The following is a 57,671-nucleotide window of genomic DNA, read 5'->3' on the forward strand; positions in this document are numbered from 1 at the left end:
AGCAGTCTCACCGCCCACTCCGTGCATCGGGGTCAGCACGATTTTGAGGTCCCTGGCGGGGAAGTTCTCCCGATCCACCAGTCCTGCCATGGCTGTTTGGTATTCGGCAGTGATGGACGTCGGCAGCACCGTCCAACCGTCGTCTGCCAGCGTGATCGAGTCGAGCGTTCCGACGGCGTCGATCTTCGCCGCGATCCCGGCGTCGTACGGCGCCACGATCTGCGAGCCGCGGCCCGACTCCGGGACGGCGTGCCGCCCCAGGTAGACCTTGTACCCGTTGTCCTGCGGCGGGTTGTGGCTGGCGGTGACCATCACTCCGCCGTCACACTCCAGCTTCCTGACCGCGTAGGCCAGCAACGGCGTCGGCAGCGCGGCGGGCATGAGGAACGTCTCGAAGCCTGCAGCCGTAAAAATGGCCGCTGTTTCTTGGGCGAAAATATCCGAGTTGTAGCGGGCGTCGAAACCGACGACGGCGCGCGGCCGGGTCCCGGGGGCCGCAGCAGCTACGGCCTCGGTGAGGAAAGCCGCCAGGCCTGCCGCTGCCCGGCGGACCACCACCCGGTTCATCCGGTTGGGTCCGGGCCCGAGCGCTGCGCGAAGCCCGGCCGTGCCGAATTGCAGGGTGCCGTTGAAGCTGTCGGCCAGTTCCTGCCTCGCAGCCGCGTCACCAGCGGCGGCGAGGTCGGCCAGCTCCACGAGCGCGGCCGAGGTCACCGCATCGGGATCTTGGGCCGCCCACTTGCGGGCGTCGGTGAGTAGTTGGTCGAGGCCGGCATCGCTTGATGTCATAGGGACCAAACTATCCTCATTGGCCACCTCAACAGCAACGAGGGGTGAGATCTCGCCCTTATGAGTGGTCTTAAAGGGTGAGATCCCGCCCCTCGGCGGGAGGTTAGAGCTTGGCGATGATCTCCGCCAGCAGCTTGGAGATGCGCTTGCCGGCAGTGTGGCCCGCCTCGAGGACTTCGGCGTGGCTCAGTGGCACGGGGCTGATTCCTGCGGCGAGGTTGGTGACCAGTGAGATGCCGAACACTTCCATGCCGGCGTGTCGCCCGGCGATGGCCTCCAAGGCTGTGGACATGCCCACCAAGTCCGCGCCGATCCTCTTGGCGTACTGGACTTCTGCCGGGGTTTCGTAGTGTGGGCCCGTGAACTGGGCGTACACGCCTTCCTGCAGCGAGGGGTCGACTTCGCGAGCCAATCCACGCAGGCGGGACGAGTAGAGATCCGTGAGGTCAACGAACGTTGCTCCCTCAAGGGGGGACGTTGCCGTGAGGTTGATATGGTCGCTGATCAGTACCGGGGTGCCCGGGGCCCAGTCCTCGTTGAGCCCGCCGCACCCATTGGTGAGGACCAGGGTTTTGCAGCCCGCGGCAGCCGCGGTGCGCACACCGTGGACCACGGACCTGACCCCGCGGCCTTCGTAATAGTGCGTCCGGGCGCCAAGGACCAGTGCCCGCTTTCCCTCTTTGGTCAGTACGGACCTGATGGTTCCCACATGGCCCACCACGGCTGGTTTGTGGAAGCCGGGAACTTCCGATGCGTTCAAGGTGGCGGTCGTTTCGCCAATGAGGTCGGCAGCCTCCGCCCAACCCGATCCGAGGACAAGTGCCACGTCATGGGACTCGATCCCGGTCTCGGTTGCTATGAAGTCGGCGGCCGTGCGGGCGGCTTCGAAAGGGTCAGTGTTCATCAGCTCAGTGGTACTCACTGGTACAAGCTACCGTGCCCGCGAGGTACTTTGGTAGGCGCGGAATCACGGTCCTGGGTGGGCTGAGTGGCAGCGGACGGTGCAATGAGCAAGAATTGAGGATTGTGACCACCCAAGTTGATTTCAGTGCCCCCCGTATCGCGATCCTTGGAGGTGGTCCCGGCGGATATGAGGCCGCTATGGTGGCCGCTTCGCTCGGCGCACACGTCACCATTGTTGAGCGGGCCGGCCTCGGCGGCTCCGCCGTCCTGACCGACGTCGTGCCTTCCAAGACCCTGATCGCTACCGCGGACCTCATGACCCGGGTCGGTGAGGCCGATGAGCTGGGCGTGAAGTTCGACGGCGACGGCGGCAACTCCCAGCCCCGCGCTGACCTGAAGCACATCAACAACCGTGTGCTGAATTTGGCCCGCGGACAGTCCAACGATATCCGGGCGGGCCTGGAACGCCTCGGCGTGGAGATCGTCATCGGCTCCGGCAAGCTCCTGGACAGCAACACCATCGAGGTGCTCACCATCGACGGCACCCGCACCATCGACGCGGACGCCGTCTTGCTCGCCGTCGGCGCCCATCCCCGCGAACTGCCCACTGCCAAGCCCGACGGCGAACGCATCCTCAACTGGGCGCAGATCTACAACCTGGACGAACTCCCCGAGGAACTGATCGTGGTGGGTTCCGGTGTCACCGGCGCCGAGTTCGCTTCCGCGTACAACGGCCTCGGCTCAAAAGTCACCCTCATTTCCAGCCGAGACCAGGTCCTTCCGGGTGAGGACACCGACGCCGCCAAGCTCCTGGAAGGCGTCTTCGAACGCCGCGGCGTCCGCGTTTTGTCCCGAACCCGCGCCAACGCGGTTGAGCGAACGGACGACGGCGTCAAGGTCACCTTGGGTGACGGATCGGTGGTGACCGGCTCGCACTGCCTGGTGTGCGTAGGCTCCATTCCGAACACCGCGGGCTTGGGCCTGGAAGAAGCAGGGGTTGCGCTGACCGAGTCCGGCCACATCAAGGTCGATGGCGTGTCCCGCACCACCGCACCGAACGTCTATGCTGCCGGAGACTGCACCGGCGTTTTCGCCCTTGCCTCGGTTGCCGCGATGCAGGGCCGGATCGCCATTGCACACTTCATGGGCGACGGCGTGAAGCCGCTCAAGCTCAACCAGGTGGCGTCCAACATCTTTACGTCCCCGGAGATTGCCTCGGTGGGTGTCTCCGAGGCCGACCTTGCCTCCGGAAAGTACCAGGGCGACGTGGTCATGTTGTCCCTCCTGAGCAACGCCCGGGCCAAGATGCGCAACAGCAAAGACGGTTTCGTCAAGGTGATTGCGCGCAAGGGATCAGGCACTGTGATCGGTGGGGTAGTGGTGGGCCCGAATGCCTCCGAGCTCATCTTCCCGATTTCCCTGGCCGTGACGCAGAAGCTCCATGTGGATGACCTTGCCAGCGCTTTCACGGTGTACCCGTCGCTCACAGGCTCCATCTCCGAGGCTGCGCGGCGCTTGCACGTGCACATGTAGCTTCACCGCTGGCGGCCCGTTTCGGGGCTCCGCTGCACAGGATGCCGTTCGCACGGCTCATTATGCAGCGAGCCATCGAAACGGGCTCTGCAGGACACCTACGATTGCAAGGCCGCGATGGCCTGGGCCAAGGACATGTGCAATGCAGGACCATGTCCGGGCAGGATCACGTTGGCTTGGATTCCCTGCAAGTGCCGGGCCGATGCCAAGGCCGCGGCCGGGTCCCAGTGGTACATCGTGTGCAGCATCTGTGGCCCGTTCTTGGGGCTGATCGGGTGGCCGCTGACGAACGAATCACCCACAGCGATGGCGTTGGCACCGGGCAGCAACAGAGCAGCGTTGCCGGGTGTATGGCCGGGAAGCAGTATGGCTTCGGGGTTGCCGGGCAGGCTCCGGAGCTGATCTTCGCTCCAGCCTTGGGCTTGCGCGGCGGGCTCCGCCTGCAGGGCCTTGGCCTTGATGACGTGCAGCAACCACCGGAAGACCCGGGGCCGCCACGCCCGAGCCAGGACCTTCTCTACGGTCACTTGGTGCTTTTCTTCGCCGCGGACGTGGGCCAGTTCCTCGGGGGAGCACAGGATGGGGGTGCCATAGGTTCGGGACAGGTAGGCCGCGCAACCGGTATGGTCCACGTGGCCGTGGGTGATGAGCATGGCTTTAGCGTCCGCGGGGTCCAGGCCCAGCCCGCGGATGGATTCCAAGACCAGGTCACGGTCCGCAGGGTATCCGCCGTCGATCAGTATGAAGCCTGAGGCGTCACGGACAATGATCCAGTTGGAGGCAGGCCCCTCCACGAAGTGGACGCCGGGAGCCGGTTCGGAGATGTTCACTCGGGAATTCTAGTGGGCCGCAGTCGCTTGGAAGTGCTTCTCAATGAACCCCTTGATGTCATCATGGCAACTTCCACAGCCTGTGCCCGCGCGGGTGGCCTTGGAGACCTCGGCAACGGACGAGCACCCCTCCAGCACGGAATCCTCAATGCCGGCCGCGCTCACCCCGGCACAACGGCACACCGTCCGCTGGGGATCCTTACTGGTGGCGCCGGCGTCGAGCTGGTCGGGGCCATCCAGACGCAGCAGCAGCGACCGGTCGGCGGGCAACTCCGAGGACCGCTCAAAGAGAAGCACGAGCTCAGCGGCAGTCCGTGGCATGCCCACGGCCACGAACCCTTCGAGCACCCCGCCGCGGGTAGTCATCTTCACGTAGCGGCCGTGCTCGGGATCCGCCCATTGGGAGACCTGCCGGCGCGGGCGGCCGGACGCAGCGCCTGCTTCCAACAATTCCTCGTCCCACGGGTCGGCAAGGTTGTCGCCGGTTACGGCAAGGTCAATGCCCCGGGCCTTCAACATGACGACGCCGGGCTTCTCCTTGGGCAGTGCCTCAAGGGCATCCGCGGCGGACTGTCCATCCCGCGCCAGCACCACGAGGTATTCGGCCAACCATTCCGCCTGGCGCCATCCAGGACCCACTAAACCGGAGGGACCATTTGCCGTTCGGCACTCGACGCAGGAAGCGTCTTGGCAGCGGACTTCAGCGCAGTCGCCGATCGCGAACATGTGGGGCTCGTGGTAGGTCCGGAGGTGGTGGTCCACCAGGATTCCGGTGCCCACAGGAAGGCCACAGCCCTCTGCCAGTTCCATCCGGGGACGGACACCACAGGAGAGCACCAGCAGGTCCCCGTCAATGGCCGAGCCGTCGTCAAGAAGTAAGGCAGAGAACGAACCGCCCGGTCCGGCAGTTTCGACGCCGGTAGAGCGGGCGTTGCCTGCCACGCGCACCCCTCCGGCGCGCAGACTCGCGGTGAGCACGGAGCCGCTGCCGCGGTCGATGCTGCGACCCAAGGGGAAGGGCCCGTTGTGCACCACCGTCGCCTGCGCGCCTTCCTCAGCGGCCGCGAGGGCAGTTTCCAGGCCGAGCACGCCACCGCCCAACACCACTACGCGTTGTCCGGCAGCTACCGCGGAGCGGAGTACCTCGGCGTCGCGAAGGTCCCGGAGGGCAGTGACCCCCACCGGCAGCACAGGTCCGGTGGGGTCGGGATTCAGGCCAGTGAGGTTGGGAACCACGGGACGGGAGCCGGTGGCGAACACTAACCGGTCATAGTGTTCGGAGGTCCCGTCGGCGAGCACCACGTGCTGCCGGGCCCGGTCGATCCGCTTCACCGCCACGCCTAACCGGACGTCGACGCCGTCGGACTCCAAGGCCGAAACCTCGGCCATTGCCAGGGCGTCGGCGGTGGTACGCCCGACGCCGAGCTCGGCCACCATCACGCGGTTGTACGCGGCCTCGGTCTCCTGGCCGACCACAAGCAACCGGACGAGCCCAGTGCGGACGGCGGGGAGCAGATCGTCCACGAGCCGGGCAGCCACCGGCCCGAAGCCCACAACAACAATGCGCTCGCTCATGAAGCCTCCTTGGCGTGCAGCGGCAGTCCTGTTACGGCAAGAACGGCCTCCTTGATGACTGATGCCTTCCGGACCCACGCTCGGCTGGTCTTGAATTCCGGCATCCCTGAGATGGGATCCGTGACCGCTTCGGTGAGGCGGTTGGCGCTCTCCTGGCCGGGGAAATGGAACGGCAGGAAGACGGTGTCCGGCCGAACGGTGGTGCTGAGCTCGGCACGGCAGAGCACTTCGCCCCGCTCGTTGGTCACTGTGACGTAATCGCCGTCGGAAATGTCCCTGCTTGCTGCCGTGCCGGGGTGGATGAGGAGCCTGGCTTGGGGCTGTGCCGCCAACAACTCATCAACCCGGCGGGTCTGGGCGCCGGACTGGTAGTGCTCCAGGAGCCGTCCCGTTGCCAACGCCAGCGACCCATCCGCGAACGACCGCACGCGCTTTGACGGTGTCACCGGAACCATCACGGCCCGGCCGTCCGCGTGGGCGAAGCCGTCCCCAAAGAGCCTTGGCGTGCCGGTGCTCCCCGACGGGTAGGGCCAGTAGGCAGCCTCGCCGCGGTCCAGCATGGCGTAATCGATGCCGGAGTAGTCGGCCAAGCCCCCGGCAGAAGCCAAGCGCAGCTCTTCGAAGACCGTCTCGGGATCATCGCTGAACGTCGAAGGAGCTTCAAGGAGCTTGGCCAGCTGCGCCATGAGCCACAGCTCGTTCCGGACGCCGGGGGGAGGCATCAACGCCCGGCGGCGCCGGATGACGCGGCCCTCAAGGTTGGTGAGCGTCCCTTCTTCCTCGGCCCACTGGGTCACCGGCAGGACCAGGTCGGCCTCGGCGGCGGTCTCGGACAGGAAGAAATCGCAAACCACCAGGAAGTCCAGGCTGCGGAGGCCCTTGGTCACGGCATGGGCGTCAGGAGCGGACACCACCACATTGGCACCGTGCACGAAGAGGCAGCGGACGCCGTCGGGCTGTCCCAGCGACTTCAGAAGTTCGACGGCGGGCAGCCCGGGTCCCGGGATCAGGGACTCGTCGACTCCCCACACCCGGGCGACGTGGGCGCGCGCGGCAGGATCGGTGATTTTGCGGTAACCGGGAAGCTGGTCCGCCTTCTGGCCGTGTTCGCGGCCGCCCTGGCCGTTGCCTTGCCCCGTGAGTGTGCCGTAGCCGCTGCGGGAGGAGCCCGGCAGGCCCAGGAGAAGGCTGAGGTTGATCGCTGCCGTGGCAGTGTCCGTGCCGTCCACGTGCTGCTCCACGCCGCGCCCGCTCAGGATGTAGCTGCCGCCGGTCTTGGCTCCTTGGGCCAGGAGGCGGGCGGTGTCACGGATCAGGTGGGCCGGGACGCCGGTGAGGGACTGGACACGTTCCGGCCAAAAGGTTGCCAAGCTGCGGACGACGGCGGCATACCCTGACGTGCGCGTGGAGATGAAGTCGGGGTCCGTGAGTCCTTCGTGGACCACGACGTGCGAGATGCCCAAAAGGAGCGCCAAATCGGTACCGGGCGTCGGCTGGACGTGGAGGCCGCCGCCGTCGGACGTCAAGGCTGCAGTGGGCGAGCGGCGTGGGTCCACCACAATCAAGCCGCCGGCGTCGCGCGCACCCTGCAAGTGCTGGACGAACGGGGGCATGGTCTCGGCAACATTGGAGCCGAGCATGAGGATCACCGAGGCGGTGTCCAAATCTGCCACCGGGAACGGCAGGCCGCGGTCCACGCCGAACGCGCGGTTGCCCGCAGCTGCTGCCGAGGACATGCAGAAACGGCCGTTGTAGTCGATGCGGGACGTTCGCAACGCCAGCCGGGCGAACTTGCCCAGCATGTACGCTTTCTCGTTGGTGAGGCCGCCTCCGCCGAAGACTCCGACGGCGTCGTTCCCGTACTCGCGCTGGGTGTCTTTGACCGCCGCGGTGATGAGCTGGAGCGCCTGGTCCCAGGAGATCGGCTGGTGGACGCCGTCGGATCCTTTAAGCAGCGGCTCGGTGACCCGGCCGGTGTGATGCAACAACGACGCCGATGTCCAGCCCTTGCGGCACAGCCCGCCCCGGTTGGTGGGAAAGTCGCGCCCGGCAACGTCCAAGATCACAGCCGGCTCCACAGCCGGGCTCGCAGCCTGAGGCTGGGCGGGGGTCAACGTCATGCCGCACTGGAGCGCGCAGTAAGGGCAGTGGGTATCGGCGCCGTTGGGCATCTAGATGTGTCCGATCGTGTTGCGCTTCCGGGCCGGGCGGATGTAGCAGGCCCAACAGACGGCGAGCATCAGGATGTACGCTCCCACGAACCCGTAAAACGCCGGAGTGTACGAGCCGCTGACGGTAGTGGAGGCGTTGAGGACCTGGGGGATCACGAATCCGCCGTAGGCACCGATCGCGGAGATCAACCCGAGTGAGGAAGCTGCCAATCGGGCTGTGGCGGCAGTGCTGGCTCCGGTGCGGGCTGCCCGGCTGGACGTCGCGAAGATGACCGGGATCATGCGATACGTGGCTCCGTTCCCGAAACCGCTGGCTACGAACAGGACCAGGAACAAGGTGAGGAACAACCAGAAGTTCTTCAGCGGTAACGTCCAGATCATGGTGAGGGTGACGATGGCCATGGCGGCGAAGGAGGTGATGGTCATCCTGGCGCCGCCCATGCGGTCCGCCATGCGTCCGCCGTACGGCCGGGCGAGTGAGCCCACCAGTGGGCCCAGGAAGGCCAGTGACAGCGCCACCGCGCCGACGTGGATCGATGAGAAGGCGGGAAAGTAGTCCTTGATCAGCTTGGGGAACACACCGGCGAAGCCAATGAAGGAGCCAAAAGTGCCGATGTACAGGAATGCCATGACCCACAAGTGCGGTTCCTTGAGGGCGGCGAGGGAACCTGCAACATCTCCCTTGGCACTGGTGAGGTTATTCATGTACCGGTAGGCCCCAAACGCAGCCACCACGATCAACGGAATCCAGATCAATCCGGCGATGGGAAGGTTCACAGTTCCCGCCGCGAGCAACGTGACGGCGATAGGCACGATCAACTGCGCGACGGCGGCACCCAGGTTTCCGCCGGCGGCGTTCAGTCCCAATGCCCAGCCCTTTTCGCGAGCGGGGTAGAAGAAGGTGATGTTCGCCATCGAGCTGGCGAAGTTCCCGCCGCCGAAACCGGCGAGGGCTGCAACCAAGAGCATGACACCGAACGGGGTTGCGGGGTTGGATACACAGATAGCCAGGCCTGTTGTGGGGATCAGCAGGAGGAGGGCCGAGACGATGGTCCAGTTGCGGCCACCGAACCGGGGAACCATGAAGGTGTAGGGGATGCGCAGTGTCGCACCCACCAGGCTGGGGATGGAGATGAGCCAGAAGATCTGGTTGGTATCGAACCTGAACCCGGCTGCCGGGAGTTGGACCACCACGATGGACCAGAGCTGCCAGACTACGAAGCCGAGGAATTCGGCGAAGATGGACCACGAGAGATTGCGTTTGGCGATGGACCTGCCTTCGGTCTCCCACTGGTGCGTGTTCTCGGCATCCCAGTTGGCGATCCAGCGGCCGGGGCGGTGTTCAAGGCCTGCCGTGGGAGCTATGGGGCGGTCTTCTACGGTGGGAGCTGAGGTGCGGTCTTCTACGGTGGGGTCAACGGTCACGGAGTGCCTCCTTGGTGGGGGACGTTGTCCTTCCACGCTAGGTTTGGCGCATTTCGCGGACGGTCGATGTTTGTAAACGTGCTGTGACATTCCCCTATCCGGGCTTTCACGGCAGCGTGAGGCGGTGGTGAGGTTGACGGTCAACGACCAAGCGATGAGACTTTCGGGCGCGTCCGCATAGTGGACCTGTTTGTCCAACGAGTGGACGGCGGGAACTATTATTGAACTCTCGAATAATCCTTCGCCGTGCAAGCTCTTCGGAGCATCGGCGCGTGAACGAAAGCTGCCACTACATGTCTTCCACCGCTATCTCGAAGGAGGGCGAGTCCACCCAACCCGTGAACTCACGGGGCCGGGTCATCTTCGCCAGCCTCATCGGCACATCCATCGAGTTCTACGACTTCTACGTCTACGCCACTGCCGCGGTTCTGGTGTTCCCCAAGCTGTTCTTCCCCACCGCGGACGAAACCACGCAGCTCCTGAGCTCGTTTGCCGTCTTCGGCGTAGCGTTCATCGCCCGTCCCCTCGGATCCATTATTTTCGGCCACTTCGGTGACAAGTTCGGCCGTAAGGGCACCTTGGTGGCTTCTTTGCTCACCATGGGTATTGCCACGTTCCTCATCGGCTGCCTGCCCACGGCGCAGGTTGCCGGGTGGACGTTCCTGGCCCCGATCCTGCTGGTGGTCCTGCGTTTCGCGCAGGGGCTGGCTTTGGGTGGCGAATGGAGCGGCGCGGCCCTCCTGGCCACGGAGAACGCGCCCGCCAACAAGCGGGCCATCTACGGGACGTTCCCGCAGCTCGGCGCTCCCATCGGGTTCATCCTGGCGAACGTCATCTTCCTGGTGTTCAGCTACACGCTGACGCCGGCGGCGTTTGCCGCCTGGGGCTGGCGTGTACCTTTCCTTCTTAGCTCCGTCATGGTGGTCCTGGGCTTGTATGTCCGCCTCAAGCTCATCGAGACCCCTGCCTTCACCAAGGTGGTCGAGTCCAACGAGGTAGCCAAGCTGCCCATCGGCCAGGTCTTCAAAAAGAGCTGGCGCCAGCTCATCCTGGGCACCTTCATCATGCTCGCAACCTACGTGCTGTTCTACCTCATGACCACCTTCACGCTGACGTACGGCACCAAGCCCACCTTGGCGGGCGCGCAGGCTGCGGCGGTCAAGGCGGGTAAGCCAATGACGGAGGCCGCTTCGGCTGCCTTTGTTCCGGGCTTGGGCTTTACCCGCAATGAATTCCTCTGGATGCTGATCGCCGGAGTGGTCTTCTTCGGTATCTTCACCTTGGTCGCCGGGCCGCTCGCGGAGAAATTCGGGCGCCGAAAGACGCTGATCGCGGTCACGGCCGGGATCTTCGTATTCGGCCTGCTCTTCGTCCCGTTCTTCGCTGGCGGCTTCGCGGGAACCATGGCCTTGCTCATCGTTGGCTTCACACTGATGGGTTTGACCTTCGGCCCCATGGGCGCGCTCCTGCCCGAGCTGTTCCCCACCAACGTCCGCTACACAGGCTCGGCCGTGAGCTACAACGTCTCCAGCATTCTTGGTGCGGCCGTGGCCCCGTTCATCGCTGTGTGGCTGTGGGAACTCGGTAAGGGCAGCACCGTGCTGGTAGGTGTGTACTTGAGCGCCATGGCAGTTCTGACGCTCATTGCGCTGTTCCTGTCCAAAGAAACCAAGCACACGGACTACGAGAACAACGTGGCCTAACGCTTCTGGATCACCAGCTGCCAAGAACCAGCTGCTAGAGAACCAGCTGCTAAGGAACAAAGTCGGCCCCGCACTAAACGGTGCGGGGCCGACGTCGTAATGCGTGCTTGGTCTTAGTCTTCGATAGTTGCGATCACTGCACCGGCGGCGACCGTCTGCCCGGCGGCGGCTGCGAGTCCCCGCACTGTTCCTGCCCGGTGGGCTGTGAGGGGTTGCTCCATCTTCATGGCCTCAAGCACCACGATCAGATCACCCTCGGCCACAACGTCGCCCTCCGCAGCAGCCACTTTGACGATGGTGCCCTGCATGGGCGACGTGAGCGCGTTGCCGCCGGCGGCAGCCGCTGCGGGCCCGGCGGAACGGGAGCGCTTCTTTGACTTGCCGGCTTTGGCGCTTGTTCCACTTCCCGACACTGCGATGCTGCCGCCGAGACCCGACGGCAGGACGACCTCAAGGCGCTTGCCGCCGACCTCGACGACGACGCGCTGGCGCTCGCCGACGTCGGCCGCTTCCGTGGGGGTGCCCGCGGACCAGGCCGGAATGTGGTTGACGAACTCGGTCTCGATCCACCGGGTGTGGACGGTGAACGGTCCCTCCGCAGGAGCGAACGCAGGGTCCGTGACCACGGCAAGGTCGAAGGGGATCACCGTGGGGATACCCTCAACCACCATTTCCTCAAGCGCCCGGCGCGAACGCTGGAGGGCCTGCTCGCGGGTGGCGCCGGTGACAATGAGCTTGGAGAGCATGGAATCGAAGTTGCCGCTGATGACATCGCCCTGCTCCACGCCGGAGTCGATGCGTACGCCGGGTCCCGTGGGGTTCTTCAAGGCGCTGATGGTTCCCGGTGCTGGCATGAAGTTCCGGCCCGGGTCCTCCCCGGTGATCCGGAATTCGATGGAGTGGCCGCGAACCTCGGGGTCGTCGTAGCCGAGTGCTTCACCACGGGCGATGCGGAACTGCTCCCGGACCAGGTCTATGCCAGTCACTTCCTCGGAAACACAGTGCTCCACCTGGAGCCGTGTGTTGACCTCAAGGAAGGAGATGGTGCCGTCTTGGCCCACCAGGAACTCGCAGGTTCCGGCACCAAGATAGTTGGCTTCTTTGAGGATCGCTTTGGAGGACTCGTAGAGGCGTTTGACCTGTTCTTCGCTCAGGTAGGGTGCCGGGGCTTCCTCGACGAGTTTCTGGTTTCGGCGCTGCAGCGAGCAGTCACGCGTGGAAACCACAACAACGTTGCCGAAGGAGTCTGCCAGGCATTGGGTTTCAACATGGCGCGGAGCATCCAGGAAGCGTTCTATGAAGCATTCCCCGCGGCCGAAAGCCGCCGTGGCTTCACGGACAGCGGACTCGTAGAGCTCGGGAATTTCATCCATGGTCCGGGCTACCTTGATGCCGCGTCCGCCGCCGCCAAAGGCAGCTTTGATTGCCACGGGCAGCCCGAATTCTTCGGCAAACTTCAGGATCTCGTCCGCGGATTCCACAGGGTCCGCAGTGCCGGGGACCAGCGGGGCGCCCACCTTTTCGGCGATGTGCCGGGCTTGGACTTTGTCTCCCAACGCGGAGATCGCCTCGGGGGAGGGGCCGATCCAGGTGATGCCGGCGTCGATGACCTTCGCTGCAAACTCAGCGTTTTCGGCGAGGAATCCGTAGCCGGGGTGGATGGAGTCTGCGCCGGATTGCTTGGCGGCGTCGATGATCTTGTCCATCACCAAGTACGATTCGGCTGCCGTGTTGCCGCCCAATGCGTACGCTTCGTCGGCGAGGCGGACGTGCAGGGCGTCGCGGTCCGGGTCTGCGTAGACGGCGACGGAGGCGAGGCCCTCGTCCCGGGCAGCTCGGATGATGCGCACCGCGATCTCGCCGCGGTTGGCTATCAAGACCTTGGTAACAGGGCTGGAAATGGGCTGCGCCGGGTTAGCTGACAAGTTGTTGACTCCTTCTGTCCTTGAGGAGCCTAGCGCGATTGTGAGGGTTCCGCCCATATTGATGGGGGATTCCGTGTGTGAGGCGTTGTTCCTTTGTAGGGTTGCTACAAAGTGGTTCTACGCGTTGCCCGCTTGCCACAGGTCCGTGATGGGCACGTTGGCGTGGCCCAGCAGGTCCCGGAGCGTGGAGATGGAAAGCCCGACGACGGCGTGCGGGTCGCCGTCTACCTTGCGGATGAAGGCGCCTCCCAGGCCGTCAATGGTGAACGACCCCGCACAGTGAAGGGGTTCCCCGGTGGCGATGTAGGCATCGATTTCGTTTTCGTTCATTTGGGTGAAGTGGACCTCGGCGCTGGAAACAGCCCCAACGGTGGCGCCCGTTCCCTCGGGTGCGCCGTGTTCGGCGTCGTCCTCATCTGCCTCTGCCGCCGTGTCCCGACAATCGACCAACCAATGCCCGGTGTGCAAGACGCCTTGGGACCCGCTCATTCGCAGCATCCGCTCGCGGGCTACGTCTGCCGTGTAGGGCTTGCCGTGTGATTCGCCGTCGAACTCGAAGACCGAGTCGCAACCGATCACCAAGGCGCCGTCCGATTCGGGCAACGCGGCTACGGCTTCTGCCTTGGCGCGGGCCAGAAGCAGTGCGGTATCGTGCGCGTCGGTCACGCCGTACTTGGCCTGCACCGCGTCCTCGTCCACGTCAGATACAAGGACCTCATGCTCGATGCCCGCTTCGGTGAGCAGCTTGGTGCGGGCGGGGGACTGGGAGGCGAGAATCAATCGGGTCACGCCTCCACCCTAACGTCCCGGGCCCGCATCCGGGCTAGTGGACTAGTTCCTCCGAGCCCGCCTTCGCGCGGTCCGAACGGTCCAGCTTGGCACCTTCGACGTCCACGTCCGGCAGGATGCCCGAGAGCCACTTCGGCAGCCACCAGGCTTTTTCGCCCAGCAGGTACATCACTGCCGGGACCAGCGTCATCCGGACCACGAAGGCGTCAACAAGCACACCGAATGCCATGGCAAAACCGAGCGGACGCACCATGGTGAGGTGGCTGAAGATGAAGCCGGAGAACACGCTGACCATGATGATCGCGGCGGCAGTGACAACAGCTGCGGCGTGGCTGAATCCGGACCGGACAGCATGCTTGGCCGATTCCCCGTGCATGAATGCTTCACGCATGCCCGAGGTGATGAACACCTGGTAGTCCATAGCGAGGCCGAACAGCACACCGATCAGGATGATCGGCAGGAAGCTCAGCACGGCGCCCGGGTTCGGGACATCGAAGATCCCGCCGAGCCAGCCCCACTGGTAAACGGCAACAACGGCACCAAACGCGGCAGCCAGGGACAGCAGGAATCCGCCGGTAGCAAGCAAAGGCACCACGATGGAGCGGAAGACCAGCAAAAGCAGGATCAGCGAGAGCCCGACGACGATTGCGAGGTAGGGCGGCAGGGCTGCCCCAAGCTTGGCTGAGACGTCGATGTTTCCGGCCGTCTGCCCGGTGAGGCCAATGGTGACCCCGAGGTTCTTGCGGATGTCGGCGCCCTTTGCCCGCACCTCGGAGACCACCTGGACCGTGCTGGCACTTGCCGGACCATCCTTCGGAATCACCTGGAACGCGGCAGTCCTGTGGTCATCGCTCAGGGCAAACGGGACCGCTGCGGTGACGTTTGGGACAGCGCGCAGCTGGTCGGCGACGTCGTATTGTTTGATCTTGGCGTCGTTCTCGTTCAAGCCTTCGGGGAACTCGGCCACCACCACGATGGGGCCGGTGACGCCTTCACCAAAGCTCGTACGGGTCAGGTCGTAGGCCTTGAACGCCTGCGACTCCACCGGCTCGGACCCGCCGTCGGGCAGTGCCAGCCGCAGCTGGGACGCAGGTAGCGCCACCGCCCCGAGCAGGACGATGCTGGCTACCAGCGAAACCCACGGGTGTCGCGTCACCATGCCGCCCCAGCCGCCGCTGCTGCGCTTCTCTTCGCGCGCGCGGTCAGCGGCCTGGTAACCGGGTTCAGCATGGTGCTTCGTGGCTTTCGCCCATGCCCGTTTCGAGATGATCCTGCGTCCGATCATCGCCAGAACGGCGGGGGTCAGGGTCAGGGCGACGACGACGGCGACCGCGACTGTCGCTGCGGCAGCAACACCCATGACGGCGAGGAACGGCAATCCCGGCACCACAAGGGCGGCCAGCGCGATGATCACGGTGAGGCCGGCGAACAACACGGCGTTACCCGACGTGCCTGTGGCAAGGGCCGCCGATTCCTCGGGATCCATGCCGGCAAGGAGTTGCGTGCGGTGGCGGTTGACGATGAAGAGCGAGTAGTCAATGCCCACGGCAAGGCCCAACATCAGGGCAAGCATGGGGGAGATCGAACTCATGTCGATCACGCCAGTCAATGCGAAGGTACCGCCCACGCCCACGGCAACGCCGATCAGGGCCATCACCAGCGGCAATCCGGCAGCAACTAGCGTCCCGAGCATGAGGATGAGGACGAGGGCCGCCACTGCGACGCCCACAATCTCGGCAATTCCGAAGATCTCCGAGACGTCCTCGGTGATTTCCTTGCTCGCATACGCAGTAACGCCGGCTGACGAGACCCCGTGGACGATGTCCTGGACTTGCTGGCGGACCGCTGGGTCAACGGCGTTGATGGATGTTTTGAACTGCACTTGGGCAATCGCGGCCCTGTTGTCCTCGGAGACGAACCGCAGGTCCTTCGAAGCATCGAGTTGCCGCTTGGCCAGTGCGAGGGTGGTGGCGCCGTCGGCAGCTTGCTTGGTCCCGGCGTCGAGCTTTGCCTTAACGGCGTCCAGTTGGGCGCGTTGCGCGGCAAGCTGGGCATCAATTTGCGCCTGGGGGAGGCCGGCGGCGGCCATCTGCTGTTGGGCAGCGGTGAGTTGGGCCTCGCCCGCGGTCAGTTGGGCTCGGGCGGTGTCCAACTGTGCCTGCCCTTGTGCGGCTTTGGCCTGGCCCGCGGCGAGGTCACTCCCGGCCTTGGCCAACTGCTCCTGGCTGGTGAAGGGGTTGATGGTCCCTTGGACGGCAGGCAACGTTTGGAGTTTGGTCAGCGCTGCGGCAACGGCGTCTTTCTTCGCCGGATCGAATCCGGCTGTTCCGGCGTCGAAAACTACTGTGGCCGAGCCGCCCGAAGACTTGGGCAGGGCGTCCTTGAGCTTGTCCGCCATCTTCTGGGTTTCTGTCCCCGGAATGGTGAAGTTGTTTGACATGGCGCCGTGGAACGCAGCGGCTGAACCGCCCACGGCAACCAGGACCACCAGCCATAGGGAGATGACAAGCCAGTGGCGGCGATACGAAAATTTGCCGAGGCGGTAGAGGAACGAGGCCATGTCAGAACCGATCTTTGGTGGTTGGAACAGAGGATGGGGCTTGTGCGGCCGCCGCTGGGCGGAAAACGTCCGACGGCGGTGCGAAGCCCGCCCCCAGGAGGCCCATGGCGTCGATGAGGTGCTGCCGGAGCGCCGCGAGGGACTTGGCGGACAGATCAGGGCCATGTTCCGTGAACCACACGGTCATGGCTGCTTTTCCGCACGCAATCACCGAGCCGGCCAGCGCATGGAGGTAGAGCTCGCTGATTCCCGGCCCCAGCCTGCTGCGTGCTGCATCGATTATTTGTCCGGTGCAGTGATCCCAGGCTTCGAGCTCTGACCTGGCCAGCGAGCGGTTGTCTTGGGTGAGGGTGAACAATTCGGCCATGGGAGCCACGGACATGGGATCCGCCAACGCCATCAGGGCATGTTGGGCGGATTCGAGAATGGACTCCTCGGCGGGCCGAAGCCGGAATTGTTCCAGCGCGTGGTCCATGAATCCGTCAGCCACGGACGCCAAGGAGGCCTCGAGGGTGGGGAAGTAATTGAAGAAGGTCCGCCGGGACACGCCCGCGGCAGCCGCTATGTCTTCAACGGTGAAATTGCCCGCGCCATTGGTACGCAGCAGCTCCAGGGCGGCCGAAGCGATGGAACTGCGCGTGGCGGCCTTGTTGAGTTCACGGCGCGACGGAGCCGCGAAGTCGGCTGGCTCGTCAGGGTTGTCGGAGGAAGAGCGGACGCTGGGGGAAGTCACATACTTACACTAAGTGCAACTTTGCACTGTGCGCAACTGAATCGGGCAGAAGGCTTGCTCAGGCAGGCGGCTTGCTGAGGAATATTGACTGCCCGGTGGCACCAGGCTCGCCTTCAGCCAAGGGCAACACGTACACGGCCGTGCCGTAGGCGCACACTTCGGTCCAATTGTTGCCCATCTCGGAAGTGTCGAACCGCATGGCGACAATGGCATTGGCTCCGCGCTGCTGTGCCTCAGTGACCATGCGTGCCATCACTTCCTGGCGGCTCTCGTAGAGGGCTTTGGTCATTTCGGGAAGCTCGCCGCCACCGAGGGAGCGGAAGCCGGCCAGCATCTGGGAGCCGATATCCCGGGAACGGACGGTGAGGCCCATGACTTCGCCGAAGACGGCGTCAATGCGATGGCCAGGGATTTCATTCGAGGTGACAATCAACATGCCCCGAGCCTACCCACCATCACGCCAGAATCTGCACGTTAACGCGGAAATCCCCGGGGAAACTCCCCGGGGATTTCCTGCCCTACACCCTTAGCCGAGCAACGCCCGCCGCAACACGTCCAAACCTACTGAACCGATGTTGAGGGCCTTGCTGTGGAAGGTCTTCAGGTCGAAGCCTTCACGGCTCGAAAGCTCTGCTCGGATCTGTTCCCACAGCCGCTGCCCCACCTTGTAGGACGGCGCTTGCCCGGGCCATCCGAGGTACCGGTTGAATTCGAACTGAAGCTGGCCTTCGCTGATGTCCAGGTTCGCTTTGAGGAAATCGAAGCCCTTTTCCGGGGTCCAGGTTCCGGTGCCCCAACGCCCCGGGATGGGCAGCTCCAAATGGACGCCGATATCGAAGACCACCCGGGCCGCGCGCATTCGCTGGCCATCGAGCATGCCCATGTGGTCGCCGGGATCTTTGAGGTAACCCAGTTCCAGCATGAGCTGCTCAGCGTACAGGGCCCACCCTTCGCCATGGCCCGAAACCCAGCACACGTTCCGGCGCCAGTTGTTGAGCAGTTCACGGCGGTAGGTTGCGGTGGCAACTTGGAGATGGTGGCCCGGGACTCCTTCATGGAACACCGTGGTGGTTTCGGCCCAGGTGGTAAAGGTGTCTTCGCCTGCCGGAACCGACCACCACATGCGCCCGGGCCGGGAGAAATCATCCGACGGGCCGGTGTAGTAGATGCCGCCCTCATCCGTCGGGGCGATCCTGCATTCAAGTGTCTTCATGACGTCGGGAATATCGAAGTGGACGTCGGAAAGTTCGGCCACGGCGCGGTCTGAGAGTCCCTGCATCCAGGCTTTCAGGGCGTCGGTGCCCTTGAGTTGCCGGGCGGGATCGTTGTTGAGGATCCTCTTGGCTTCCTCGATGCTTGCACCGGGCAGGATCTGTGCTGCTACCTTTTCCTGCTCGCCAATGAGCCGTTCAAGCTCCTGCACGCCCCAGGCGTAGGTTTCTTCCAAGTCCACCTCGGCCCCAAGAAATGACCGGGAAGACAACGCATACCGTTCGCGTCCCACAGCGTCCTTGGCCGGGGCGGCAGGAAGGAGCACGTCCCGCAGGAACGTAGCCAGCGCAGCGTATGCCTCACGGGCTTGGCGCGTTCCGGCGTCGAGCTTGTCCTGCAGTTCACTGGGAAGCGGTGCGCCCTCCAGGGTGGCGCCGGCGGCCAATTTGGCGAAGAAGCCATCGTCTGCGGCGTAGCGCTCGGCCTGCTCAATCACTATGCCGACCTGGCGGCGGGCGGCCACCTTGCCGCCCTGCTTCGCGGAGCGGAGTGATTCGATGTAACCGTCGATCGCGCCCGGAACGTTGGCCGCACGGCCTGCCTGATGTTCCCAGTGCTCGTAGCTGTCGGTGGGCATGAGGTCAAAGACGGCGCGAATGTCCTGGGCGGGTGACGCTATGTTGTTCAGGTCCGCGGCGTCCCAGCCGGAGTCGTGAATCTCAAGCTCCAGCCCCAGCCGTTCCCGCATGGCGTCCAAGGTGACGACGTCGGTTTCGTCGGTAGGCTGCAGAGCCGCCAAGGCGTCCAGCGCGGAGCGCGTTGCCCGGGCGTGTTCCTCGGCGCCGGCGGGGGAGTAATCGGGGTATTCGGTTTCGTGCCCCGGAAGTCCCAGCGTGGTGGCGAAGCTTGGATTGAGCTCGATCAGCTTATCCGTATAGGAGTTGGCTACGTCGTCGATGGCCGTGGCGGGGCGAGCGGGGATGTTTGGAGTAGTCACCCCCAGAGCCTAACCGCGCGGGCTTCTATGTGAAAGGGTTGCTGAACTCTTGGACGGCAGCCCTAACCGCGGCTACGCTTCCACGCACCCGGGCCGGGTGTCGGGTCCAACCGCAGCTGCTGCCGGCGGACCCAGTGCCTTTGCGTTGGGGGCGCAGCCGCTGCCTCTTGCTCCCCACCCAAGGACAGTACGACGGCGGCCAGCGCCGCGAGCTCTTCGGCGGACGGTTCACCCTTGACCACCGTGAACAGAGGTTCGACGGCGACCGTGTCCGCGGCCTGCTCCGAACCCTGGCGGGGGGCCTGATCCGCACTCACAGCGGGATGTTCCCGTGCTTTTTGGTGGGCAGGCTCGCGCGCTTGTCGCGAAGTGCGCGAAGGCCACGGATGATCTGCAGGCGAGTGTCCGATGGTGCGATGACAGCGTCGACATAGCCCAGCTGGGCTGCCTGGTAGGGGTTGAGCAACTCTTCCTCGTAACCCTGGATGATTTCGGCGCGCTTGGCTTCGACATCCCCACCGGCCTCGGCAACTGCTGCCAAATCGCGGCGGTAGAGGATATTCACTGCCCCCTGGGCGCCCATGACGCCGATTTGGGCGGTGGGCCAGGCGAGGTTGAGGTCGGCTCCGAGCTTCTTGGAGCCCATCACGATGTAGGCGCCACCGTACGCCTTGCGGGTGATCACGGTGAGCTTGGGGACCGTAGCCTCCGCGTAGGCATACAGGAGCTTGGCGCCGCGGCGGATAATGCCTTGGAATTCCTGGTCTTTGCCGGGAAGGAAGCCCGGAACATCAACAAGGGTAAGGATGGGGACGTTGAAAGCGTCGCAGTGCCGGACGAACCGGGCGGCTTTTTCCGAGGCGGAGATGTCCAATGTGCCAGCGAACTGCATGGGCTGGTTGGCCACGATGCCAACAGTGTGGCCTTCCACGCGACCGTAACCGATGATCACGTTGGGAGCGTACAGGGATTGCATCTCCAGGAAGTGGGCATCGTCCACGATCTGCTCGATGACCTTGCGCATGTCATAGGGCTGGTTGGCCGAATCGGGGATCAACGCGTCCAGGGCGAGGTCGCCGTCGTTGAGTTCCAGTTCCTGGTCGTGCTCTGTGAGGGGAGCCTCGGACAGGTTGTTCGACGGCAGGAAATCCAGCAACTCACGCACGAACTCGATCGCATCCGCTTCGTCGGACGCCAGATAGGTGGAGGTGCCCGTGGTGGCATTGTGCTGCCGTGCGCCTCCCAGGGTCTCCATGTCCACGTCCTCGCCGGTGACGGTCTTGATCACGTCCGGTCCGGTGATGAACATGTGCGAGGTCTTATCCACCATCACCACGTAATCAGTGAGGGCGGGGGAGTACGCAGCGCCGCCCGCGCACGGCCCCATGATGAGGGAAATCTGCGGGACCACGCCGGAGGCATGGACGTTGTTGCGGAAGATGTCCGCGAACATGGCCAAGGAAGCGACGCCTTCCTGGATGCGCGCGCCACCGCCGTCGTTAATTCCTACAACCGGGCAACCGTTGCGGAGGGCGAACTCCTGGACTTTGACGATCTTTTCGCCGTTGACCTGGCTCAGTGAGCCGCCATAAACGCTGAAGTCCTGGCTGTAGATGGCGATGAGGCGCCCATCAACGGTGCCATACCCCGAGACAACTCCATCGCCGAGCGGCTTCTTCTTTTCCATGCCGAAAGCCGTGGAACGGTGGACTGCCAGGGCGTCGAACTCGACGAACGAATCGGGATCCACCAGCAGGTCGATGCGCTCGCGGGCGGTGTTCTTGCCCCGTGCGTGCTGCTTCTCGATCGCTTCCGGGCCGGAAGGCTGCTGGGCACGGCCCTGGCGGTCGCGGAAGTCGGCAATCTTTCCCGCTGTCGTTGTCAGATCGTGGCTCATCAAGTGTCTCCGGCTCTGTAGCTGATGGTCGCTGGCGCAATTCGTTGCAGGACAGCAGCCACTTTAAGTAGCTTCCGTACAAAGAACAGGCCTCGATGGCCAGTCTAGTAACGCATTTGCCGCGAACCGCTGTAGAAACCCTACAATTTTCCGGGCCTCAGCCAAAGAAACAACTATGTTACCCGCGAGTAACATAGTTGAGTTAGAGTGTCACCATGACTTCCAGCAATGACTCTTCCGCCACGGCCGGAATGAACCCGGCGAGCACCAAGAGCCCTTACGTGGCAACGGGTTCGCTCAAGGGCAGGACCATCCTCATGTCCGGCGGGAGCCGGGGGATCGGCCTGGCCATCGCCATGCGTGCCGCCCGCGACGGCGCGAACATCGTGCTCATGGCAAAGACCGGTCAACCGCATCCCAAGCTGGAGGGAACCGTCTTCAGCGCAGCCGAACAACTCGCAGCTGCAGGCGGCCAAGCGTTGCCGTTGGTCGGGGATGTGCGCAACGACGAGGACGTCGCGGCCGCCGTTGCCGCTGCCGTCGAGCGTTTCGGAGGCATCGACGTCGTAATTAATAACGCCTCTGCGATCGACCTGTCCCGAACCGATGCTGTGGACATGAAGCGCTATGACCTCATGCAGGACATCAACGTGCGCGGCACATTCCTGCTGTCCAAGCTCGCCTTGCCGGCCTTGCGTGAAGCGGGCGCGCGCTCGGGCCGCGCCCACATCCTTACGTTGTCCCCGCCTTTGAACCTTGACCCCAAGTGGGCGGGTATGCACCTTGCGTACACGATGGCCAAGTACGGGATGAGCCTGACCACGCTGGGGCTCGCCGAGGAACTGAAGGACGACGCCGTATCGGTCAACTCCCTGTGGCCATGCACCCTCATCGATACGGCCGCGATCCGCAACATGCCGGGAGGAGCGCAGATCGTCCAGGCCGCGCGCGGGCCGGAGATCATGGCAGACGCCGCCCACGCCATCCTGACCGGCGGCGCAGCAACGGGGAACTTCTATACAGATGAACAGGTGCTGCGGGCCGCGGGTGTCACGGACTTCGCTCCGTACAGCCTTGGAGTCCCGGAAGACCGACTGGTGCCGGACATCTTCCTTTAGTAAAACCGAACACCGGCGGTCCCCAACCGGCTAATTAGTGGAGTTCTATGGGCGGCGCAAGGCTGCGACTGGCTAAGATTCAGTTATGGATGCCGAACAGCCGGGGCTCAGCGGACCCGTCCCCCCATTGGCCGGGCAGGAACGCCCCAAACTGGACAGCGAATCACTGCTCGACCCGGACTTTCTTTCGGCAACAGGCATCGCACAATTGAGCGTCGTGGAGTCCACGGGCTCCACCAACCAGGACCTGGTGGGGGCCGTGGCCTCAGACCCTGCGCGGTGGCCGGACCTTTCCGTCCTGACGGCCGAACACCAAACGGCCGCGCGCGGACGCCTTGATCGACACTGGGAATCGCCGGAGCGTTCGGCGGTTTCGGTGTCCATGGTGTTGCGCCCGGTAACCTCCGACGGCGCGCCGGTGCGGACGCAAAGCTACTCGTGGCTTTCCCTCTTGGCCGCAGTTGCCCTCCGCGAGGCCCTGCAGGACACGGCCGGAGTGGCGGCAGATATTAAGTGGCCCAACGATGTCCTTGTCAACGGCCGCAAGATCGCGGGCATCCTCGCACAGATGACACCCTTGGGCGACGGCACCGTTCCTGCCGTGATCCTGGGCATGGGCCTCAACGTGACCCTGACCGAGGAAGAGTTGCCCGTACCCACTGCAACCTCGCTCGTCCTGGAAGGGGCCACGACCACGGACCGAACAGCGTTGCTGAAAAGCTACCTCTCCCGTTTCGCCAGGCTCTACCGGAGCTTCTGCAATTCCGAAGGAGACCCGGCAGCCGGCTTGGCAGGTGGCTCGTCATTACACAAGCGAGTGGAGACGGCCATGGTCACTTTGGGCAGGGAAGTCCGTGCACACCTGCCTGGCGATAACGAGCTGGTGGGGCACGCGTCCCGGCTGGACGAGGACGGCTCCTTGCTCGTTGTTGACCACGGCGGCAGGGAGCACACAGTGACGGCCGGGGACGTGGTGCACTTGCGCGCCACAGAAAGCGGTTATGCGTAAAGAATTGCTTCCGGGGGAGCAGGTCATCACCATCACCCGGCCGCAAGCGCGTTCGTTGTTGTTCCCGCTGCTTGCGTTCATCGTGGTTCCTGCGTTGGCGGCCTACGCTTCAGCGTGGGTTGCACGTGGAAACCCGCAGCGCCTGGCATCATTCGTCACCAGCGCATGGACGCCGTGGCTGATGGGTGCTTGCGTAGCGCTGGCGGTGTGGTTCTTACTGGGGTACAGCCTCAAACGGGTGCTGCGCTGGCGCTCCATCAGGTACATCCTGACCAGCCGACGAATACTTGCCAAATACGGAATGTTTCGGCGGGACGATTGGCAGGTTTCGCTGATGGCCGTCCGCGACGTGGGGCTGCACCAGAGCCTCCTTCAACGGTCATTGCGGTCCGGGAATATATCCTTGGATACCGGGCACTCCGGAACGGCCGTGCTGGCCGACGTTCCTGAGGCCCTGAAGTTCCGTGGTTTCATCCTGGATGCAATGGATGAGCTCCCGCGGAGCGAGGGTTTTGAGCGTGGAATAGTGCCGGAATTTGATGTGGTGCCGTGGGAGTCGAGAGAAGGTGGAAGAGATGAGCGTTGAGGATCAGCAGTCCAGCGAGGACCTGGAGCAAGAGTTCGACGCCGAAACCGAACCTTCCGTGGATGAGGACACCGACGCTGAGTCCGCACCGGTTACGGTCCCAGGGCCACCCACCAGTGTGATGTCCGGGGAGCGCGTGGCTATCAAAGCGCTCGAGGCGAAGCTCCTTGGTGGGGAACGCAAGCTCCGCCGTCGTGAAGTTGCCGCAGGTGCGGGCGTGTCCATCCTGTCCGCGCGGAAGGTGTGGCGCGCCCTCGGTTTCCCGAACTTCGGGGACGAAGACGTTGCCTTTACTGAGCGTGACCAGGCTGCGTTGACGAGGATCCTCGATTTGGTCCGTGCCGGGCTCCTCACTGAGGAAGCCGCGATTTCGGTAACCCGTTCCATCGGCCAGATGACGGACCGCATGGTGGTTTGGCAGGTTGAAGCCCTCGTGGAGGACATGGTGTCCGAACAAGGCATCCCGGACGCCGTGGCCCGGAAGCAACTGGTGGCCCAACTGCCTGCGCTGGTGGATTCCTTGGAAGAAATCCTCGTCTACTCATACCGCCGCCAGCTCAATGCCGGAATCCAGCGGCTGGCCGTTCGCGCCGAAGCCGGGCTGCAGGCAAGCGAAGAGGGACGCGAGGGAGACGAAGACGATTCCCCGCTGCCCTTGGCCCGGGCAGTGGGCTTCGCTGACCTGGTCTCCTACACCAGCCTTTCGCGCCGCATGAACGAGAAAACGTTGGCCCAGTTGGTGCAGCGCTTCGAAAACAAGTGCGCTGAAATCATCTCGGTCGGTGGTGGCCGCTTGGTAAAAACCGTGGGCGATGAAGTGCTCTACATCGCAGAGACGCCAGCTGCTGGGGCCGAAATTTCGTTGGCGTTGGCGCAGGCCTTCACCGAAGACGAAATCCTTCCGCAGTGCCGGGTGTCCATGGTGTGGGGACGCATCCTGTCCCGGCTGGGCGATATCTACGGTCCAACAGTCAATTTGGCCGCCCGCCTCACCACGCTTGCGCAGCCGGGCACGGTCCTCGTCGACGCGATGACCGCGGCGGCGCTGGGGCAGGATGATAGGTTCGTGCTGGTTCCGCAAAAGTCGGAAAATGTCCGTGGCTTCGGGGAGATCCATCCGGTGATGCTGGCCCGCGGACGCGGCAAGGGCCTGGTACTCGATTAAGAAACCGACCCCTACAGCGAGGACGCGCATGAATTCACAGCCGACCACCCCGGCAAGTTCGGCATCAGATCCGGCCGGAAGGCCGACGTCGTTCCTGCTGACTTACGGCTATGGAACCGATCGCGGCCTTCGGCGTGAACTGAACGAGGATTCCTATATCGTGGCCGACCCTGTTTTCGCCGTCGCCGATGGTATGGGGGGCCACGAAGCAGGGGAAATCGCCAGCGCGGTCTGCGTCAAAACCCTAGGCAGTGCGCCCGAAGTGGCGCCCGGTGTGCGGACGGCCTCTCCCGCTGAACTGCAGTCATGCCTGCTGAAAGCCCACCAGGCCATCCGGGAAGCAACCGGAGCCAAAGCCGGAACGACGCTCTCCGGTGTGGTTGTCGTGGAGCATCTGGGCCTGCCCTATTGGCTCGTGATGAACATCGGGGACTCCCGGACCTACCGCATCAGCCAAGGTCGCTTCGCCCAAGTGAGCGTGGACCACTCAGAAGTTCAGGAACTGGTGGATTCCGGCCATATCACCGCGGAGCAGGCTGCCGTCCACCCCCGCCGCCACGTGGTGACGCGGGCGCTGGGCACCGGAGATGAAACAGAGGCCGATTTCTGGTTGCTGCCCATCGAACCGGGGGACCGCGTCTTAGTGTGCTCGGACGGCCTCAACGGCGAGCTCGAGGATGAGGACATTTTCGGCATCCTGAGCACCGTCGCCGATCCTCAGGAAACAGTGGACACGCTGATTCAGGCAGCGCTCAAAAGCGGCGGACGGGATAACGTCACGGCGCTTGTGATAGACGCCAAAGCGGTCTGAGCCTGGCGGCAGCGGATTTGCGTGGGCATGGAAGGATGTAGGAGGATTTCCGGAAACGCCCTAACTCCCTGATTACTCGAGGCACCCCAACCCCTCGTAGAGGTTTACACCATGAGACACTCTGTTGTCCCTGCTCTCCTGTTGACCGCTGGGCTGCTTGTTGGCCCTGCCGTCGCTGCCCAGGCGGCTCCGTGCACCGACAAGTCCAAAGTTGCGTGCGGCCAGGTGGAAGTCCCCACCCCACCGGCTGCCACCGCCCAGCCGGCGCCAGCCCCTGCACCCAGCAAAAAACCTGCTCCAGATCCTGTCCCGACCCAGATCCACGAGCCTGTAGCAGTTCCCGCGGTTCCGGCACCGCCTGTTCGGGTTCCGCAGCCGGCCGCCGTGGTGCAGGCTCCCGCCCCCGCAGCACCTGCCGTCAACGATCCGGTTCCGGCGTCGTCCGAACCAGTGCCCGGGCAGGACGCATCCAGCGCGGCAGCAACGCCCTTGGCCACTCCCTCGCCGAGCCCCAGCTCAGCGAGCCCGAGTTCAAGCCCGTCCACCTCATCCAACTGGGATACGCCGGTGCAGCAGGGCCAAAAGACAGCGGCCGCAATTCTCGTGGGAAACCCCGGGCCAGGCCCCAATGTCCTCGGCCTCGTAGGCATCTTGGGTGGCGTGCTCTTGGTGGGCCTGGGCGGATTGGCTTTCGCGCTGTGGAGCAAGAACCGGCTGTCCTCGCACTAGCACCACATTTTTGTCGGTGCCTTGCGGCAAGATAGAGCTGTGAGCACACCAGAGAATCCTGATCCGGTAGACACCACGGTCCACGGCGCGGCTGCCGCCGTCGCGGCACAAGACGGGCCTTCGCCGTCGGCGTCCCTGCGCGACGAGTACGAGCAGCTGTCGGACCTGGTCCGCAAATACCGGTATGCGTATTACCAGGAAGACGCACCCACGGTCTCAGATGCCGAGTATGACGCCCTCTACCGTCGACTGGAAGAACTCGAGGCGCTCCACCCGGAGCTTGTCTCCAACGATTCCCCCACCCAGGAAGTCGGCGGCGAAGTTTCCTCCGCCTTCGCCGCAGTGGAGCACCTGCAGCGGATGTACAGCCTGGACGACGTCTTCTCGTTGGAAGAACTGGAAGCCTGGGTCCGCAAAGCCGAGGCCTCTGTTGCGAAACTGGGTGACTCCGTGCCGCCCATTGCGTGGTTGACCGAGTTGAAGATCGACGGCCTCGCCGTGAACCTGCTGTACAGGGATGGCAAGCTGGTGCGCGCGGCCACCCGTGGCGATGGCACCACGGGTGAGGACATTACCCACAATGTCCTGACCATCAAGGAGATTCCCCGCGAACTGAAGGGCTCCGGGTACCCGTCGGAAGTAGAAATACGGGGCGAGGTATTCATCCCCTCCAAGGCGTTCCTCGAGTTCAATGAGAAGCTGGCGGCTGCAGGAAAGGCTCCTCTGGCAAACCCCCGGAATGCCGCAGCCGGTTCCCTGCGTCAAAAAGATCCTGCGGAAACCGCCAAGCGTCCCCTCAGCATGTATGTCCACGGAATCGGGGCCCGCGAAGGGCTGGACGCCGCGAGCCAGTCCGAAACCTACAAGCTCCTGGAGGCGTGGGGGCTTCCCATCAGCCCTTATTTGAAGGTCCTGGACTCGTTCGACGACGTGCTGAAGTTCATTGCCCACTATGGCGAACACCGGCATGATCTCGCTCACGAGATCGATGGCATCGTGGTGAAAATCGACGACTTCGCCACTCAGCGTGCCCTCGGCAATACCTCCCGCGTCCCCCGATGGGCCGCTGCGTACAAGTACCCGCCGGAGGAGGTTCACACCAAGCTCCTGGACATCGCCGTCAATGTGGGCCGCACTGGGCGCGTCACGCCCTTCGGCCTGATGGAGCCCGTCAAAGTAGCCGGTTCCACCGTTGGCATGGCCACCCTCCACAACCAGGATGTAGTCAAAGCCAAAGGCGTGATGATCGGCGATATCGTGATCCTCCGGAAGGCCGGCGATGTTATCCCGGAGATCGTAGGCCCAGTGCTGGCGTTGCGGGATCAACAAGATCCGCCCGTCCGGGAATTCGTGATGCCCACCGAATGCCCCAGCTGTGGCACCCCGCTGGCGCCGGCAAAGGAAAGCGATGTGGACATCCGCTGCCCCAACGCCAAGTCCTGCCCGTCACAGCTGCGTGAGCGTGTGTTCCATGTTGCGAGCAGGGGCGCGTTCGATATTGAGGCCCTCGGCTGGGAAGCCGCTGTCGCCCTGACCCAGCCCGCAGAGCCCGAGACCCCACCGCTGACCAGTGAAGCAGGGCTCTTCAGCCTCGAGCGCGAGGATCTTGCAGACGTCTTGATCCGCCGGGAAAAGCGTTCCAAGGGAGTGGGAACCGGCGAGTACGAGCTCGTTCCGTACTTTTACACCAAGGGAACAGCCAAGTCGCCCTCGAAGCCGACCGCTACCACGGAGAAACTCTTCGCGGAACTGGAGAAGGCCAAGAAGCAGCCGTTGTGGCGCGTGCTGGTGGCGCTGTCCATAAGGCACGTCGGTCCAACCGCGTCCCGCGCCCTCGCCACGGCGTTCGGCAGCATGGACGCAATCCGCAACGCCACCGAAGAGCAAATGGCACACGTGGACGGTGTGGGACCCACCATTGCTGTGGCGCTCAAGGAATGGTTTGCCGTGGACTGGCATAACGAGATCGTGGACAGCTGGGCTGCTGCCGGGGTCCGGATGGAAGACGAACGGGACACCTCCGTGCCGCGGACACTTGAGGGCCTGACCGTGGTGGTCACCGGAACTCTGCCCAATTTCAGTCGGGACGAGGCGAAGGAAGCCATCATCATCCGTGGTGGGAAGGCCTCGGGGTCCGTGTCCAAGAACACCAGCTATTTGGTGGCCGGCGAGAGCGCCGGAACAAAGTTGGACAAAGCAGAGGCGCTGGGCGTGCCCGTATTGGACGAGGACGGCTTCCGCGAGCTTCTCGCGAACGGGCCCGTTACGGCCGAGGCTGCAGTTGCACCCGCAGACGAACCCCCACCCGCAGAAGCGGTTGCCGAGGACCTCATGGAAGCAGACGCGGAATGACCGATTCGATGGAACTGCTCGCTGTCGCCAAACGGGCTGCAGCGGCCGGGGCTGCCGTGCTTGCCCAGCGCTCCGCCAGCGGCACCGGTGGCGAAGGCCTCGATACGTCCAACAAAGGCGAGGCCGGCGACTGGGTCACGGCTTTCGATGTCGCCGCGGAGAACGCGGTCCGCGAAGCAATTGCCGCTGAACGCCCCCAAGACACCATCACCGGGGAGGAATACGGCACAACCCGCCCTGAAACTCCGTCGGGATATCGCTGGTCCATCGATCCCTTGGACGGGACCACTAACTTCATCCGCAACATCGTGTACTACGCCACGTCCGTGGCGGTAGCGGACGCCGACGGCGCGTGGTTGGCGGGCGTGGTCCACGCACCTGCGTTGGGACGCGTCTACTCGGCTGCACGCGGTCAGGGAGCGTGGCTTGAGATTGCAGGAGAGAAAACGCAGTTGTCCGGTCCGGTGAACGGGCGGACGGGCCTCATCTTGGCCACCGGCTTCAGCTACGATCCTGCCACCCGCGCGGACCAAGCGGCCGGACTTGCCGGGCTGATGGACGGGTTTGCCGATGTGCGCCGGCTGGGTTCGGCAGCGTTGGATCTTTGCCTGGTGGCGGACGGCACTTTCGACGCCTACGGGGAACGTGGCCTCAATGAACATGACTTCGCCGCAGGCGCGTTGATCGCTGAAGAGGCCGGTTGCTGGGTGCGCCGCCCTCGGCTGCAAAGTCCGCTCGACGGCGGCCCCACCACCGATGACCGCTTGGCGGCGTGGATGTGTGCAGGACCATTGGAGCTATCGGGCAAATTCCCCTTGTGACGTCCCCTGACGCCGTGAACCATCTCCGCCGTGCACCATCGTCGCCGTCAACCATCTCCGGCGTGGAGCTGGCCCGGGCGATGACCCGGGCCAGCTGCCTGCCTCGCTAGAACGCAGACCCGATGGAGGTAAGTTCCTTGGCTTCCGCTCCCGCGTAGCGGTTTCCGGGGCGATCGAGTCCGTAGTGTCCCCGCAGCGTTGTGGCCGTGTACTCGGTCCGGAACAGGCCGCGCTGCTGCAGGATGGGCACAACGTGGTCCACAAAGACCTCCAAACCGGAGGGCAGCACGGGAGGCATGATGTTGAAGCCATCCGCGGCTCCGGCAAAGAACCATTCCTGGATGGCGTCGGCCACCTGATCGGGGGTTCCCGAGAACGTTCGGTGTCCACGCCCGCCGCCGAGCCTGCCGATCAGCTGCCGAACGGTGAGTTGTTCGCGCCGGGCCAGTTCCACAATGAGCGTGTACCGGCTCTTGGCTCCTTCAATCTCGTCCTCCGACGGGAGGTCCGCCGGTAGCTGGCGGTCCAACGGGAGATCGTCAGGGGACAGCCGAAGGGTTTTGGCCAGCTGCTCCCGTGCGTACTCCGGCTTGATGAGCTCGTCCAGTTCGCGCTCAAGCTTGATCGCTTCGACCTCGGTGGAGCCGATGACGGGCACAATGCCCGGCAGGATTTTGATGCTTTCGGGGTCACGTCCGGCCGCTGCCGTCCGTGCCTTCACATCCGAGTAGAAGGCCTGCGCGCCATCCAAGGTTTGGTGGGCCGTGAAGACTGCCTCGGCGTACTGCGCCGCCAGGTTCTTCCCGTTCTCGGAGGACCCGGCCTGCACGATCAGTGGGTGGCCTTGGGGTGAGCGTGGAACATTCAAGGGACCACGGACCCGGAAGTGCTCTCCCTCGTGATCTATCACGCGGATCTTCGTGTCGTCAGCCCACACTCCTTCGGCTTTATCGGCCAGGACGGCGTCATCGTCCCAGCTGTCCCAAAGCTTCTGGGCGACTTCGATGAATTCGGCTGCGCGTTCGTAGCGGACGGCGTGGGCCGGTTGGTCATCCACGCCGAAGTTGCGGGCAGCATCCGGTCCTGCCGTTGTCACAACGTTCCATCCCGCACGTCCACCGCTGACCCAGTCCACCGAGGCGAAACGACGGGCCAGGTTGAAGGGATCGTTATAGGTAGTGGAAGCCGTGGCAATCAACCCGATCCGCTGTGTGGCGGCCGCAAGAGCCGTTAGCAACACAGTGGGCTCCAATTTACCTGCAGGGCGGCGGCCCACTTCACCAAACAGGACGGGGGAGTCCGCAAAGAAGATGGAGTCCAGCTTGCCGCGCTCGGCCGTCCGGGCCAGGTGCTGGTAGTGCTCCACTTTGGTAATCGCAAGGGGATCGCTCTCGGGCAGGCGCCATGAGGCTTCATGGTGGCCCGTGCTCATGAGGAATGCATTGAGGTGCAGCTGGCGGTCTGGCGGGGTCATGGGTTCTCCTCAGTTGGGGGTCTGTCAGTCAGGATGTCGCAACTCAAGCACGCTCCTTGCCGCCCCCGCCAGCGGCCCGACATGTGCCCGCAACAGCGCGAAACGGGGGTTCATGACGCGCAACGGAACTCAATTCAACGCCACGCAACGCAACGCTGAAGCACCCGCACGGTTGCCTCCCCGAACAGCGGTACAGGGCCGTCCGACGTCGTGGGTTCGATCCGTGACTGATAGTTCCATCACGGAAAGGCCGGTTTGCGGCCTTGCGCGCTTGCCGGGCGACTACCATTGGTAGGTGCTTTCCCCGATTACCGTCCGTCCCGCCCTGCCGGAAGACTACGACGCCGTTGCCCGGATTACGCAGGACTCCTACGTCACGGCGGGCTACTACGGCGACGCTGACCACCCGTACCTGCAGAAGCTCCAGGACGTGGCGGGGCGCGCGGAACACGCTGAGATCCTGGTCGCTGAGCGTGACGGCAGGGTCATCGGTTCCGTGACGGCAGCCCCGGCCGGGGGAGGGTTCTCGGATATCGGGCTCGATGACGAGCTGGAACTACGCACCCTTGTGGTGGACCCGGCGGTCCAACGGTCCGGTGCGGGCCGCGCCTTGGTGCAGGCCGTCGTGGACCAAGCCAAAGCGATGGACGGCATCAGGGCGGTCTCGCTTACGACTGGCGCAACGTGGGAAAGCGCGAATGCCCTATATGCGCGCACGGGTTTCGACCGTGCTCCGCACCGCGACTGGTTTGTCCCGGGGACGGACATAAAGCTGTTCGTTTACCGACTGGAGCTCACGCAGCCGTAATGGCTAAGCCTCCAGGTCAGCCAGGCACATTAGCCTGGCACCCCATAGCGGTGTTCCGGACGGCCGGTGGTTCCGTAGCGAAGTTGGATCTCGACGGCGCCATCGTCAGCGAGCGAGGACAAGTACCTTTGCGCTGTGGCCCTTGAAACGCCGACGCGTTCGGCGACTTCCACAGCGGAGTACTGCTCTCCGGGCTGTAACGCCTCCAGGACCGCCGCCTCGGTTGCGGACCGCGGCTTCGCCGACGGCGTCACATCGCCGGGGATGAGTGCCCGCTTGGCCCGCTCGATGCTGCCTTGGTCCACGGTGGCTTGCTGGCCAAGAATCCTGCGGTACCGGGCGTAGGACCGTAATTGCTGGGACAAGGATTCCGCGGTGAACGGTTTCAGCAGGTAGCCCAGAGCGCCCCGGCGAAAGGCTGTCCGGATGGATGGAGCGTCGGAGGCCGCCGTCAGGATGATGGCATCGATGTCCAACTGCCCCAGTAGATCAAGCCCTGAGCCGTCCGGTAAATAGACATCCAGCAAGACCAGGTCGGGTCGGAGGCCGTGGATGGACTGCAGCGCCTGCGACACTGAACCTGCCGGGGCCAAGGCCATGAAACCGGCCACGGAATCCACATAGGCAGCATGGAGCCTTGCAACGTGGAAATCGTCGTCCACAATCAGAACCCTCAAGTCCTCAACCACTGCTGTCCTTTCCCGACGTTTCCCCCGTCTTGGCCCCACTCATCACACCGGGGACGGTCGCCATGAACACGGCGCCCGGTCCGCCTTGCCTACCCGGCTCCAGCACGCGAACTTCACCACCACGGCGCCGTGCGAGTTGGCGCACCAGAGCCAAGCCCAGTCCTTGTCCGGCTCCCGGCCGGGCGGGGTGGGCGGCGGTGGTGAATCCCTCGGCAAAGACCTCCTCGGGTTGCAGGTTTCCCAGGCCATCGCCGGAGTCGCCCACCACGATGTGGAGCGCGCCGCCGTCGTCGTCAGCATCCAGCAGTTCCACCTCCACCCAGCGATCCGCGGCGGAACCGTCGACGGCGGCGCTGACCGCGTTGTCGATCAGGTTGCCGAGCACCGTGGTCACGTCCTGGGGATCGGCCACGTGCCCGCGAACCAGGGTTTCAGGGCCTATCCGTAAGGCGACGCCGCGCTCGGACGCTTCCACGCTCTTCGCCCCGACAAAAGCCTGCAGGTAGGCGTCTTGGAGGAGCTCGGCCTGTTCCACGGGAAATTTGAGCGGACCTGTTGCCGAGATACGGGCCAGGTACTCTTCGGCTTGCCGGGCCTGCCCCATGCTCATGAGCCCGGCGATGGTGTGGAGTTGGTTGGCGAATTCGTGGCGCTGGGCGCGGAGTGCTGCGCTCATGGTTCCAACGGCGTCGAGTTGGCGGGTCAGCTGCTGCAGTTCTGTGCGGTCGCGCAGCATGACCACCCAGCCGAGGTCCTCCCGGCGGTGCCACGCTTTCCGGGCGCTGGCAACCAACACACGGCCACCGGCCACGATCTCGACGGCGTCCGCGTCCTGCGCGGCAGGTTTGGTCATCGTCTTCAGTTGCCCAGGTACTGCTGCGCCGGACCACGCTTGGCCGGTCAGATCGGGAATGCCGAGGAGCCTCGATGCTGCCGCGTTGAACACGGAGATTCTTCCGTCCGCGCTGATGCCGATCACGCCGTCGTCCACTCCTTGGAGGACCGCGACCTGGTCGTGGACAAGTGTGCTGATTTCCTCCGGCTCCAGGCCGAGGGTCAGGCGCTGCAGTCGTCGTCGAAGGAGGAACGATGCCAGGACACCGGCAAGCAGGGCGCCGCCGGCAGTCAGCGCGATCGGGGTGATGTCGCTGGCCAGGCTCTTGGTCAGCGATTCCACGGAGTAGCCAACGCTCACCTCGCCGACGATCGTCGTGGACGAGGCCGGGGCATACACCGGGACCTTGGCTCCGGCAGAGGGTCCCAGCGTGCCCGTGTTGCGGGTGGTGATTTCTGCCCCGCCAAGGGCCACGGACGGGTCCGTGCTGACGCGTTCGCCCAGCCTGGCGGTGTCAGGATGCGCCAACCGGAGCCCCGTTTCATCCGTGATGACTACGAACAGGGCCCCTGTCCGGGCCCGCACCGATTCGGCGGCGGCCTGCAAGGGACCCGCGGACAGCACAGCCGGGGGAGGCGTGCCCACCTCCCTGCTGATTTCCTGGACGTCCGTCCTGACCGTGGGGTCGGCAGCCACCGTCCGGGCGAGCGTCAACGCCTGGTTTTCGGCCTCGCTGCCGATGCGTTGGTAGACCAGCCACGCGTGTACAACGCCACTGAGCATGACCACCAACAGGACCACGCCCAGCTGGAGGAGGAGGGTTTGGGTAGAGAAGCGCATGCTGATCCTGGGCACCTGCCCTCCTTTCCTCCTGCTCCATTGAAGCACTGAGCACAATGCGCACAACGTCCGGAATGAGCAGTATTCCGAACAAATCCCGGAAACACCGGCCCGTGATCCTCGCCACTATATGTTCCGTAGTGCGCATCACACCGCTGTGGTGCCATTCACAGTTGTAAAGGAGCCGGCCATGCTGGTTTTGCTTGGATTCGCAATGATTGCGGTATTCATGGTCCTGATCATGACCAAAAAGATGACGCCGGTCTTGGCGCTGATCATCATTCCCACCGTCTTTGGACTGTTCGCCGGCGCGGGCCTGGGCATTGGCCCCATGGTCATGGATTCGATGAAGTCGATGACGTCCACGGCAGCGTTGCTGATGTTCGCCATTATCTTCTTCGGCATGATGATCGACGTCGGCCTGTTCGACCCCCTGGTGAAATTCATCCTGCGCAAGCTGGGCAACGATCCGGCCAAGGTGGTTCTCGGAACGGCCATACTTGCTGCTGCGGTCTCCCTCGACGGCGACGGCTCCACTACGTTCATCCTCACCACTGCGGCCATGCTCCCGGTGTACCTGCGCCTCAAGATGAGCCCGGTCGTGTTGACCTGTGTTGCTGGCCTGGCCAACGGAACCATGAACATCCTTCCCTGGGGTGGCCCGACGGCCCGCGCCGCCACCGCGTTGAAGATCGACGTGAACGACCTCTTTGTCCCCATGGTCCCGTCATTGATCGTGGGGCTGGTCATTGTGATGGTCTTCGCCTGGCTGCTCGGCCTTCAGGAACGTAACCGCCTGCGCGCTGTAGCACCGGAGATGTGGGGCGAAACAGCTGAGGCTGGTGGCACCTTTGGTTTTGGCCGCAGCGCTCGCAAACCCGTCGACGGCGGAGGTTCCGGCGTCGCGCTCTTGGGAAACGAAACTGTAGTAGCGACCCTCGTGGATACCCACGACGCCGCCATGGCAGATACCGCCCTGGATCCCAACCGCACAACACTGCGGCCCAAGCTGTTCTGGTTCAACCTGGCGCTGACGGTAGCTGTCATGGTGGTCCTGGTGGCGAATGTCATTCCGCTCCCGTTCGTGTTCATGGTGGGCTCCGCCATCGCGCTGCTGGTGAACTTCCCCAAGGTCAAGGAACAAGGCGCCCAGCTCGTTGCCCATGCGCCCTCGATCGTCGCCGTCGTCAGCATGGTCATGGCCGCTGCAGTCCTCACCGGTGTCCTTAACGGCACCGGCATGGTCAAAGCGATGTCCACGTGGCTGGTTCAGATCATCCCTGCGGACATGGGCCCGTTCATGGCAGTCATCACGGGGCTGCTCAGCATTCCGATGACGTTCTTCATGAGCAACGATGCGTTCTACTTTGGTGCGCTTCCGGTGTTGAGTGAAACGGCAGCACACTATGGCGTCGGAGCGGCGGACATGGCCCGCGCATCGATTACGGGCCAGCCCTTCCACCTGCAGAGTCCCTTGGTTCCGGCCATCCTCCTGTTGGTTTCCCTAGCGAAGGTGGAGCTGGGCGATCACCACAAAAAGGTCCTCTGGCGCACGGCGGTTATCTCGCTGGTCATGCTGCTGGTTGGCGTCCTGACCGGCGCGATCGGAATCGGCTAAGCGAGTCTTCCTCCAGCCGATCAGCCACCGCCGTTAGCCGACGGGGTTGGTTGCCTGGCAGGTTTGGTCGTTGCCCGTCTTGGCTGCGATGCCGCCTGGTGCGGCCGCAGGCAGGACGGGCTTGTCGCCGGTTGCGAAATCCTGGCCAGCGTAGAGCTGCACGCCCTGAATGTTGTTGACCTGCTGGATGTTCGCTGCAGGGAGGCCGAACTGTGCTGCTATGTCGGCGGCGACGTCCTCGAAACCGGCCTGGTAATAGACCATGGTGGTGGGCCTGGCGTCTCCTTGGAGCCGGGTGACTTTGGTGTAACCAGCTGCCGTGACCATTGCCGCGATGGCATTGCTCCTACCGGAGACGTTGGTTCCGTTGGCAACACTGATGGGCTGCTGGGACTTGTCGAAGGAAGGCTTAGGCGCCGCGGTAGTCGGGGCGGCCGATGGGCTTCCGGCCTGGGAAAGGTCTGCGCTGTTCTGCAATGCGGCAAAGAGGTTCGAAGCAGCGGGCTCGTCCAATTGCAGCCTGTTCGGATCAGAAGCGGCAGGGACCGTAGGGACTGTCACGAAATCCACCTTGGCGGGGTCAATGTTCTTGAGGCGGTCCGCGAGGGTCAGCAGGGCCGGAATGGAGGCCAGGCCATTGTCCACCGTCAGGTTCTTGGTCATCGTATCGGCGATGGCCAAGACCTTTTGCGGATCGCTCAAGGTGCCTTCGGATTTCACCTTGCGGGTCAGGGAGGCGAGGAAAGACTGCTGAGCGGCAATGCGGCCAAGATCGCCGCCGTTGGCGAAAGCATGGCGGGTGCGGAGGAATGCGAGGGCCTGGTCGCCCTGGACCTGCGAGGTTCCTGCCGGAAGGTGCAGTCCGGACTCCGGGTCATCCACAGCGGAGGCAACGCAAACTGAAACGCCGCCCACAGTGGACGAGAGCTCCTTGACGGCGTTGAAATCCGCCATCATGAAGTGGTCAACCTCCAAGCCCGTGAGTTTGTTGATGGTGTCCACGGCGCAGCCGATTCCGGCTTCGGCCATGGCGCTGTTAATCATCGCGGCCTGCCGCCCGGCATGTTCCTGGCCGTTGCTCTGGTCCTTGCACGCTGGCACGTCAACCAGCAAGTCCCGGGGGAAACTGATCACGTTAACGTGGTTGTTGTCCGCGGAAATATCCACCAGCATCATCACATCGGATTGACCGTAGCCGGAGGATTGGTCGGCGGAGCCGTACTGACCGTTCTTTCCACTCCTGGTATCACTTCCCAAGACGAGGATCTGGAGGCGGTCTTTGCTGTCATTGACCGCACCTTCGGTCCGCGCCCCGCCGGCCCCCAGTGCAGTAGCCGAAATGTTCGATTGCAACCGCCATACCCAATAGCCGCCGAACGCTACCACTCCCAGAAGGAGGGCAGCTACCACAATGACGGTGACCCTTAACCAGCGGCGGCGCCCCCGTGGGCGGCCGTGACGGCCCAGGCTGCCTTCAACGAGGGTGCCTTGGCCGGGGTAGCGGGCCTGATCCGCAACTGGGGAGTTGGGGTCGGGACTTTCGTGACGACCGAACACAACAATGACCTTTCCTCAGGGTACGGACTGGCCCATGTTACTTACTGAATCTGAGAACTTCCCTGATTTGCCCATTATGCGAAGGTCCGGGCCGTGAGACCATTCTCCCCGCGGCCTCCCATCTGCACGCGCTATCATTGCGGTGTGCCGCCCTTTGACGTTCTTGGTAGCGCCTGGCGGATTGACTGGGCAGCTGTAGTGATGATCTGTGTTTCCGGTGTGCTCTATGGGCTCGGCCTGAGGGCAGCTGCTGCCAACGGTCACCGCTGGCCGCTTTGGCGAACCCTGGCCTTCTACTTCCTGGGTCTCGGGTCCCTTGCCGTCCTCACGTGTGGCTTCCTGGGCGTCTACAGCGCTGAGCTGCGCTGGGCCTTTACCCTCAAAGTTTCCCTGCTCCTTTTTGTTGTCCCCCTGTTAGTGGGCTTGGGCCGGCCCATCTCGTTGGCTCGCGCCGCCCTGTCCCAGGGTGGAATCACCAGGCTCAATGCCGTGCTCGCCCATCGCGCCGTCAGGTTCGTCAGCAACTCCTTGGCAGCGCCCCTGTTGGGCTTGGCCTTGTTCTCCACGTTCCTGACTCCGGCCTTTCATACCCTGCGCGCAGATCCGTTGGCCGAAACGCTGGTGACCCTCCTGGTTCCGTTGCTGGGCCTCCTGATGGCGCTTCCGATCATCGAAGAATCAGACTTCCAACGTTCCAGCACCTACATCACCTTGGAATTCGTTTTCGTTTTCATTGAGCTGTTGGTGGATGCTGTCCCCGGCATCCTGCTTCGACTCAACGGACAGGTCCTTGACCACGTGGTTGCGAGGCAGTCCTCGTTGGCCTGGTTCCCGGATCCGCTCCGCGACCAGCAGTTGGCGGGCGATGCCCTGTGGTTCGTCTGCGAGATTGTGGATCTGCCGCTCATCATCTTGATGTTCATGCGTTTCTCCAGAAGTGACAAGCGCGAAGCCAAGAGTTTTGACGACCTCACGGACCAGGAATTGGAAGAGCTGAACGCCCAACATCTGCGCAGAAGCCAGTAAGCTTACTTTTCTACTGCCCTGGGGACGTTCAGCGGCGCTGGTAAGAGGGAATGATCGTTCGCTCTGGCTATTGGAAGGGAGAATTCCATGCCTGGCAACCGCCCTGGTTTGGCATCGCTGTGGACTGACGGACTGGGCCGTGCGAGCATTCGAGCCCTGCAAGTCCTGATTGTCACCGCGCTGGCGTGGCTGGTCATCTGGGCGTTGACGCGAGTCCCGCTGGTCTTGATTCCCGTGCTGATCGCACTGATCCTTGCCTCGGCCATCTCGCCGCTGGTGCGATGGCTTGCCCGGCACAGGTGGCCCCGCGCCCTTGCGGTCCTGGCCTCATTTGTCGCGATACTCGCTGTTTTCGGAGGCGTGGTCACCGGCATCGTCTTTCTCGTCCGTGCCCAGTCGAAGGACCTGGCGGCGAAGGCGGTTGCCGGTATCGACCGGCTGCATGACTTCCTGAACTCCGGACCGGTCCCTGTCAGCGATGCCCAGCTCACGGCAACCAAGGACTCCGTGCAACATTTCCTGACCTCGAGTGCGTTCGGAACTGAAGCGCTGACCGGGGTGCGCACCCTGGGGGAGATCCTCGCCGGCGTAGTGCTCATGGCTGTCATCTTGTTCTTCTTCCTCAAGGACGGCCACAAGATCCGGAATTTCCTGATTGGATTCCTTCCCGCTGACGGCCAGTCCAATGCGCACCTGGCCATGGAACGGAGCGCCATCGTCCTTGGCGGGTACGTCCGTGGCACGGCCGTCGTCGCGGCGACGGACGGTTTGATTGTTGGCGTTGCCTTGGCGTTGACCGGTGTTCCCCTGGCGCTTCCACTCGGTGCGTTCGTCTTTATCGGCGGATTCATCCCGATCGTGGGCGCGACGGCGGCCGGTACTTTGGCTGTAGCTGTCGCCCTGATCTCGAACGGCCCGGTGGCCGCCTTGGTGATACTCGCCGTCGTCATCGGCGCCAACCAGTTGGAGCACCACCTCCTGCAGCCGCTCTTGATGGGCAGGGTCTTGAGCATTCACGGGCTGGTGATCCTGCTGGCATTAGCGGCAGGGACCATGCTCGCCGGGATTGTTGGCGCACTCCTCGCGGTTCCGGTGACCGCAGTGGGGTGGACCGTTATCAAGACTTTGTCCGGGACTACCCCTGTCCATGAAGGCCGCACAGAAACTGCCGTCGTGGAGGAACGGCCATGATCAGGAGCAGGTTCCGGGCGCTTGCCCACAAATCGTTGGTGCGCTTGGTGGTGATGGTTGTCATCGGGCTGGCAGTAGCCCTCGCCGTCGGAAGTTTCGGGGCATGGGCCTACGCTCCGGCGCTTGGCTGGGCAGCGGCGTCTTTGACGTATCTCATTTGGGTGTGGTCTGCCATTCACGGCCTCGACGCTGAGCGGACGGCCACGCATGCCCGGGCCCGCGAGGAGGACCCCGGCCGTGTTTGGTCGGACATTCTCGTCTTGGTTGCCGCCATGGGCAGCTTCGGTGGTGTTGCCTTGATCCTATTGGAGGCAGCCTCGGCTCAAGGCGGCCTGAAAGCAGCAATCATCGCTTTGGCCTTGGGCAGTGTGATCCTGTCGTGGCTGTTGGTCCATACGCTCTTCACCCTCCGGTACGCCACGTTGTACTACCGCGACTCCAGCGGCGTGGACTTCAACAAGCACAGGCCGCCGTGCTATAAGGACTTTGCCTACCTCTCGTTCACCATCGGAATGACCTTCCAAGTCTCCGATACAGACCTCACTACGGACGCCGTCCGTTACACGGCGCTCCGCCACGCACTGCTGGCCTACCTGCTCGGCGCAATTGTCCTGGCTACCGTCATCAACCTGGTTTCAGGCTTGATCCACTGACGTGGGCGGCCAAACAGGCCGTCCGAGCGTGCCCGGTTGGCCAGTAGACTGGACCGGAAAACCATTTGAACTTTGCAGGGGAGATCCATGGCTGCGATCAACCGTGACGACGTCGCGCATCTTGCGCGCCTGGCTCACATTGAAATGAGTGCCGAAGAACTGGACAGGATGGCCGGCGAGCTCGCCGTCATCGTGGATTCAGTGAAGTCCGTGAGCGAGGCCGCGGGGGAGGACGTACCCGCTACGTCGCACCCGATTCCACTGACCAACGTGTTCCGTGAGGACGTGGTGGGCCACACCTTCACCGCCGAGCAGGCGCTCTCCGGGGCTCCGGATGCTTTCGAGAACCGTTTCAAGGTCCCGGCAATCCTGGATGAGGACTAACACGATGACTGACCTGAAGAATGAACTCATCCGCCACTCTGCTGCCGATCTCGCGGCGAAGCTGGCGGCGGGCGACGTCTCCGCCGTCGAGGTGACGCAGGCGCACCTTGATCGGATTGCCGACGTCGACCCGCAGGTAAATGCCTTCCTGCACGTCAACAGTGAAGAGGCTTTGGCAGTAGCTGCCGAGGTCGACGCCACGCGCGCCGCCGGCGGTTCGGCCGGCGAGGAACTGCACGCCCTGGCCGGCGTTCCGATCGCGGTGAAGGACCTGATCGTCACCATCGGCCAGCCCACCACTGCAGGTTCGAAGATCCTCGAGGGCTGGCACAGCCCGTACGACGCCACGGTGGTCAAGAAGCTGCGCGCGGCCAAGATGCCCATCTTGGGCAAGACCAACCTCGATGAATTCGCCATGGGGTCCTCCACCGAGCACTCAGCGTACGGGCCTACCCGGAACCCCTGGGACCTGAACCGCATTCCCGGCGGTTCCGGCGGTGGTTCCGCTGCCGCCGTCGCCGCCTTCGAAGCGCCGCTGGCGCTGGGGACTGACACCGGTGGTTCCATCCGCCAGCCGGGTGCCGTCACCGGAACCGTGGGCATGAAGCCCACGTACGGTGCCGTTTCCCGCTATGGTGCGATCGCCATGGCGTCCTCATTGGACCAGATCGGCCCTGTGGCGCGAACGGTACTGGACTCCGCCCTGCTGCAGGAAGTCATTGGCGGACATGATCCCTTTGACTCCACGTCGTTGACGGACCCTTTCAATAACCTCGTTGCCGCTGCCCGCGTTGGAAACGTTGCGGGCATGAAGATCGGCATCATCAAGGAACTGCACGGCGAAGGCTACCAAGCCGGCGTCGAGAACCGCTTCAACGAGTCCCTGCAGAACCTTAAGGATGCAGGCGCCGAAATCGTCGGGGTTTCCTGCCCCAACCTGAAGTACGCCTTGGGCGCCTACTACCTGATCATGCCGTCCGAGGTTTCAAGCAACCTGGCAAAGTTCGACGGCGTCCGGTACGGGATGCGCGTACTGCCCACCGAAGGACCCATGACCATCGAACGGGTCATGGGCGCCACCCGCGCCGCCGGATTCGGCGACGAAGTCAAGCGGCGTATCATCCTGGGCACGTACGCCCTGAGCGCCGGCTACTACGACGCCTACTACGGTTCTGCGCAGAAGGTCCGTACGCTGATCCAGCGCGACTTTGACGCTGCGTTCGCGCAGGCCGACGTCTTGATTTCTCCCACTGCTCCCACCACCGCGTTCAAGTTGGGGGAGAAGCTGGATGATCCGCTGGCCATGTACCTGAACGATGTCGCCACGATCCCGGCCAACCTTGCCGGGATCCCGGGCCTGTCCTTGCCTGGTGGCCTGGCTGATGAAGACGGTCTGCCGGTTGGTATCCAGTTGTTGGCTCCTGCCCGCGAAGATGCACGCCTGTACCGCGTGGGTGCCGTCCTCGAATCCATCCTTGAAGAGAAGTGGGGCGGCCCGATGCTCTCCAAGGCGCCGGATCTGAAAAATGCTGCCCTTGGTGCCGTTTCCAACTCTGCCGGAGGTTCCAACTAATGTCCGTTGACGCAACCCTGAGCTTCGAAGAGGCCATGGAGAAGTACGATCCCGTCCTGGGGTTTGAGGTCCACGTGGAGCTCAACACCAAAACGAAGATGTTCTCCTCCGCGCCGAACGTGTTCGGTGATGAGCCGAACACCAACGTCAACGAGGTCGACCTCGGCATGCCCGGCGTCCTGCCGGTGGTGAACAAGGCCGCGGTGGAGTCCTCCATCAAGATCGGCCTTGCCTTGAACTGCAAGATCGCCGAGTCCTGCCGGTTCGCACGGAAGAACTACTTCTACCCGGACACCCCCAAGAACTTCCAGACCTCACAGTACGACGAGCCCATTGCCTACGACGGGTACCTCGACATTGAGCTTGAGGACGGCACCGTCTTCCGCGTGGAGATTGAACGCGCCCACATGGAGGAAGACGCCGGAAAGCTCACCCACATGGGTGGCGCTACGGGCCGTATCCAGGGTGCCGACTACTCCTTGGTGGACTACAACCGTTCGGGTGTTCCGCTGGTCGAGATCGTCACCAAGCCGATCGAGGGCGCCGGGAGCCGCGCGCCGGAATTGGCCAAGGCGTACGTCGCCGCTGTCCGCGAGATTGTGAAGAACCTCGGTGTGTCCGATGCCAAGATGGAGCGCGGCAACGTCCGTTGTGACGCTAACGTCTCCCTCCGCCCGCACGGCCAGGAACGGTTCGGCATCCGGTCCGAGACCAAGAACGTGAACTCGCTGCGCGCCGTCGAGCACGCCGTCCGTTACGAGATCCAGCGCCACGCTGCCGTTCTGGATTCGGGGCAGCCGATCATCCAGGAGACGCGCCACTGGCACGAGGACACGCGTTCGACGACGTCGGGCCGGCCCAAGTCCGACGCCGACGATTACCGCTACTTCCCCGAGCCGGACCTGGTCCCCGTGGTCGCCTCACGCGAATGGGTGGAGGAACTGCGTGCAACCCTTCCGGAGCCGCCGGCCGAGCGCCGCAAACGCCTCAAGGAAGCATGGGGTTATTCGGACCTGGAGTTCCGCGACGTCGTCAACGCCGGGGTCATGGACTCCATCGAGGAGACCATCGCGGCCGGTGCCTCGGCCGATGTGGCCCGCAAGTGGTGGATGGGTGAGATCGTGGGCCGCGCCAAGGTGGCCGACGTCGAACCCGGCGAGCTCGGCGTCACCCCGCAGGTGATCGTTGAGCTGAACAAGCTCGTCGAAGACGGCAAGATCAACAACAAGATGGCCACCCAGGTCCTGGACGGCGTACTCGCCGGCGAGGGTGCCCCGGCCGAGATCGTGGAGAAGCGCGGCCTCGCGGTTGTGTCCGACGACGGTCCGCTGTTGGAGGCGATCGATGCAGCCCTGGCGGCGCAGCCGGACGTAGCCGAGAAAATCCGCGGCGGCAAGGTGCAGGCCATTGGCGCCATTGTGGGTGGGGTTATGAAAGCCACCCGAGGCCAAGCCGATGCGGGTCGCGTGCGCGAGCTCATCCTCGAGAAGCTCGGAGTGCAGGGCTAAGACCCAGCCAGCCCACCCAAGTAGGTCAGGCTGGCCCGGAAAGCCCGGTCATGACGGTTTGAAGTGATTCGCAAACCGTCATGACCGATTTCCTTTTCAGGGTTTCCGGCCGGGCCAGGATGTCGATCTTGCGCACCGAGTTCACTCCGGACAGCGGCCGCAGCACCACACCGGCGTCGAGCACCCGGCGGGCGGTGAAGCGCGGCAGTAAGCCGATCGCCCCGCCGGCCGAGACCAGCGCGGCGACGGTCGAATAGTCGTTGATCCGGTGCAGGACCTCTGCTGGCCTGCCGCTGACGGCAACGACCGCGGCAAGGACATCGGCGGGGGAGTAGCCGTCGCGGCTGGTCACCCACGGTTCGCGGACGACGTCGGCCGGGTTCAGGTGGGGCCGGGAGGCCAACGGGTGGCTGGCCGGCAAAGCGACGTCCAGCGGCTCGTCAGCCAACGGGATCACAGCCACCTTGTCCTCGGGCCACGGTGGGCTGTTGTCCATCCGGTGTGCCAGGACAAGGTCATACCGGGCCACCAAACCGGGGAATTCCTCCTGTGCCACGTCCTCGTCCGAGAGCCGAAGCGTCGGCGACTTCCCGCCGTCGGGCCCCGTTCGTGACGCCAGGTGCGCCGCCAAGGGCGCGAAAAGCGCCTGCCCCGCACTGTGGAAGGCGCTAACGCTCACCGGCGCGTCGGGGGCATCGTGGTAGGCGCCAATAGCCGCGCGGGCATCTGCCATGGCGTTCACGACGGCGGCCCCCGCCTCGGCAAGGACACGGCCGGCGTCCGTGAGCACCAGTGCGCGGCCTTCCTTGCGCGTCAACGGTACATCCACCGATTTCTGTAGCAGGGCAAGCTGCTGGGAGACGGCGGACGGAGTCACCATGAGGGTCTCTGCCACGGCCTTGACGCTCCCAAGGTCCCCGAGCTCGCGGAGCATCTGAAGCTGATGGATTTCCATTAGTAAATCCTAAATCGTTGATTGAGAAGAATCTAGTTGTGCTAAATCGTCAGCGGCGCTTCAATGGTCTCAGCAGCAGTGCCGCAGCCCATCAGTGAGGAATTCCATGAAGGCTCTCTATAAATCCGGACCCCACGCAGGGTTTGAGCTCGTTGACCGCCCCGAGCCCGAAGCCGGTCCCAGCGACGTCAAAATCAGGGTCATGACCACTGGTATTTGTGGCACGGATCTGCACATCCAGAGCTGGGACGCATGGGCGCAGTCCATGATCGAGGCACCCCTGATCGCCGGCCACGAGTTCTACGGCGAGGTGGTGGAAATCGGCGAGGACGTCCGGGACGTCAAGGTCGGGGACAGGGTTTCGGGGGAGGGGCACGTCGTTTGCGGGATCTGCCGCAACTGCCGGGCCGGTCGGCGACAAATGTGCATCCACACGGTCTCGGTTGGCGTGCAGCGCGATGGTGCCTTTGCCGAGTTTGTTGTCATCCCCGAGACGAACGTATGGGTACACCAGGACGAGTCCGTCACACCGGAACTGGGAGCAATCTTTGACCCATTCGGTAATGCCGTCCACACGGCCCTCAGTTTCCCGCTGGTGGGCGAGGACGTCTTGATCACCGGTGCCGGGCCTATCGGGCTCATGGCGATCGCCGTCGCAAGGCATGCAGGAGCCCGGAAAATCGCTATCACTGATGTATCCGCTCCCCGCTTGGAGCTGGCCCGCCACATGGGTGTGGACTTGGCCGTGGACGTCTCCAAGATGCGTGTGCGCGACGCGCAGCGCGAACTGGGTATGCGTGAAGGATTCGACATCGGACTGGAAATGTCGGGACACCCCACGGCGCTGCCTGAGATGATCGACAACATGAACCACGGTGGCCGCATTGCCATGCTCGGCCTTCCCAGCCAATCCATCGACATCAACTGGGGCAAGGTAGTCACCCACATGCTCACCCTCAAGGGCATCTACGGCCGCGAGATGTTTGAAACCTGGTATGCGATGAGCGCCATGCTCTCATCCAACCCCGTATTGCACCGGAGCATCTCCGCGGTGGTGACGGACGCCTTGCCTGCAACCGAGTGGGAAAAGGGCTTCGGCATCGCCCGCAACGGCGTCGGCGGCAAAGTGGTCCTTGACTGGACTGCACTGTAACCGCCAAACCCGAGAATCCCGAGACCTGAACTCCCGAGACTTTGTAAACCTCTCCACGAACTGAGGAGCACGTATGTATTCAGCCATCAAAGATCAGTTGGTAGGCGAGCTGGACGAGATCCGCAGTGCCGGACTCTTCAAGACCGAACGCCACATCGATTCACCGCAGGCCAGCCACATCGCGGCAGGCCAGTTGGGGCAGCCGGCCAACAAGGTCCTGAACTTCTGCGCCAACAACTACCTGGGCCTTGCCGACCACCCGGACATCATCGCTGCCGCCAAGTCCGCCATGGACGAGCGCGGCTTCGGCATGGCGTCCGTGCGCTTCATCTGCGGGACACAGGACCTCCACCTGGAACTGGAGGCCCGTGTTTCACGGTTTTTGGGCACGGAAGACACCATCCTCTTCTCCAGCTGCTTCGACGCCAACGGTGGCGTGTTCGAGTCCCTGTTCGGCCCCGAGGATGCCATCATCTCGGACTCACTGAACCACGCGTCCATCATTGATGGGATCCGGCTGAGCAAGGCCAAGCGCTTCCGCTATGCCAACCAGGACATGGCAGATCTTGAGGCCAAGTTGGTGGAGGCGTCCGGTTCGCGGCGCAAGATCATCGTCACCGATGGCGTGTTCTCCATGGACGGCTACCTTGCCCCGCTGGAAGCAATCTGCGATCTCGCCGAAAAGCACGATGCCCTGGTCATGGTTGACGACTCACACGCCGTCGGCTTCATGGGCTCCACCGGCGCAGGCACTCCCGAACATGCCGGTGTCTCGGATCGCGTGGACATCTACACAGGGACTTTCGGCAAGGCACTTGGCGGAGCTTCGGGCGGCTACGTCTCCGGCCGCGGTGAAATCGTTGCCATGCTGCGCCAAAAGGCGCGTCCCTACCTCTTCTCCAACTCCCTCGCTCCAGCCATCGTCGCCGCCACCATCAAGGCGATCGAGCTGGTCCAGGAATCCGGTGAGCTCCGCACCCGCCTCTTCGAAAACGCGGCCCTTTTCCGGCGTCGGATGAGCGAGGAAGGCTTCGAACTCCTCGACGGCGAGCACGCCATCATCCCCGTGATGTTCGGCGACGCCGTCATGGCTGCCCGCGTGGCAGACCAGATGCTCCAGCACGGCGTGTTCGTGACGGCCTTCAGTTTCCCGGTTGTGCCCAGGGGCTCAGCCCGGATCCGCGTCCAGCTGTCAGCAGCGCACAGCACGGACGACGTCGAAGCTTGCGTTCAGGCGTTTGTGAAGAGTCGGGCGGCGGTCGCCTAAGGACCCGGCCGGACGTAAAGCAGCACCAACATTTCCATCGTCTGACAGGATGGGCCCATGGCTTCGAATTATGACGTGGTAATCGTTGGCGGCGGCATCGGCGGATTGTCCCTGGCATCGGCGCTGGCGGGCAAGTGCACTGTTGCCTTGGTGGAGGCTGAGCAGTCCTTGGCGTTCCACACGTCCTCGCGCTCAGCCCGGCAGCTGATCCCCAGTTACGGCCCGGCGGTGGTGCAGGAGTTGACCGTCCGGACCCTGGAGCTGCTGCACGAAAGGGACAGCACAGCAGCTGAGGCGGTGCTCACCCCACGCGCTTTCATGATGGTGGGCGACGACGTGACCGTGCGTGCCGAGGCCAGCGGGAACATGCTACCCATCTCCCATGAGGAGGCACTGCGGCTCTGCCCGGCCCTCAACCCGGATTCGTTCACCGCCGCTGGGTTGGATACCGGTTCTTTCGGCTGCAATGCGCCCCTGCTGCTTGAGGAGCATCGGCGCATTGCCGAAACCGCCGGGGTGGATATCATCACCGGGGCTCGCGTGCACTCAGCGCAGCGGCTCGGGAGCGGTTGGCAGGTGGGTGCAGGAACGGAGGGGTTCCAATCCGGCGTCGTGGTTAACGCGGCTGGTGCGTGGGCCGATGAGCTCGCCGTCATCAGCGGCGTGGAGAAGCTTGGACTTCAGCCCTACCGGCGCACGGCGGCGATCGTCAATGTTGAGAGCCCGTTGCCGCCCGAGACCCCCATGGTGTGCGCCGCCGATGAATCGTTCTATTTCCGGCCAGAGGGCAACCAAGTGTTGATTTCGCCGTCGGAAGCTGTGCCCAGCGGGCCAGAGGACGCCCGGCCCTATCCGGGTGATGTGGAGAAGCTGATCGCTACGCTCAACGATGTGACATCCATGGGCATCCGCTCCGTGGATCGTGCCTGGACGGGACTACGGACCGAAGCCGCGGACGCGATTCCGGTGGTCGGTTTCGACGCCGAAGCCCCGGGCTTCTTTTGGTTGGCAGGGCAAGGTGGGTATGGCTTCCAGACGTCCTCCGGCATCGCGGAGCTGGCCGCCGCACTGATCCTTGGGACCGTACAGCCCGACAGTCCGGAATCCCGGACAGCGGAGCGGCTCGCTTCCACCCGCTGGTCCATCCGGCGCTGAACAATAGGGTCATGAGCGGAAACTGGGACGGGCACGGCGGAGCATCAGGCGGCAGCACACTCATCACCAACGTGGGTGAGCTGATGACCCAGGACTTGGAACACCGGGTCCTCAAGGACGCGGCGATCGTGATCGAGGGTGAGCGCATCGCATGGCTCGGGTCGGCCAAGGATGCTCCCGCCGTAGACGCAAAACTCGACGCCGAAGGCCGCGCCGTCCTGCCTGGTTGGGTTGATTCGCATTCCCACTTGGTCTTCGCGGGCGACCGGACCGCCGAGTTCGAAGCCCGCATGGCCGGGGAGAGCTACAGCGCCGGAGGCATCGCCGTCACAACAGGTGCAACCCGGGCCGTCAGCGATGAGGAGCTCACCCGACTCGTCAGGGACCGGGTCGCTGAGGCAGTATCCCAAGGCACCACGTACGTGGAAAGCAAGACCGGCTACGGCCTGGATGTCCACAACGAGGCCCGCAGTGCGCGCATCGCGGCGAGGGAAGTGGACGAGGTCACCTATCTGGGGGCGCACTTGGTCCCCGAGGGTGCCGACCCTGAGGAGTACACCGACCTGGTGTGCGGTCCCATGCTCGACGCCGTCCTTCCGCACGTCCGTTGGGCAGACGTGTTCTGCGAGCGCGGCGCCTTCACTGAGGATCAGTCCCGCCGTGTGCTGACCGCTGCGCGGGACGCCGGATTGGGACTTCGGGTCCACGGCAACCAATTGGGCGAGGGTCCCGGCGTCGGGCTGGCCGTTGAGTTCGGTGCGGCGAGTGTGGACCATGTGAACCACCTTTCCCCGGAGGACATCGCCGCGCTTGCGGGGAGTTGGCGTGGATGGGACCCGGCGACCGGCACCGGAGCGCGGGGTACGGTGGCGACCTGCCTGCCCGCCTGTGACCTGTCTACGCGCCAACCCCTGGCCCCGGGCCGGGCGTTGCTTGACGCCGGTGTCCAGATCGCGCTGGCTGCGAACTGCAACCCTGGCACGTCTTACACGAGTTCCATGGCGTTCTGTGTGACCACCGCTGTCCTACAGATGCATTTGAGTGTCCACGAGGCCGTCCGCGCGGCAACCTACGGCGGCGCCCTGGCGTTGGGCAGGGAGTCGGGGAACGACGTCGACGGCGAGCGGGCGGTGGGTTCGCTCGCGGTGGGGCACCGGGCGGACTTGCACATGCTGAAGGCGCCGTCGGCTACGCACTTGGCTTACCGGCCGGGGATCCCGTTGACGCATTCGGTATGGCGCGCCGGCGTGCGGGTGGTGTAGCGCGCCTGCGTGCGTGTCGATGGCCGAGACGGCCGGAGTTCGCCGGCCGGGTTAGCATCGTGGCATGTCTCCGTACAAGCCGATGCGGCCCAATGTCTATTCGAGTGCAAACGCCGCCTCCCGTCCCGCCCGGCGAACGACACCGCCGTCGTCCCTTGAGCGCGCGCTGCGGCCATTCGGCTACCTCCTGATGGGCCTGGTGTGGAGCGGGATCGGGGCGGTGACCCTTGTGTTGCCGGCTGCGTTGACCATCGGCTTGGCAACGAGCGGGGGTGACGGGTTTGGTTCCGCAGACTTCGTGACGGACAGTGACCCGGTGATGCTGATCCTTTTCGGTGTCTTCGTGCTGTTTGTCCTGGTGCCGTTGCTTGGCTACGCGTTTGTGTGCCTCCCCCTTGCCGCTGTCCCTTTCGCGGTTTTGTCGTTCACTTATATGGTCCAGTCTTTGCGCCCGGCCCACGCCACCACCAGGCTGTCCGCCACGGGTTGGACCAACGAGGCGATCGGTCCAGTGGCCATCATTCCCACAGCGTTGTCGCTGTTGCCGGTGCGTTTGACGCCGTGGACGCGTTTCTGGGCCAAGACGGCTCTTCTTGGGTGGATTCCGGGCAAGGAGCTCTTCGTTCCGGGCTTACCGATAGGCCTGGCTTCCTTCCTGGTTCCGGTGTGGATGTTTGTGCCCGCCGTCCCTGGGGTAAGGGTTATCGGCGTCGTTGTTGTGGCTGCACTTATGGTCGCGACGATCGCCCTGACGGTTCGGGCGTGGAGGGCAAGGTACCGTTCGGAGCGGTTCCGGCATGTGAGCAACTGACTCCTTGTGAGATCGAAAATGATCGTTTAGTGTTTCCATAGATCAGAAAACGTCATTTGCTGTGTGGGAACGGGATCACGATGAGCGAGAACATACTCGGGGCTTTCATGGAGGAAGAGCTGGTCTCCCAGCCCGCCGTCTGGCAGCGCGCCGTCGAACAAGCCCGGGCCGAGCAGCTGCTTCCTGCCGATGGCCAGCGCGTCGCCGTGGTGGGCTGCGGAACGTCGTGGTTCATGGCCCAAAGCTATGCGGTGGCCCGCGAATCTGCGGGCAAGGGCATGACGGATGCGTTCGCCGCCTCCGAGGCCTTCCTGAACAGCAACAGTCCGGATCGCCAGTACGACGCCGTTGTGGCCATTACGCGCTCGGGAACCACCACTGAGGTACTGGAGTTGTTGGGTGCATTGCAGGGCTTGGTTCCCACAGTGGCGATCATTGGCGATACGTCTTCACCGATCGTTGGGCTTGCCGATGCCGTGATCGGGCTGCCTTACGCCGACGAGCGTTCGGTGGTCCAAACACGCTTCGCCACGTCCGCCCTTGTGTACCTGCTGACAAGCCTGGGCATGGACGTCCAGCAGGCTATCGACGATGCCCGGGACGCTGTGTCCGCCCCGGTGTCCCGGGAGCTGTTGGACGCAGAACAGTTCACCTTCTTGGGAACCGGCTGGACTGTTGGCTTGGCTCACGAGGCGGCCCTGAAAATGCGTGAAGCTGTGCAGGGCTGGACAGAGTCCTACTCGGCCATGGAATACCGCCATGGTCCGATTTCCATTGCCGCCCCTGGACGGGTTACGTGGTTGTTCGGTGACCAGCCCGACGGGCTGGATAAGGACATGGAAGCCACCGGAGCGCTGTACGTGCGCACCGGAAAGCACCCGTTGGCGGAACTCGCCCGCGTCCATAAAGTGACGCTGGAGCGCGCGCGGTCCCGCGGCCTTAACCCGGATCTGCCGCGCAACCTGACGCGCTCGGTTATTCTCAACGCTTCCGCCTAGGACCTCCGCCATGGTTCTTGGAGCCGCAGAATCCCCGGTCCTTTCTTTCGACGTCGGCGGGACCGACATCAAGGCCGGGCTGGTGGATCCCCACGGAACGGTCCTCGGCATGCGCCGTGTTCCTACCCCGCTGGACTCCCAGCGTCCGGGGGAGGCGGTCCTCGACCGTATTGCTGAGCTTGCGGCCGAGCTTACCGCCGAATTTCCGGAGGCCAAGGCGCAGGCGGCAGGAATCATCGTTCCCGGCATCGTGGACTCAACATCGGGGGTGGGAATCTACTCAGCCAACCTTGGCTGGCGCAATTTCCCCTTCACCCGAGAAGCAGAGCGACGCCTTGGCATCCCGGTAGCGTTCGATCACGATGTCCGCTCCGCCGCTGCCGTGGAGCACACCTTCGGCGGCTCCCGGGAATTCAAAGACGTCGTGGTGATGGTGGTGGGCACGGGAATCGCTGCTGCAGTCTTCTCCGGCGGCAAGGCAGTCACCGCCGGTGGGTTCGCGGGCGAACTGGGCCATGCGCAGGTCCCTGATCCCGACGCCGGCCACGGCAACGGTCATGGCGGAGACCCCGGAAGAACCAGAAGAACCGGGAGAACCAGAAGAACCGGGACAACCGGGACAACCAGGACAACGGGGACAACCGGCTACACCATCCTGGAAGCGGTGGGCTCAGCCGGTGCCGTGGCGCGGCGCTACCAGGCCGCGACCGGCGTCGAGGTCCAGGGCGCCCGCGAGGTGCTGATACGGGCGCGCTCCCAGGACGCCGTCGCTGCCCGCATTTGGGACGACGCCGTCAGGGCCTTGGCATTCACCATCTGCCAATGCGTCAACATCATCGGAACCGAAGCCGTGGTGATCGGCGGCGGCCTTGCCGAAGCCGGTGATGAACTCCTCCGGCCGCTGCGTTCCACGGTGGACGCCATGCTTGATTTTCAGCGCCGTCCGCAACTCATCCGGGCCCAACTGGGCCAGGATGCCGGGTTGCTCGGTGCCGCCATGAACGCCCGGGCGCTCTTGGGCACCATGGAGTCAACGGCCCACCGACGGAGGCAGCCGTGAACCGCGTGGTCCCAATGAACCGCATCATCACTGTCACCCCGAACCCGGCCATCGACATGACCTACGCCGTTCGCGGGATCACCGAGGGGGCCAGCCACAGGGTGCCTACCCCCTTGAGCCGGGCAGGCGGGAAGGGAATCAACGTAGCCCGAGTGATCCATCAACTCGGCTACCCCGTGCTGGCCATCGCGCCTACAGGGGGTGCGGCAGGTCAGACCCTGGCAGCGGAGTTGTGGACAAGCGGGGTGCCACACACCCTGGTGGGAGTCGCTGCGGAAACGCGCCGCAGCATCGCCTTGGTGGACACGCTGGCCGGTGAAACGTCCATTTTCAACGAAGAAGGCCAAGCCCTGCTGCCGGACGAATGGCGTTCCCTAACGGCCGCCGTCGTGGAAGCTGTCAGCGGTAACCGAAACTTGCCGGCGTCCGTCCTCGTCGGCTCCGGAAGCCTGCCGCCTGGGGCGCCCGGTCACTTCTATCCGTCACTGGTGCAACTGGCCCACGACGCCGGCATCCCGGCCATCATTGATACTTCCGGTCCCGGGATCATCGCCGCTGCACGGGCTGGAGCGGATGTCCTCAAGCCAAACCACCACGAACTGGCCGAAGCCACAGGCGAAGCCAGCGTGGAAGCAGCGGCACTATCGCTGATCGGCATGGGTGCAAGAACGGTTTTGGTGAGCGCTGGTTCAGAGGGCATGCTGGCCTTCGACCACGCGGCTCCCGGAGGTTACTGGGCCGCACGGCTACCGGAGCCATTGAGCGGCAACCCTACGGGGGCAGGTGATGCCGCGGTGGCTGCTGCCGCCGTCGCGCTCGCCGAAGGCATCAACGAGCCCCGCGAAATCCTCCGCAGGGCAACAGCGTGGTCCGCCGCCGCCGTGCTCATGCCGGCCGCGGGGGAGATCTCACCCCGCTTCAAGGAACTGGAAGAGCAACTGATGGTTACGTGGAAGGAATCCCGATGACCCTGGTCGCCACGCGGGAACTCGTGGAACGCGCAGCGGCCCGCGGCGAGGGCCAAGGCGCCTTCAACGTCGTCCATGTGGAAACAGCCGAGGGACTCGTGGCAGGCGCGGAAGCAGCAGGAGTTCCCCTAATCCTGCAAATATCGGAAAACTGCGTCAAGTACCACGGCGGGCTGGAGCCTATCGGCGTGGCCACGTTGGCCATTGCCCGTGCCGCGTCCGTGCCGGTGGCCGTGCACCTGGATCACGCAGAGTTGGAGGAGTTGGCGCTTGCCGCCGTCGACTTGGGGTTCGGGTCGGTGATGTACGACGGCGCGCACCTTCCCTATGAGCAGAACGTCGCGGCCACTGCGCGCGTGGCGCAGTACGCCCATGAGCGAGGCGCCTTTGTCGAGGCCGAACTCGGCGAGGTCGGTGGCAAAGACGGTGCCCACGCCCCCGGCGTCCGCACCGACCCCGGCGAGGCCCGCGCCTTTGTTGAGGCGACTGGGGTGGACGCGTTGGCCGTGGCGGTTGGCTCGTCCCACGCCATGACCGAGCGCAGCGCGGCACTGGACCTTGAGCTGATCACCCGGCTGAAGTCCGCCGTCGGAAAACCGCTGGTCCTCCATGGCTCTTCCGGAGTCAGCGATGACCTGCTCGTGGCGGCTATCAAAGCTGGTATGACTAAGATCAACGTATCCACGCATGTGAACGGGTTCTTCACCCGTGGCGTCCGTCAGTACCTGGACGCCAATCCTGAAGTGGTGGATTCCAGGAAGTACATCCAGGCGGGGAGGGACGCGCTGGTAATGGAATCTGCACGAATGCTCACGCTATTCGCCAAGGTGCACTTTGCCAAGGTGACATAGCCCGACGCCGCGAAAGGCATACTGTCATGACCCGCACCGATCGGCTGACCGCCATCCTTGACCTGCTGGCCGAAACCGGCCGTGTGGAAGTCGAGGACATCGTGACGCGTTTGGGTGTGTCACCGGCCACCGCCCGCAGGGATCTTGACAGCCTCGCAAAGCAGAGGCTTCTGAGCCGCACCCGCGGGGGCGCCACCACCGGATCGCTGTCCTACGACCTGCCAGGGCGGTACAACCGGGACGACAATGCCGAGGCGAAGCAGGACATTGCGCAGGCGGCATCGTTGCTGATCCATCCGGGCGCCGTCATCGGCCTCAGTGGGGGAACCAGCAACACCGCACTTGCCCAGGTGCTCTCCACGCGGGAGGACCTCAACGCTCCTTCCAGCAAGCCCACGCTTACCGTGGTGACCAATGCCATCAACATTGCCTCCCAGCTCGCGGTCCGCCCCAACATCAAGATCATGGTCACCGGCGGCATCCTGAACCCCAGGTCCTACGAACTCGTGGGACCGTACATCGACGTCATCATGCAAAAAGTGGCCTTGGACATTGCGTTCATCGGTGTCAACGGCGTGGACCCGGATCTCGGCCCTACCATCACCGATGAGGGGGAAGCCATGGTCAACACGGTCATGGCCCACCGGGCCACTGAGTCCTATGTCCTGGCCGACTCCTCAAAGGTGGGCCGCCGGTCCTTCGCCGCCATGTCGGGCTACGAGTTCCGGCACCTCATTACGGACTCGGGTATCAGCGCGCAGGACCGGGCAGCGTTCGAAGCCAAGGGCATCGAAGTCATCGTCGCCGCCGCCAGCTGAGCAGCGGACTCGCAGGAAGTACAGGCAAGATAGGTACATGCTTGTTGCTTCCCGCCGTCGGTTGCGTGCCGAGGTACTCATTGTGTTGGGCTTGTCCTTGGGCCAGTCCGCCGTGTACTCCGTAGTTCAACTCCTGGACAAGTTGACGCGTGCGCCCTTGTCCCAAGGCACTTCCACCCTGAATCAATCGCAAAGTACGCGGGAGTATTTCGACCTCACTTACCAACTGCTGGACATTGCCTTCGCGTTGGTGCCAGTGGCGTTGGTGATTTATTTCCTGTCCACGCATGCAGCGACACCGGGTGCGGCGAGTTCAGGGACGGCATTCACCAGGCTTGGCTTCAACTTTGCCCGTCCCGGAAAGGACGCACTCCAGGGGTTGGGATTGGCCGCCTTGATCGGTGTGCCATCTTTAGGGCTGTACGCGGTCGGCCGCGCCCTGGGGATCACCACCGCTATTGTTCCCAGCGGACTGGATGCCTACTGGTGGACCGTTCCGGTGCTCATACTGTCCGCGGTTCGTCACGCGATCGTCGAAGAAGTGATCGTAGTGGGTTATCTCTTGGACCGCTTTGGCAGGTTCGGGTGGAGGACGCCCGCGGCCATTGTTGTCAGCGCCTTGCTTCGGGGCAGCTATCACCTGTACCAAGGGTTCGGGCCGTTTGTGGGCAACTTCGTGATGGGCCTGGTGTTCGCTTGGATCTACACCAAAACCCGGCGCGTCATGCCGTTGGTGGTTGCCCACGCACTTCTGGACATCGTCGCGTTTGTAGGTTTCAGCCTGTTCGGCAAGGCGATAGGCCTCGGCTAGGAGCAGCGCCCGCTTAAATGTTCTCGGCCGCCATCGAAAGGTGACATCATTGGCACCCGCTGATGGCGGCCGAAGTTTATCCAGGCTCGAACAGGTGATGGTCTGTCCAGGCAGGGATGGTTGGAAGGGATCAGATGGTGACGGCCCCGGTGGCGGTCTCGAACGTGACGGACATGATGCCAGGGGTGCCCCGGGGAGCTATCCACTGGACGGCTACGTCCTCAAGCGATTTCTCAACCGGCTCGCCCAGCCACTCGGTGACGCGTTCCGCGGAACCGGCGATGGTGAGGCTGGACATTTTCACGTCGCTCTCGTACACCTTGGACGGGTGCAGCGTCGGATCGCCCTCCCACTTGAGGAGGTAGGGAACCTGGGGGTCGGCGATCAAACCCAGGATACCGATCTGCTGCCACGCCAATTCCCGACCATCGGGAAACTTGCGGTTACCCGGGACGGCAGAGCGGCCGAGGCGCTCTTCGAAAGGAGCAAGGTCGTCGACGGCGACGCACCAGCCCATCCAGCCGCCGCCGGCAGCCGAGCGTGCACGGACCGCTTGGCCAAAGGGGGCTTTGTCGGAAGCAGGGTGGTCCAAGACCTCCACGACTTCCAGGTACTTGTTATCTGCAAGGGGAATGATCATGTTCCGGGTGCCGAAGCGCGGGTGCACTCCACCCCGGACTGCGTCCACTCCCAGAGCTGCGGAAATTCGTTCGGTTGTGGCCAGAAGGCCATCTCGTTCACAGGCGTAAGAGACGTGATCCATGCGCATGGCTTCATCTTGGCACTTTGTGATCGGGGTCTCAGCTAAGTAAAGCCTAACTATGGTAGGACCTATTTGCGGAGCGAGGGCCCATGACATATTCGGACCCGAAATTTCAGCTGGCGTCACAAAGCTATCCATGGTGAGCGGCTGTTCCTAGACTGGCTCCAGCCGCCCCGGATTCATTTCCACTGCACCACGAGCATCACGGGCCCGGATGAATGACCGCGCCGTAGGTGTGTCCCGCCACAAATCGCCTTCAGAGGAGAACGCAATGTCCCAAGGATGGTCTTTCGAAACCCGCCAGATTCATGCAGGCCAAGAGCCGGATGCCGCCACAGGTGCCCGGTCGTTGCCGATTTACCAGACAACGTCTTTCGTGTTCCCCAGTGCCGAAAGCGCGGCCAACCGTTTTGCCCTGGCTGAACTTTCACCGATCTACACCCGCATTGGCAACCCCACCCAGGACGCCGTGGAACAGCGGATAGCGAGCCTGGAGGGCGGCCTCGGCGCCCTCTTGCTCAGCTCCGGGCAAGCAGCCGAGACCTTCGCCATCCTCAACATCGCCGAGGCGGGGGACCACGTGGTGGCGAGCCCAAGCCTCTACGGGGGGACCTACAACCTCCTGGCCCACACCCTCAAGAAGTTCGGCATTTCCGTTACGTTCGTGGAGGATCCGGACAACTTGGACCAATGGCGGGATGCTGTCCAGCCGAACACCAAGCTGTTCTTCGGCGAAGTTGTCTCCAATCCCCGCCAAGACGTGCTGGACATCGAAGGCGTTGCGCGCACCGCCCACGAGGCCGGCGTGCCGCTCATCGTGGACAACACCTTGTCCACTCCCTATTTGATCCGTCCCATCGAGTGGGGCGCGGACATTGTGGTTCATTCGGCCACCAAGTACCTCGGCGGCCACGGCTCGGCGATAGCCGGTGTGATCGTTGACTCCGGCAACTTCGACTTCGGCAAGGATCCGGAGCGCTTCCCCGGATTCAACACCCCGGATCCCAGCT

The 57,671-nt window shown here is 63.8% G+C and carries 49 protein-coding genes and 1 pseudogene (2 of these 50 only partly in view); 30 read left to right on the forward strand and 20 right to left on the reverse strand.

The features are described 5' to 3' along the window. Window positions 1-789, reverse strand: the 5' end (the start) of a protein-coding gene (locus QRN42_RS01835) for a phospho-sugar mutase (RefSeq protein ID WP_284977739.1). The gene continues 957 nt to the left of window position 1, outside the view; the window shows 789 of its 1,746 coding nt (coding positions 1-789); the start codon lies at window positions 787-789; the stop codon falls past the left edge of the window. 103 nt (window positions 790-892) lie between these two features. Continuing rightward, window positions 893-1,693: a purine-nucleoside phosphorylase gene (locus tag QRN42_RS01840; RefSeq protein ID WP_502868750.1), complete on the reverse strand. Its 801-nt coding sequence runs from the start codon at window positions 1,691-1,693 to the stop codon at window positions 893-895. Window positions 1,694-1,815: 122 nt separating this feature from the next. Here QRN42_RS01840 and QRN42_RS01845 point away from each other — a divergent pair, with 122 nt between their 5' ends. After that, entirely contained in the window at window positions 1,816-3,225 is a 1,410-nt protein-coding gene (locus tag QRN42_RS01845; RefSeq protein WP_284977741.1) for an NAD(P)H-quinone dehydrogenase, read from the forward strand. Between the two features lie 98 nt (window positions 3,226-3,323). Here the strand turns inward: QRN42_RS01845 and QRN42_RS01850 are convergent, their stop codons facing one another. The 4 genes from QRN42_RS01850 to QRN42_RS01865 are packed head-to-tail and all read right to left on the reverse strand — an operon-like array spanning window position 3,324 to window position 9,226. Further along, a complete protein-coding gene (locus QRN42_RS01850; RefSeq protein ID WP_284977743.1) occupies window positions 3,324-4,055 on the reverse strand; it encodes an MBL fold metallo-hydrolase in 732 nt (243 codons plus the stop codon). Window positions 4,056-4,064: 9 nt separating this feature from the next. After that, the gene (locus QRN42_RS01855) at window positions 4,065-5,630 is read right to left on the reverse strand and encodes an FAD-dependent oxidoreductase (RefSeq protein WP_284977745.1); all 1,566 of its coding nucleotides are present in this window, start codon (window positions 5,628-5,630) and stop codon (window positions 4,065-4,067) included. Beyond that, entirely contained in the window at window positions 5,627-7,801 is a 2,175-nt protein-coding gene (locus QRN42_RS01860) for a molybdopterin oxidoreductase family protein (protein WP_284977747.1), read from the reverse strand. Before QRN42_RS01860 ends, QRN42_RS01855 begins: the two co-directional genes overlap by 4 nt. After that, a complete protein-coding gene (locus QRN42_RS01865; protein WP_502869469.1) occupies window positions 7,802-9,226 on the reverse strand; it encodes an MFS transporter in 1,425 nt (474 codons plus the stop codon). A 293-nt stretch (window positions 9,227-9,519) separates the two neighbouring features. Between QRN42_RS01865 and QRN42_RS01870 the strand changes: the two genes are divergently transcribed. Continuing rightward, entirely contained in the window at window positions 9,520-10,929 is a 1,410-nt protein-coding gene (locus QRN42_RS01870; RefSeq protein WP_284977748.1) for an MFS transporter, read from the forward strand. Window positions 10,930-11,042: 113 nt separating this feature from the next. On the opposite strand, the gene QRN42_RS01875 is transcribed toward QRN42_RS01870, so the two are convergent. The 8 genes from QRN42_RS01875 to QRN42_RS01910 form a co-directional block, all read right to left on the reverse strand. Next, entirely contained in the window at window positions 11,043-12,911 is a 1,869-nt protein-coding gene (locus QRN42_RS01875) for an acetyl/propionyl/methylcrotonyl-CoA carboxylase subunit alpha (RefSeq protein ID WP_284977750.1), read from the reverse strand. A gap of 60 nt (window positions 12,912-12,971) precedes the next feature. Next, window positions 12,972-13,643 carry a Maf family protein gene (locus QRN42_RS01880; RefSeq protein ID WP_284977752.1) on the reverse strand — a complete coding sequence of 224 codons (672 nt, stop codon included), beginning with the start codon at window positions 13,641-13,643 and terminating at the stop codon, window positions 12,972-12,974. Between the two features lie 34 nt (window positions 13,644-13,677). Continuing rightward, entirely contained in the window at window positions 13,678-16,203 is a 2,526-nt protein-coding gene (locus tag QRN42_RS01885; protein ID WP_284977754.1) for an MMPL family transporter, read from the reverse strand. 1 nt (window position 16,204) lies between these two features. Continuing rightward, the gene (locus QRN42_RS01890; protein WP_284977756.1) at window positions 16,205-16,936 is read right to left on the reverse strand and encodes a TetR family transcriptional regulator; all 732 of its coding nucleotides are present in this window, start codon (window positions 16,934-16,936) and stop codon (window positions 16,205-16,207) included. Window positions 16,937-16,994: 58 nt separating this feature from the next. After that, window positions 16,995-17,372 (reverse strand): YbjQ family protein, encoded by a 378-nt coding sequence (locus tag QRN42_RS01895; RefSeq protein ID WP_284977758.1) that lies wholly within the window; start codon window positions 17,370-17,372, stop codon window positions 16,995-16,997. A gap of 90 nt (window positions 17,373-17,462) precedes the next feature. Further along, entirely contained in the window at window positions 17,463-19,145 is a 1,683-nt protein-coding gene (locus tag QRN42_RS01900) for a DUF885 domain-containing protein (RefSeq protein WP_284977760.1), read from the reverse strand. Between the two features lie 62 nt (window positions 19,146-19,207). Then, a complete protein-coding gene (locus QRN42_RS01905) occupies window positions 19,208-19,462 on the reverse strand; it encodes an acyl-CoA carboxylase epsilon subunit (protein ID WP_284977762.1) in 255 nt (84 codons plus the stop codon). Beyond that, window positions 19,459-21,042 (reverse strand): acyl-CoA carboxylase subunit beta, encoded by a 1,584-nt coding sequence (locus tag QRN42_RS01910; RefSeq protein ID WP_284977764.1) that lies wholly within the window; start codon window positions 21,040-21,042, stop codon window positions 19,459-19,461. Before QRN42_RS01910 ends, QRN42_RS01905 begins: the two co-directional genes overlap by 4 nt. Window positions 21,043-21,257: 215 nt before the next feature. Here QRN42_RS01910 and QRN42_RS01915 point away from each other — a divergent pair, with 215 nt between their 5' ends. The 8 genes and pseudogenes from QRN42_RS01915 to QRN42_RS01950 all read left to right on the forward strand — a co-directional run bounded on the left by QRN42_RS01915 (window position 21,258) and on the right by QRN42_RS01950 (window position 29,633). Next, a complete protein-coding gene (locus QRN42_RS01915; RefSeq protein WP_284977766.1) occupies window positions 21,258-22,160 on the forward strand; it encodes an SDR family oxidoreductase in 903 nt (300 codons plus the stop codon). 85 nt (window positions 22,161-22,245) lie between these two features. Beyond that, on the forward strand, window positions 22,246-23,169 hold the full coding sequence (locus QRN42_RS01920; RefSeq protein ID WP_284977768.1) for a biotin--[acetyl-CoA-carboxylase] ligase: 924 nt from the start codon (window positions 22,246-22,248) through the stop codon (window positions 23,167-23,169). Then, on the forward strand, window positions 23,162-23,755 hold the full coding sequence (locus QRN42_RS01925; protein ID WP_284977769.1) for a PH domain-containing protein: 594 nt from the start codon (window positions 23,162-23,164) through the stop codon (window positions 23,753-23,755). The genes QRN42_RS01920 and QRN42_RS01925 overlap by 8 nt, the downstream gene beginning before the upstream one ends. Continuing rightward, on the forward strand, window positions 23,745-24,920 hold the full coding sequence (locus tag QRN42_RS01930; RefSeq protein WP_284977770.1) for an adenylate/guanylate cyclase domain-containing protein: 1,176 nt from the start codon (window positions 23,745-23,747) through the stop codon (window positions 24,918-24,920). The genes QRN42_RS01925 and QRN42_RS01930 overlap by 11 nt, the downstream gene beginning before the upstream one ends. A 28-nt stretch (window positions 24,921-24,948) precedes the next feature. Continuing rightward, window positions 24,949-25,728: pseudogene (locus tag QRN42_RS01935) on the forward strand (PP2C family protein-serine/threonine phosphatase); the annotation flags it as partial. Window positions 25,729-25,842: 114 nt separating this feature from the next. Beyond that, window positions 25,843-26,460: a hypothetical protein gene (locus QRN42_RS01940; RefSeq protein ID WP_284977771.1), complete on the forward strand. Its 618-nt coding sequence runs from the start codon at window positions 25,843-25,845 to the stop codon at window positions 26,458-26,460. Between the two features lie 39 nt (window positions 26,461-26,499). Further along, a complete protein-coding gene (gene ligA / locus QRN42_RS01945) occupies window positions 26,500-28,812 on the forward strand; it encodes an NAD-dependent DNA ligase LigA (protein WP_284977772.1) in 2,313 nt (770 codons plus the stop codon). After that, on the forward strand, window positions 28,809-29,633 hold the full coding sequence (locus QRN42_RS01950; protein WP_284977773.1) for an inositol monophosphatase family protein: 825 nt from the start codon (window positions 28,809-28,811) through the stop codon (window positions 29,631-29,633). Before ligA ends, QRN42_RS01950 begins: the two co-directional genes overlap by 4 nt. A 106-nt stretch (window positions 29,634-29,739) precedes the next feature. Here the strand turns inward: QRN42_RS01950 and QRN42_RS01955 are convergent, their stop codons facing one another. Beyond that, window positions 29,740-31,107: an LLM class flavin-dependent oxidoreductase gene (locus QRN42_RS01955; protein ID WP_284977774.1), complete on the reverse strand. Its 1,368-nt coding sequence runs from the start codon at window positions 31,105-31,107 to the stop codon at window positions 29,740-29,742. Between the two features lie 295 nt (window positions 31,108-31,402). Between QRN42_RS01955 and QRN42_RS01960 the strand changes: the two genes are divergently transcribed. Further along, a complete protein-coding gene (locus QRN42_RS01960) occupies window positions 31,403-31,915 on the forward strand; it encodes a GNAT family N-acetyltransferase (protein ID WP_284974467.1) in 513 nt (170 codons plus the stop codon). A gap of 29 nt (window positions 31,916-31,944) precedes the next feature. Here the strand turns inward: QRN42_RS01960 and QRN42_RS01965 are convergent, their stop codons facing one another. Together QRN42_RS01965 and QRN42_RS01970 are read right to left on the reverse strand one after the other, a co-directional pair. Further along, complete coding sequence (locus QRN42_RS01965) at window positions 31,945-32,604, reverse strand: response regulator (protein ID WP_284977775.1); 660 nt, start codon at window positions 32,602-32,604, stop codon at window positions 31,945-31,947. Beyond that, window positions 32,597-34,279 carry a sensor histidine kinase gene (locus tag QRN42_RS01970; protein WP_284977859.1) on the reverse strand — a complete coding sequence of 561 codons (1,683 nt, stop codon included), beginning with the start codon at window positions 34,277-34,279 and terminating at the stop codon, window positions 32,597-32,599. Before QRN42_RS01970 ends, QRN42_RS01965 begins: the two co-directional genes overlap by 8 nt. Before the next feature lie 130 nt (window positions 34,280-34,409). Between QRN42_RS01970 and QRN42_RS01975 the strand changes: the two genes are divergently transcribed. Continuing rightward, window positions 34,410-35,897, forward strand: coding sequence for a CitMHS family transporter (locus QRN42_RS01975; RefSeq protein ID WP_284977777.1), 1,488 nt, complete (start codon window positions 34,410-34,412; stop codon window positions 35,895-35,897). 33 nt (window positions 35,898-35,930) lie between these two features. Here QRN42_RS01975 and QRN42_RS01980 read toward each other — a convergent pair whose 3' ends face one another. After that, on the reverse strand, window positions 35,931-37,454 hold the full coding sequence (locus tag QRN42_RS01980) for an LCP family protein (RefSeq protein WP_284977779.1): 1,524 nt from the start codon (window positions 37,452-37,454) through the stop codon (window positions 35,931-35,933). Window positions 37,455-37,598: 144 nt separating this feature from the next. Here QRN42_RS01980 and QRN42_RS01985 point away from each other — a divergent pair, with 144 nt between their 5' ends. The 6 genes from QRN42_RS01985 (at window position 37,599) to gatB (ending at window position 43,789) form a co-directional block, all read left to right on the forward strand. Further along, the gene (locus tag QRN42_RS01985; RefSeq protein ID WP_284977780.1) at window positions 37,599-38,480 is read left to right on the forward strand and encodes a cytochrome c oxidase assembly protein; all 882 of its coding nucleotides are present in this window, start codon (window positions 37,599-37,601) and stop codon (window positions 38,478-38,480) included. 87 nt (window positions 38,481-38,567) lie between these two features. Further along, window positions 38,568-39,671: an AI-2E family transporter gene (locus QRN42_RS01990; RefSeq protein WP_284977782.1), complete on the forward strand. Its 1,104-nt coding sequence runs from the start codon at window positions 38,568-38,570 to the stop codon at window positions 39,669-39,671. Beyond that, window positions 39,668-40,324, forward strand: a complete 657-nt coding sequence (locus tag QRN42_RS01995) for a DUF1345 domain-containing protein (RefSeq protein ID WP_284977784.1) — start codon at window positions 39,668-39,670, stop codon at window positions 40,322-40,324. Before QRN42_RS01990 ends, QRN42_RS01995 begins: the two co-directional genes overlap by 4 nt. A gap of 87 nt (window positions 40,325-40,411) precedes the next feature. Continuing rightward, entirely contained in the window at window positions 40,412-40,708 is a 297-nt protein-coding gene (gatC, locus tag QRN42_RS02000) for an Asp-tRNA(Asn)/Glu-tRNA(Gln) amidotransferase subunit GatC (protein WP_211711130.1), read from the forward strand. A 4-nt stretch (window positions 40,709-40,712) separates the two neighbouring features. Then, window positions 40,713-42,281, forward strand: coding sequence for an Asp-tRNA(Asn)/Glu-tRNA(Gln) amidotransferase subunit GatA (gene gatA, locus QRN42_RS02005; RefSeq protein ID WP_284977786.1), 1,569 nt, complete (start codon window positions 40,713-40,715; stop codon window positions 42,279-42,281). Further along, window positions 42,281-43,789 (forward strand): Asp-tRNA(Asn)/Glu-tRNA(Gln) amidotransferase subunit GatB, encoded by a 1,509-nt coding sequence (gene gatB / locus QRN42_RS02010; RefSeq protein WP_284977788.1) that lies wholly within the window; start codon window positions 42,281-42,283, stop codon window positions 43,787-43,789. Before gatA ends, gatB begins: the two co-directional genes overlap by 1 nt. A 25-nt stretch (window positions 43,790-43,814) precedes the next feature. Here gatB and QRN42_RS02015 read toward each other — a convergent pair whose 3' ends face one another. Beyond that, entirely contained in the window at window positions 43,815-44,744 is a 930-nt protein-coding gene (locus QRN42_RS02015) for a LysR family transcriptional regulator (protein WP_284977790.1), read from the reverse strand. A 106-nt stretch (window positions 44,745-44,850) separates the two neighbouring features. Here QRN42_RS02015 and tdh point away from each other — a divergent pair, with 106 nt between their 5' ends. The 11 genes from tdh (at window position 44,851) to QRN42_RS02070 (ending at window position 55,898) form a co-directional block, all read left to right on the forward strand. Beyond that, window positions 44,851-45,897, forward strand: coding sequence for an L-threonine 3-dehydrogenase (gene tdh, locus QRN42_RS02020; RefSeq protein WP_284977792.1), 1,047 nt, complete (start codon window positions 44,851-44,853; stop codon window positions 45,895-45,897). 73 nt (window positions 45,898-45,970) lie between these two features. Further along, a complete protein-coding gene (locus tag QRN42_RS02025) occupies window positions 45,971-47,164 on the forward strand; it encodes a glycine C-acetyltransferase (RefSeq protein WP_284977794.1) in 1,194 nt (397 codons plus the stop codon). A gap of 57 nt (window positions 47,165-47,221) precedes the next feature. Beyond that, window positions 47,222-48,319 carry an NAD(P)/FAD-dependent oxidoreductase gene (locus QRN42_RS02030; protein ID WP_284977795.1) on the forward strand — a complete coding sequence of 366 codons (1,098 nt, stop codon included), beginning with the start codon at window positions 47,222-47,224 and terminating at the stop codon, window positions 48,317-48,319. 11 nt (window positions 48,320-48,330) lie between these two features. Next, complete coding sequence (gene hutI, locus QRN42_RS02035) at window positions 48,331-49,581, forward strand: imidazolonepropionase (protein ID WP_284977796.1); 1,251 nt, start codon at window positions 48,331-48,333, stop codon at window positions 49,579-49,581. 64 nt (window positions 49,582-49,645) lie between these two features. Continuing rightward, a complete protein-coding gene (locus QRN42_RS02040; protein ID WP_284977797.1) occupies window positions 49,646-50,392 on the forward strand; it encodes a hypothetical protein in 747 nt (248 codons plus the stop codon). Between the two features lie 80 nt (window positions 50,393-50,472). Then, on the forward strand, window positions 50,473-51,390 hold the full coding sequence (locus tag QRN42_RS02045) for an SIS domain-containing protein (protein WP_284977798.1): 918 nt from the start codon (window positions 50,473-50,475) through the stop codon (window positions 51,388-51,390). Between the two features lie 10 nt (window positions 51,391-51,400). Continuing rightward, a complete protein-coding gene (locus tag QRN42_RS02050; RefSeq protein ID WP_284977800.1) occupies window positions 51,401-52,450 on the forward strand; it encodes an ROK family protein in 1,050 nt (349 codons plus the stop codon). Window positions 52,451-52,464: 14 nt separating this feature from the next. Further along, a complete protein-coding gene (locus QRN42_RS02055) occupies window positions 52,465-53,418 on the forward strand; it encodes a 1-phosphofructokinase family hexose kinase (RefSeq protein WP_284977861.1) in 954 nt (317 codons plus the stop codon). After that, a complete protein-coding gene (locus QRN42_RS02060) occupies window positions 53,415-54,269 on the forward strand; it encodes a class II fructose-bisphosphate aldolase (protein WP_284977802.1) in 855 nt (284 codons plus the stop codon). Before QRN42_RS02055 ends, QRN42_RS02060 begins: the two co-directional genes overlap by 4 nt. A 26-nt stretch (window positions 54,270-54,295) precedes the next feature. Beyond that, a complete protein-coding gene (locus QRN42_RS02065) occupies window positions 54,296-55,087 on the forward strand; it encodes a DeoR/GlpR family DNA-binding transcription regulator (RefSeq protein ID WP_284977804.1) in 792 nt (263 codons plus the stop codon). A 37-nt stretch (window positions 55,088-55,124) separates the two neighbouring features. After that, window positions 55,125-55,898 (forward strand): CPBP family intramembrane glutamic endopeptidase, encoded by a 774-nt coding sequence (locus QRN42_RS02070; RefSeq protein WP_284977806.1) that lies wholly within the window; start codon window positions 55,125-55,127, stop codon window positions 55,896-55,898. A gap of 130 nt (window positions 55,899-56,028) precedes the next feature. Here QRN42_RS02070 and QRN42_RS02075 read toward each other — a convergent pair whose 3' ends face one another. Then, window positions 56,029-56,667, reverse strand: coding sequence for a VOC family protein (locus QRN42_RS02075; protein ID WP_284977807.1), 639 nt, complete (start codon window positions 56,665-56,667; stop codon window positions 56,029-56,031). Between the two features lie 208 nt (window positions 56,668-56,875). Here QRN42_RS02075 and QRN42_RS02080 point away from each other — a divergent pair, with 208 nt between their 5' ends. Next, on the forward strand, window positions 56,876-57,671 hold the 5' portion of the coding sequence (locus QRN42_RS02080) for a bifunctional o-acetylhomoserine/o-acetylserine sulfhydrylase (RefSeq protein WP_284977809.1). It continues 578 nt past the right edge of the window; the window shows 796 of its 1,374 coding nt (coding positions 1-796); its start codon is at window positions 56,876-56,878; its stop codon lies beyond the right edge, outside the window.

Source organism: Arthrobacter sp. fls2-241-R2A-200, assembly GCF_030209745.1.
Taxonomy (GTDB): domain Bacteria; phylum Actinomycetota; class Actinomycetes; order Actinomycetales; family Micrococcaceae; genus Arthrobacter.

Coding starts and splice junctions, on each gene's coding strand:
- QRN42_RS01840 (WP_502868750.1), bottom strand. CDS start 1,693: ATGAACACTGACCCTTTCGAAGCCGCCCGCACGGCCGCCGACTTCATA.
- QRN42_RS01855 (WP_284977745.1), bottom strand. CDS start 5,630: ATGAGCGAGCGCATTGTTGTTGTGGGCTTCGGGCCGGTGGCTGCCCGG.
- QRN42_RS01860 (WP_284977747.1), bottom strand. CDS start 7,801: ATGCCCAACGGCGCCGATACCCACTGCCCTTACTGCGCGCTCCAGTGC.
- QRN42_RS01870 (WP_284977748.1), top strand. CDS start 9,520: ATGTCTTCCACCGCTATCTCGAAGGAGGGCGAGTCCACCCAACCCGTG.
- QRN42_RS01875 (WP_284977750.1), bottom strand. CDS start 12,911: ATGGGCGGAACCCTCACAATCGCGCTAGGCTCCTCAAGGACAGAAGGA.
- QRN42_RS01885 (WP_284977754.1), bottom strand. CDS start 16,203: ATGGCCTCGTTCCTCTACCGCCTCGGCAAATTTTCGTATCGCCGCCAC.
- QRN42_RS01895 (WP_284977758.1), bottom strand. CDS start 17,372: ATGTTGATTGTCACCTCGAATGAAATCCCTGGCCATCGCATTGACGCC.
- QRN42_RS01910 (WP_284977764.1), bottom strand. CDS start 21,042: ATGAGCCACGATCTGACAACGACAGCGGGAAAGATTGCCGACTTCCGC.
- QRN42_RS01915 (WP_284977766.1), top strand. CDS start 21,258: ATGACTTCCAGCAATGACTCTTCCGCCACGGCCGGAATGAACCCGGCG.
- QRN42_RS01920 (WP_284977768.1), top strand. CDS start 22,246: ATGGATGCCGAACAGCCGGGGCTCAGCGGACCCGTCCCCCCATTGGCC.
- QRN42_RS01925 (WP_284977769.1), top strand. CDS start 23,162: ATGCGTAAAGAATTGCTTCCGGGGGAGCAGGTCATCACCATCACCCGG.
- QRN42_RS01930 (WP_284977770.1), top strand. CDS start 23,745: ATGAGCGTTGAGGATCAGCAGTCCAGCGAGGACCTGGAGCAAGAGTTC.
- QRN42_RS01940 (WP_284977771.1), top strand. CDS start 25,843: ATGAGACACTCTGTTGTCCCTGCTCTCCTGTTGACCGCTGGGCTGCTT.
- QRN42_RS01950 (WP_284977773.1), top strand. CDS start 28,809: ATGACCGATTCGATGGAACTGCTCGCTGTCGCCAAACGGGCTGCAGCG.
- QRN42_RS01955 (WP_284977774.1), bottom strand. CDS start 31,107: ATGACCCCGCCAGACCGCCAGCTGCACCTCAATGCATTCCTCATGAGC.
- QRN42_RS01970 (WP_284977859.1), bottom strand. CDS start 34,279: ATGCGCTTCTCTACCCAAACCCTCCTCCTCCAGCTGGGCGTGGTCCTG.
- QRN42_RS01975 (WP_284977777.1), top strand. CDS start 34,410: ATGTTCCGTAGTGCGCATCACACCGCTGTGGTGCCATTCACAGTTGTA.
- QRN42_RS01990 (WP_284977782.1), top strand. CDS start 38,568: ATGCCTGGCAACCGCCCTGGTTTGGCATCGCTGTGGACTGACGGACTG.
- QRN42_RS01995 (WP_284977784.1), top strand. CDS start 39,668: ATGATCAGGAGCAGGTTCCGGGCGCTTGCCCACAAATCGTTGGTGCGC.
- gatC (WP_211711130.1), top strand. CDS start 40,412: ATGGCTGCGATCAACCGTGACGACGTCGCGCATCTTGCGCGCCTGGCT.
- gatA (WP_284977786.1), top strand. CDS start 40,713: ATGACTGACCTGAAGAATGAACTCATCCGCCACTCTGCTGCCGATCTC.
- gatB (WP_284977788.1), top strand. CDS start 42,281: ATGTCCGTTGACGCAACCCTGAGCTTCGAAGAGGCCATGGAGAAGTAC.
- QRN42_RS02015 (WP_284977790.1), bottom strand. CDS start 44,744: ATGGAAATCCATCAGCTTCAGATGCTCCGCGAGCTCGGGGACCTTGGG.
- tdh (WP_284977792.1), top strand. CDS start 44,851: ATGAAGGCTCTCTATAAATCCGGACCCCACGCAGGGTTTGAGCTCGTT.
- QRN42_RS02025 (WP_284977794.1), top strand. CDS start 45,971: ATGTATTCAGCCATCAAAGATCAGTTGGTAGGCGAGCTGGACGAGATC.
- QRN42_RS02030 (WP_284977795.1), top strand. CDS start 47,222: ATGGCTTCGAATTATGACGTGGTAATCGTTGGCGGCGGCATCGGCGGA.
- hutI (WP_284977796.1), top strand. CDS start 48,331: ATGAGCGGAAACTGGGACGGGCACGGCGGAGCATCAGGCGGCAGCACA.
- QRN42_RS02040 (WP_284977797.1), top strand. CDS start 49,646: ATGTCTCCGTACAAGCCGATGCGGCCCAATGTCTATTCGAGTGCAAAC.
- QRN42_RS02045 (WP_284977798.1), top strand. CDS start 50,473: ATGAGCGAGAACATACTCGGGGCTTTCATGGAGGAAGAGCTGGTCTCC.
- QRN42_RS02050 (WP_284977800.1), top strand. CDS start 51,401: ATGGTTCTTGGAGCCGCAGAATCCCCGGTCCTTTCTTTCGACGTCGGC.
- QRN42_RS02055 (WP_284977861.1), top strand. CDS start 52,465: ATGAACCGCATCATCACTGTCACCCCGAACCCGGCCATCGACATGACC.
- QRN42_RS02060 (WP_284977802.1), top strand. CDS start 53,415: ATGACCCTGGTCGCCACGCGGGAACTCGTGGAACGCGCAGCGGCCCGC.
- QRN42_RS02065 (WP_284977804.1), top strand. CDS start 54,296: ATGACCCGCACCGATCGGCTGACCGCCATCCTTGACCTGCTGGCCGAA.
- QRN42_RS02070 (WP_284977806.1), top strand. CDS start 55,125: ATGCTTGTTGCTTCCCGCCGTCGGTTGCGTGCCGAGGTACTCATTGTG.
- QRN42_RS02075 (WP_284977807.1), bottom strand. CDS start 56,667: ATGCGCATGGATCACGTCTCTTACGCCTGTGAACGAGATGGCCTTCTG.